Below are 57,671 nucleotides of genomic sequence, written 5' to 3'. Positions count from 1 at the left end.
GCTGTAGGACACCTCCTGCCTGAAAACGCCATCATTGTGGACGAGGCGATCACCTCAGGACTGATGCTGAATGCCCTGACCGCCGGTGCACCAAAGCATGACCTGCTCACACTGACTGGAGGCGCTATCGGCCAGGGCCTGCCCAATGCCGTAGGGGCAGCGGTCGCCTGCCCGGACAGGCCGGTTATCGCTCTGATCGGGGATGGCACTGCCATGTACACCATTCAGGCTCTCTGGACCATGGCGCGGGAGACCCTGAATATCACCAGCATCATTTTCAACAATGCGTCGTATTCAATTCTGAACGTGGAACTTGAACGGGTAGGTGCAGAAGAGGCAGGAGACAAGGCAAAATCCCAGCTGGACATCAGCGGGCCAGTGGTCGATTTCGCCCGTCTCGCCCAGGGTATGGGGGTTCACGCCGTACGGGTCACCACCGCAGAGGAAATGGCCAAGGCTCTGGAATACGCACTGAACAATCCCGGCCCCCACCTGATCGAGGCGGTGGTGCCCGAATCGCTCAATGGCGTGAAGAGAAAAGTATTGCCTTGGCTGTTACGAACCTTACCGAGCCTACCCAGGCCCGTCAGCAAGGCTCTCAAGAAGAAAATTGCGCCCTGAAGCGCAACAGCGTTCAGCCGGCAGACAAGGCTCAGTCCTTGAACTGAGCCTTGTCCAGACCGTGCTTTTTCATCTTGTCATACAGCGTCTTGCGCGCGATGCCCAACTGAACCATGGTGTCCTTGATACTGCCATGACAGGCATTCAATGCGCTGATGATGGCCGAACGCTCGAAACCATCCATCATTTCAGTGAGCGTCCTTCGGCCTGAGACGTTTTCTGTGTCCCCCGAACCGGTTTCCTCCAACGCAGCAGGGCCCAGTAACACGTAGCGCTCCGCCAGGTTTCGCAGTTCCCGCACGTTACCCGGCCAGGAATGTTGCATCAACCTCGCCGCCTGTCCTGCATCCAGAGGAATGCTTTCCCGGTCATAGCGGGCGGCGGCAATCAGCACAAAGTGGTGAAACAACATCGGGATATCTTCCTTACGCTCACGCAACGGAGGAATGTCCACTTTCACCACGTTCAATCGGTAATAAAGATCCGAACGGAATTCGCCCTCATCACTCAACGCTTTAAGATCCGCCTTGGTCGCCGCAATGATCCGGACGTCCACGTCCTGAACCTGATTGCTCCCCAGGCGCTCCACCTTCTGCTCTTCCAGAACCCGCAGAAGCTTTACCTGAAGCGCCATCGGCATGCTCTCCACTTCGTCCAGGAACAGCGTTCCCTGATGAGCATGCTCAATTTTACCAATACGCTGCTTTTCAGCACCGGTGAACGCTCCGGCCTCGTGTCCGAAAAGTTCGCTTTCGATCAGGTTCTCCGGCACGGCTCCACAGTTGATCGCCACAAAGTTATGGGCACTGCGGTGACTGTTCTCGTGGATGTATCGAGCCAATGCATCCTTACCGGATCCTGTCTCGCCGTGCAGCAGGATATTGGCGGAAATATCGAGAATAGGATCAATTGTCGCCATCACCTTCTGCATGGTCACCGTGTCCCCGAGGATTCGGGGACCAGGTTTGGCCAGCAGTCTGAGTTGAGCCTTCAAACGGCGGTTTTCCAGGGCCAGTTGCCGCTTTTCCAGAGCATGCCCTAACAGTTCGATCAGTTCATCGTGGTCGAACGGCTTTTCAATAAAATCGTAGGCGCCCTTTTGCATCGCTGACACAGCGGTACTGATGTCGCCTTGCCCGGTCAGTATGATGACCGGTATCGCATCATCCAGAGCCCGGACCCGGTCCAGCAGTTCGAGCCCATCCATACCGGGCATGTTGTAGTCGCACAGGACAACTCCGTCAAAGTCATGGGACATCAGCCCAAGTGCCGAGCGTGCATCCTCAAAGCAGGTCACCGAAAGATCTTCCAGAGCCAGTGCCTGCGCAATTGCCTTCCGGATATGCAGATCATCATCCACAAAAATTACGGCTGGCTCACTCATTCGACGATCTCCCGCTTTTTCAGGGTTAATTCAAACTCGGCTCCCGGGCCGTCCGTCCGGTTCTGGCCTGTGAGCCGTCCGCCCAGGGCATCGACGATCTGACGGGAAATGGAGAGCCCCAGACCAAGCCCCTGCTTGACAGATTTGGTGGTAAAGAAGGGTTCAAATATCTGTTCGCTGTTGGCCGGCAATCCCGAACCGTTATCACGAACCTTGCAGCACCAGTGATCTCCCTGGTCCTCCAGCGTAATCAGAACCTCCGGATGTTCGGCTCCTTCCACAGCCTGTAGGGCATTAGCCAGAAGGTTGACCATCACCTGTTCAATACGGATAAGGTCACCGTGGCACAGGGCCGGAGCCTCCGGCCTCGACCATAGGATAGACACCGCCTCGCTGCTTTCCTGAGCGGCGATAATCTTCAGAGCGGCATCGACTGGCTGTCGGAGATCGACCTCTGCCGGCGGCCCTTCAGATTTGCGGGCAAACACTTTGAACTGCCGGGTCAGCTCAGCCATTTTGTCGCACAGGGAAATAATCTCGCCCAGGTTCTCATCCACCATCTCCGCAGCGCCTTTCTGCAGAAACTTTCGGCTGTTTCGGGCGTATGTCTGAATGGCCGTCAGCGGCTGATTCATTTCGTGATTCAGCCCGGCAGACATCTGCCCCAGTACCGCCAGTTTGGCTGCCTGAATAAGCTCTTGCTGAGTTTCCCGAAGCTCAGTCTGGGTTCGTTCACGTTCGTGGATCTCCTCCAGCAACTGCTCATTAGAGCGCTCAAGATCGGCCGTACGCTCAGCGACGCTCTGTTCCAACTGCTCCCCACGCAAAGACAATTCAGCTTCCCTGCGGTATCGCTCCCGAAGGTACAACCAGGTCAGAAAACACCCGAAAAAAATCGTCAGCCCACCGGCCACAAACGCCAGCCGGGTCCACAGCACTGTTCGGGTACTCACCATCACCTGCAGGGTCCAATCGAGTCTCGGCAGCGCGGTTCGTACGCTCAGATAGTCTTCTGCACCATCGTCATCAAGAATACGGATCGTGCTGGACTGTGACGTAAGCCCCCGAGGCTGACCAACGGTGTCAATATTCATGGGCGCCAGATCCCGGTCGGGATAGCGCAGACGGGTGGCGTCGGCCAGCGGTTTTGTTCGGTCGGCGACAAAATCCCGGTACAGCCAGGCAGGTTTACTGGCCAGAAAGCTGATTCCGGTCTGATCGAGAACCACCATTTCCGCATCTCTCAGCGACGCGGGCCTGTGCCATTGAGACTCCAGCTCATCGACCAGCACCTTGACTGCGATCACCCCCAGTACAGAGCCGGCATCGTCACGGACAGGATGCGAGAAATACAGTCCCCGCACCCCGGACATCATGCCGAGCGCAAAATAGATTGCAGATCCCCCAGTTGCCATCGCGTCCGAGAAATAGGGCCTGTACGAATAATTGCTACCAACAAAGCTGTCAGGCTGCTGATAGTTGTTGGCAGCGATTGTCAGGCCGGTGAGGTCCATCAGGTAGACATCAGAACTGCCAACAATGGTCGCCATTTTCTGCATTTCTTCGTTGGCTTGAAGGATAAGGGCAGGATCGTCAGGACGTTTCAGGGCCTGGGCGAGCAGTGGGTGCTCGGCCATCAGTTCAGGGATAGGAAGGTAACGATTGAGTTCGTTGGCGACCAGTTGGCGATAGCGGAAAGATTCCTCGAGACTCTCCTGCTCCACTTGCCGGTATCCCACCCAGCCGCCCAGCATCCAGGACAGCATCAGGGTGATCAAGAGTATTGCTAACGCGCTAATCCGGTATGACATAAAAGCCCGGTTCCTGCATAAAGCATGCTAGCGTAGCGCCCGGAGCCAGGGAGAACAACTGCCATCAGGCAGCATTCCCCCCGGCTTCAGGTCATTACACTAATCAGGCGGCAGAGAGGCCCGGAGCCCGCTGACGCTGCATGAAGAAAGCAGCAACAGCCAAGGCAACGCCTGTCAGATCCGTCCAGATTCCACCTTCAATCATCAACAGCGCAGAGACGATCAGCATGATTCGAACCATCCAGGGCGCTGCGGAGCGGGCAAACCAGCCCAGAACCCCACCAGACAGCAGGTAGACACCGAACGTGGCCGTGACCAGTGAACGGGCGACTTCGAACCAACCTGCATCCATCAGCAGAGCGCTGTTGTAGAAGAACATGAACGGTACGATAAAGGCCGCAATACCGATACGGAAGGAGGCAACCGATGTTTCCATCGCGTTAGCACCGGAGATACCGGCTGCCGCATAGGACGCCAGGGCCACCGGCGGTGTAATGGCTGACACCACCGCAAAGTAGAACACGAAGAAGTGCGCTGTGAGCGGTTCAATACCCAACTGTACCAGGCCCGGGGCCACAACCGACGCCGCAACCGCGTATGCCGCTGTCGTCGGCATCCCCATACCCAGCAGAATCGATATGAACATGGCAAAGACCAGTGCCAACAGATGACTGTGAGCAGCCACATCCAGTAACAGCACGGAGAAACGGGCACCAACACCTGTCAGAGAAATAACACCCACAATCACACCGGCAGCCGCACAGACCACGATAATCTGAATCGACATCATCGCCGCGATTTCAAGCGCATGCAGTATCTGACGGATACCCATCTTGTTGGGTGAAATCCAGCTCACGACAGCAGCAGAAATCGTTGCCAGGGTACCGGCACGGATAACCGAATAGCCTTGGAACAGGGCCACAATCAGAATAATGATGGGCACAAACAGATACACCTGCTTGGCCAGGCGCCTCAGGTTCGGAAGCTCATCGGCACGCATACCGCGCATGCCCAGTTTCTTCGCCTCAAAGTCCACCATAAAGTAGACAGACGCAAAGTACAGAATCGCCGGAATAATCGCCGCAATGGCAATGTCGGTGTAGGGAATACCGGTGATTTCCGCCATGATAAAGGCGCCGGCACCCATGATCGGAGGCATGATCTGACCACCGGTAGAGGCCGCCGCTTCCACAGCACCCGCAGATTGTTTGCTGTAGCCCACCCGCTTCATCAGTGGGATAGTCAAAGAACCCGTGGACACAACGTTACCGGCACTGGTGCCGTTGATCATTCCCATCAGGCCTGAGGCAAAAATCGCAACCTTGGCAGGACCACCACGGGAACGACCCGCAGCCGCAAAAGCAAAGTTAACGAAGTAATCACCGACTTTTGAAGCCTGCAGGAAGGCCGCAAAGATGATGAACAGAATAATGTAGGTTGAGGACACTGCGGTGGTAGGCCCAAGAATACCAGCGTCGGTATAAACCTGGCTGAAGAAGCGCTGTACAGACAGCCCGGGATAGCCCAGGAAGCCAGGCAGGTACGGGCCGGCAAATACATAAACCAGGAAAACCAGACCAATAACCACCAGAGCCATACCCGCTACACGGCGGGTCATTTCCATAATCAGGGCCGTGCCAGCGATCGCGGCAAAGGAAATGCCGATCGGTGCAAAGGACGTTCCGGTCGACATGCGCATGGCCGTGTTGTAGACCACCAGGAAATAGGCCGCGACAGCGACAGAACAAACCACCAGTACCAGATCAGGAACACTGAACGTGGACCGTTGGCGCTGGTGGAACCAGCTCATCACAATGGCAATACCACTGGCCGCCAGCAACGGCCAACCAAAATGCCAGGTCTCCAGATCAGCCGGAACACGCATGGTTCCATTCTGGAGCAACTGGTAGAACGCAAATGTCTGATAGAGAGCGTAAAGCGCTGGCAGCATAGCCGCAGCACTGATCCATGTGGTCCAGCGATGCTTTGCCGTCCCTTCTTCACCAGAAACGAATCGGGCACCGGCAAACAGAATAAAGCCGAGAATCAGGGCGCCGGCAATGTGCACAATCCGGAAAGACCAGGTTTCCAGAGGTGCAATGTTCAGTGTGTACAAATGGAACGCTGAATAGGCAATGGCCAGCAGCGTTACAAATTTGAGCAGCCCGCCCTCGAACAGCCGGCGATTGCTCTCAACCGGCTCCTCATCCACGTTATGGGCGAGCATATGATCGTCATCAGGTATCGCGTTGGCAGACGATTGCTGAGTACCGTCATCGGGATGTTGTTGTGTGGTCATGATAGAACCTGCTTGCAAAGCATCCGTCCCGGGAAAGAATCGGACGCACAGTTGAACCGGTCGGTTTGTAAGGAGGGCCGCCAATCCAGCCCTCCTCAACACGTATTACTGCTTGATCATGCTGCCTTCGATTTCGTAACCGTTCTCGTTGAACCAACGAGCCGCACCCGGATGCCACGGCAGAACATTGTTCTTGCTGTAGTTCTCAGGCACAGAGTTACGGGCTGCCTTGTGAATGGAGACCATCTTGTCGTTGTTCTCCATGGTCAGCTTGGTGACTTCATAGACGAAGCTTTCCGGCATATCGCAGTTCACCATGGCGAAGTTCCACATGGACACCACACGGGAAGGCTCCTCCAGCGACTGATAAGTGGCTGCCGGGATAATGAATTCGGAGACAGGGAAGCTGTCAGTGACCTTCTTGGCCTCTGCATCGGTCATTCCGATGATGTTCACCTCAGTCTGAACCTCCAGCTGGCTGACCGCTGGAATGGGGATACCAGCCGCAAACGCCACGACGTCGATCAGGCCATCCTGAAGCTGACCACCCAGATCAGACCAGCTGCCGTTGCGGCGCTCGTAGTTCACACCCAGTGCATCCATCATGCGGGGAAAGTAAGTGTCTGACGTGGAACCCGCCGGACCAAAACCAATGGTGGCACCGTCCGGGATGTCAGAGATGGACTTGATGCCGGAGCTGGCCAGAGCCGTCACAGAGAACGGGGTCTCGTACATCGGGAACATGGCGCATACGTTGTCCATCTTCATTCCCGGTGCCAGAGGGCTCTCGCCATCCATGGATTCACGGGCCGGGCCCATAGTGGTCAGGCCGAACTGCAGGTCACCGGTATGAACCAGAGCCATATTCTGCATCGGGCCACCCGTGATTTCTGCACCGCCGGATAATCCCAGATTCTCTGCAACAAAGTTGGCCCAGCCAGAACCATAAGCAAAGTAAGTCCCGCCCTGACTGGCAGTTCCAACAGTGAAGTTTTCCGGCCATCCGGAACGGTCCTGGGCAAATGCTGGGTTGGCAATAGCAAGAGTGGAGGCGAAGGCCGCCGCCATTACGGCTTGGGTTTTCATAGAGAATGCTCCCCGTGTCATTTTGTTTGTTGGGTGCTCGACGAAGCCTTGGGTGGCTCCGGTGGCGTAGAAGGGAGCAAGTAACAGACCAGAATTAAAAAACTGTTTATAATCAATGTGATCGGAAAACAAAACAATTCTGGCAGATGAAAAATGGGTGATTTACCACCCATTTTTTTATCCAAATGTATGGAAACCCACACGAAGGCAGGCTTAATATCCGCTAAAAACTTACGCTAAAGCCAGCCATCAATCGGCTCTCGTCGTGAAACCGTCCAAATGTTCCCGAGGGTTTCCCGTAAAAAAGGTCGGCACCTGTTTTCAAAACCACCCGGGTCGAAACCGCATACTCGGCGCTGAGCTGAATCAGAGAATCCCGGTCGTTCAGGTCGTAAATACAGAGCGCTTCAAGCATCAGTGCATCATTTAACGCATTGCGCCTCACCAACAGTGTGGTTTGTTCCTCTGATCTACGATCATCATCAATCGAGAATCGGTACGTCTGAAAAAACTGTGCGCTTATGAACCAATCACTCACACCACTGTAATCCAGTCCGATCACGTATGAGCCAACGTCTGTATCGGCGACCGTTCCGGTAGCGAAATGGACAATCCGTTGTTTGCTTTCCAGCCCCACTTCACTACGAAAAGTGACATCCCCAAATGGCCTGGAAGCCGTACCACCAATCAGGTGCGAACGATTGTAGTCCGCGAGAATCCTTTGCCGGACGGGATCAAACCGAATCAGCGGATCATCAATAGTGTGGTACAGGTAATTCAAAGAGAGGTCCCAGCTGTTCACAAAGGTAGAGAGCCTCAGACCAAAATCGCTGTCGGCCAGCGAATCAGGGCGATCAACCTCAAGGCGACCATCGCCAAACGGATCCGGAATCAGGGAATAGGCAGCAACGGGCAATGTACTCTCAGCCACTGTACTATCGGGCACCCATACCAGCTGAGCGGTCCAGTCTTGTACCGGAATTTCTGCAAGCGCCGACCATAAAGGGATACGGCGATCTTCAATGTCAGGAAGAATGAACTCCCTGTAGCTCAACGGGTTAACCACATCCAGAACCCGGAGACCGTCCGCCTGCCCCCAGACAATCTGCTGCTTGCCAAGACTTACAAAGGCATCGCCAACATAGCGGTCCCAAAAAAATTCCCTGAGCTCCAGCTCAGTGTGCTCGCTGGGAAAGCCTGCCCGCGTATAACGGGCACGAAACGGCTGCTCTGGCTGCCCCGGATTCAGTTTATCCTGCGCGTCCAGACGCGCCTGCCCCCTCAGGGTCAGACGCGCGCTGGAATCAAATCGCAAAATCCATGTCGGTCGCCAGGCAATTTCCTGCTTCTGCCAGGAACCCGACTCGTGGGCATAGGCCGCCCCAACCTCTACAACGGACAAGTGCTCAACATCCATGGCCTGCGTCGACATCGACATCGCTGACACGGCAGCCAACAAAACAGGGAATTGGCGCAATCGCATATCAATACCCCCGTTTCAGGGCGTTCTGCTCAAATAAACGGGCTGGAACCGATGCGCCGTAGTCCGTGTCGTGGAACTGGATGCGGGTTTGGTGACCGGTTTTCCGGTTGGTGGCTTCAATGTCGATGATGGCCCATATACCATCAATCTGCTCAATACGGCGAGCGTGCACAGTCTTGAGCTCGTTACCCGTTACGTCCCAGTACTCGGTGAGGCGTGGCATCCATATCGAAGAATCAATACGCATCAACACCCGGCCGTAGCCCAGGGCCTGGCTTACCTCTGGCCCCACTGGCGTGGCCTCCACCTTCCAGGTGTGATGCCCATCCACCTCTTCTTCCCCGAGTAACGTAAAGTGATAGTCCTCTGCGGCGATCTTGCTTTCCTTCTTGATTTCCTCGTAGGTAAAGTCGGTTCCCAGAAAGTAGTCGCCCCGGTCGGAAGCCGAGATTCTGCGTACCTTTCGCAATGCCGGCAAGTAGAGCCACTGGTCATCTTCCTGTACCTGATCGGGGTAATCCCAGGTAAGGAAAGCTGTTCCCGCCACCGTGCCCGGACGGGTATAGAAGATGACTGTTTTCTTGGTCTCCCCGAAATAACGTCGAAAAGCCCGGGTCTGCTCCTCACGTACATTGCCCCCTTTATCCGTCAACGTGATGAGCATATCCCGCTGAACAGACATCCCTTCAGGCCGGTCGTTCATCTGCTGAATAACCGCTTCCGCAGTCGGTGGCGTCTCCGTGGCAAAGGCTTTTCCCGCCAGCGTGGCGGCCGCCAACATGGCCAGCAACAGTATTCCCGTTTTCCAGAAGTTTCCTTTCTGACCAAAGATGAAGTTTGGTTCAAACACCAGAGTGATCGCAGGCAACAAAAGCAGGCTGGCCATAAAGGCAACGGAGACCGCCAGTGCCACCAGCATCCCGAAGTTCACAAGGGGTGGGACCTGACTCGTCATCAGCACACCAAACCCCAGTGCAACTGCCAGGAGGTTGAACCAGAGCGCACGCCCGGTTGTGGTGAACATCGAGGAGATCCTCTGCTCACGGGTTTCGACCCCAGGCCTGGACATGACCTCGCGAAGCCGGTCCAGAGTGTGAATAGCAAAGTCCACACTCAAACCGATGGCAATCGCCGCAAACATCGAGGTGCCCACACCCAGCCAGATGCCTTTCGCACCCATCACGGCGTATATCACCAGAATGGACAACCCCACCGGAACGGACGCCATCAAACCTGCAATGACCGACCTGAAGAGCAGTGCAGCCATCAGAAAAACGGCCAGAAATGAAATGATCACACTGTTGGCGTGGGTATCCGCAATACCTTCAATCCAGTGGTAATCCACGTTGATTCGACCGCTGATCTGCGCCGTCACGTCGCCATCAAACGACGATTCGAGGTAGCCCTCAAGCCTCGGAATCAGCGAACGGCTCACCACATAGGAGCCCGTTTTCAGGTTGGCCCGGACCAGTGCCTTTTGCCGCCGCGAGTCCACACGCTCCTCAAAGTCCGTAGGATCGCCGGAAGCCGCATAAAGCAAAAACAGCTGGGCAATCAGGTTCTTGTCATCCGGCAACGAATAGAAGTCGGGGTCATCCTCATTGACGGCCTTGTGCATCTGCTTGATGTAGTCGGCAATGGACGTCGTGCCATAAATCTCTGGCTGCGATTCCAGGAAAGTCTGGAGTTCACTGATCGCGGATAATACCGACGGATCGTAGATACCTTCAGGCTCCGACGTCTCAATGACTATGTCGAGATAATAGGTGCCGTCCATCGCTGCATTGATGGCTTTATCAGCAATGTAAATAGGTTCCTGGGGCTGGAAGTTCTCAATCCGTTCTTCGTTAATCACAACCTTGAGTGCACCCACTCCCGCTCCACCAGCGGTCAGCGCAGCAACAAACAGCACGGCTTTCGGATACCTGACAGAGATCACACCAAGTACAGAGACCAGCCCCCGGGCAGAACCGCCAGACAGGCGGCGACGGAAACTCCGGCTGGGCCGGAGCCTGAAAAAAGACAACAATGAAGGCGTCACGAATAGCGTTAAAAGGCCCGCCATGATGACCGCGAAGGCACCAAAAATGCCGAAGTACTGCAGTGGAGGCATATCATTGGTGGCATACAACGCCAGGAACCCGGCGGCCGTCGTCAGGGTCGTCAACGTCACCGGGCGCCACATACCCGACATTGCAGTAGCAATCGCTTCGGCATGGGTGAGCTCAGAGTCACTGGCCAGGGCGTCGTAGTATTCGGAAAAAATATGAATGGAATCGGCGACCGCGATACCGATCATGCAGACGATCAGACCATTGGTGATGACATAGAATTCTGCCCCACCCAGCACCATAGCCCCGAGGGTTGCCGCAACTGTACCGACGACAATCAGATTGGGAATCAACGCGGCTCGCAGGGTGAAAAAAGCGGCAACCAGCACCAGCGTGATAATCAGACCGGCCATTGGATTCAGGCGCTTGGCGTCACGATCAACGTATTCTGACAGGTACCCGGCTACCGCCCCCTCGCCCGCCACATGGATCTGGTCCGGCCTTGCCGGTGCCCGCTCGATCAACTGCATGACCGCCTGATAAGTCGCCTCAGCCTGGCCCTGGTCCAACAGCTCAGCAACGATGATGGTCACGGAGCCATCTTCTGCAACCAGACTGCCCTGATACAAAGGAAAGCTTTTAATACTGCGCTCGATCCATCCGATGTGTTCTTTGTCCAGCGGGCCATCGAGAAACTCCCTGATCTCCATACCGAGGGTATCACCCTGAATATTCGATTCCGTCGCCAGGCTTGTAATGCCCTGAGGATCGATATTCGGCACAGAAACCAACTGCTCACTCAACCAACGCACCAGCTTGAGACTTTGTGCGTTATAGATACCGTTCGCGCCTTCATTCCGCACCGCGAGCACCAGCGGGTCCTTCAGGTTGAATATCTGTTCGACGGCTTCCCGATAGATCAGAGCCGGCTCGTTTTCGTCGATAAAAGCATCGGCCTGAGTGTTTTTTTTCAGGCCTCCGAGCTGACTCCCAAGACCGCCTATAACCAGCAGCGAAACAACCAGAGCGACCCAGCGGTAACGTATCACCTGCATAAAGAATTGAAATGCTGACATCTTACCCTCCATAGTGCATATACACTTTAATTCAGTTTAAAAAATTACCGCCTCTGAGAAACCGCTATGAACTCCAGAATTTCCTGAATCACCTCCGGTCGTTGAAGCAAACGACTATGGCCGTAGCCGGCCGTTCGAACCAAACGGCTTTTTGGAAATACCTGGTTGAGACTTCCCGCTTCATCGACCGGAATTTCACGATCCCGCTCATCGTGCACCAGTAGGGTCGGCTTGGAGATAGATGGGGCCAGGGAGAGCAGGTCCAGCCGATCAATATCCAGCCCGACTTTCATCTCCATATTCCGGATGAACAGGCGTCGGCTTTTCTCTCCCAGATTCACAAACCGGGCGAACCGGTTCAGCACCCCCTCAATCGTCGCGGGCCCCGACACCAGTACCAGGCGCTCAAAGCAGGGCTGAACGGCTTCTACATAGATCAGCGCAGCAGCGCCCAGGGAATGTCCTATGGCAACATCAAAGGAGCGGCCCACATGGTCATGGGCATCCATGACCGCCTCAATGAAGCGGCCCGGGTGCGACTCCGCTGCCTTTGACTCGCCATGCCCAAGTGGGTGAAGGGCATATACAGTGTATTCGTTTGGATCGACTTCGCTGAGAAGGTCATTGAATTGACCGATCCAGCCGGACCACCCGTGTAAAACCAGCATCGTCTTCTGACCGCGGCCATACATGGAAAGCAGAGCGTCTCCCTTGAGCACAACCACGTCATCAAATAACGCTCTGGAAGATTGTCTTCGTTCCGCGCTGATACGGGGACTGGTCATCAGTTTCACCGCCCGGGCAGCGGCGTGTGACGGTAATAACCGGCTATAGGTGCCAAAAGCGGTCTGAAATACATTAAGCGAAAGGCTCATACCTGCTTACCTCTTCTATCCAGTAATTATCAGGGAAATCGGTGGCTCGATATCGCAGACACGGACTAAAGTGTATATGCACTTTTAGGCAAAACACAAGACTTTTTACCCGTCATGCGGCTCCCCCAACCTCTCCCGGTTATGGACAGACCATTGAGATAAACCTACCATCATGCATATACACTTCAGAAAACAGGATACCTTGATGCCAGAACAAACCTCCGACGATCACGCAACTCCCCTCGATGTCGGGATGACCTGTGCGGCACTGTACTCAAGGGTCTTCTCCAGGCTGGTCACCCGCCACTACAACAACAGTCTGGCCGATACGGGGCTTCGCGTTACCCAGTTTTCCGTACTGAACGCCATCAAACTATCGCCCCCCAATTCCATCAATGAGCTGGCCGAGCTTCTGGGCATGGAGAGGACATCTCTGCAACGAACAGTCGAAAAGCTGATAGCGAAGGGGTTGCTTCAATCACAGCCCTCCGGCCACAAACGGTCTCTGGGGCTATCCCTGACGCAACAGGGGGAAGAAATCTACAGGCAGGCGTTGATCCAGTGGGAAGGCGCTCACGATGAGTTTACCCATCTGGTTGGGGCAGAAAACTGGGAGGAAGCTCGACGCAAACTACAGAGGTTCAGCGCCAAGCTCCAGTCAACACTTTAGACTACGGGGTTTAGTGGAGAGGTACTTTCGGACTCACCAACGCCCCTGCAACGTTGCAATAATCCGGCGCCCGTCCGCCTGATTCCTGTGCTCGCAGAGGTAAACCCCCTGCCAGGTGCCCAGCGCCAGATGTCCATGGCTCACAGGCAGCGTCAGGGAAGGCCCGATCATCACACTCTTGATATGTGCGGGCATGTCATCCGGCCCTTCCATCACATGCTCATAATGAGGCGCATTCTCCGGTGCCATCACGTTGAAGTGTCGCTCCAGATCACCCCGAACGTCCGGATCGGCGTTTTCATTCACCGCCAGGGAAGCCGAGGTATGCTGAATGAATAGATGCAACAAGCCCACTTCGCAGTTGGTGAGATCCGGGGCCTGAGCGAGCACCTCGTTGGTCACCAGATGGAATCCCCTCGGCAGCGGGGCCAGCTCTATGGTCGTTCTGTCCCAGATCATGGGTTCTCCAGAGTCACTTCAGGTTCATTTTTGCAGCTCGTCCCACGGGTGAACAGGCACAACGGCTTCGGTCACTTCGGCTTCCAGTGAGCTGCGGAAGTAGTCCATCGCTTTTTCCGCTTCGCTCAGCTCATCAAAACGGGCGATGTGGTAGATAGCTTCACCTTCATTGACCAGAGGCAGGTTGTTCACGCAGATTACGATTCCGGAACATGGTGACACAATCGCGGTTTCAGACCCACCAAAGGGATCAGCCACCATCGCCAGCCTCTGACCTTTGCGTACTTTCTGGCCCAGGCTTGCCACCGGGCGCATGATGCCGTCTATATCCGCCCTCACCCACTGGGAGTTTGCGGCAGTTTCAGAGCGCTTTTTGGGGGCTCTCGGACCTTTCTTCGCGGGCACCATTTCCAGCTCGCGCATCACCCGGACAACACCTTTGACACCACTGGTGATCACCACATCATCAAAACGCAGGGCCTCGCCACCTTCAAACGTAATCACTGGCACGTCCAGTGAGTCGGCATATGCACGAAGGCTGCCTTCCCTAAGCCCGGCATTCAGAATAACCGGAGCACCAAATGCCTCTGCCATCCGCTCGGTTTCCGGGTTCTTAAGTTCCGCACGGATCTGAGGCAGGTTGAAACGGTTTATCGCCCCGGTGTGCAGGTCGATGATGTGAGTGACATTTTCCATAATCTGGGTACGCAGAAGATAAGCAATCCGCCCACCCAGCGATCCTGATTCACTACCTGGAAAACAGCGGTTCAGGTCCCGGCGATCCGGTAGATACCGGGTGCGCTGAACAAACCCGAAAATGTTGACGATCGGCACCGCCACCAACGTACCCCGCAAATGGCGCAGGGCCGAGTTCTTGAGCACACGGCGCACAATCTCAACACCGTTGATCTCATCACCATGAATGGCACCACACACCATCAGCACGGGACCATCCCGGCGGCCGTGTACAACTTCCACCGGAATATGAAGCGGCGTATGGGTGTAGAGCTTGGCGACCGGGACTTCGACAGTTTCCCGGGTTCCCGGTCGTATCTGGGTACCCGCAATTTCAAACGGGGCGCGCGCCATGGATCAGCCCCTTCCCTTGGTCCGGGTCTTCCAGGGCTTCTGGTTCTTCTCGGTCCAGTTAATAATCATCCCTGCTACGTTTTTGCCGGTGGCGTTTTCAATACCTTCCAGCCCTGGTGAAGAATTCACCTCCATCACCAGAGGGCCGCGACTGGAGCGCAGCAGATCCACACCCGCCACGTTCAATCCCATGGACTTTGCAGCGGTGACCGCCGTGCGGCGCTCTTCCGGAGTAATCCGAACCAGAGATGCACTGCCACCGCGATGCAGGTTGGAACGGAACTCACCTTCCGCACCCTGGCGTTTCATAGCCGCAATGACTTTGTCACCAATCACGAAACAGCGAATATCTGCTCCGCCCGCTTCCTTGATGAATTCCTGCACCAGAATGTCTGCCTTGAGGCCCATGAATGCTTCGATCACACTCTCAGCTGCTTTGCGGGTCTCCGCCAGCACCACACCAATTCCCTGGGTACCTTGCAGGAGCTTGATCACCACCGGCGCACCGCCGACCATTTTCAGCAACTCGGGTACGTTATCGGGCTTGTTCGCAAAGCCCGTAACCGGCATGCCGACACCTTTGCGGGCCAGAAGTTGCAGCGAACGAAGCTTATCCCGGGCACGGGTAATCGCAACCGACTCATTCACCGAAAATACACCCATCATTTCAAACTGGCGCAACACCGCGGTACCGTAGAACGTCACCGACGCGCCGATCCGGGGAATCACCACATCAAATCCTTCCAACACTTCTTCATGGTAGTGAATCTGTGGTTTGGCGGATGTAATGTTCATGGAACAGTGAAGACAATCAATAACGTGTACCTCATGGCCGCGGTTAAGGCCTTCTTCCACCAATCTGCGGGTGGAGTAGAGGTTTTTGTTTCGGGACAGAACCGCAATCTTCATTTCTCATTCCTCAGTGCCGGTTCTCCGGCCAGATAGGAAGCTTCAGGGTGAACAACTGCACGCCCGGACATCGCAGTGCGCCCGAGCAACATTCGAAACCGCATGGAATCACGATTGGTCAGTGTCATTTCAATAGGCCAGACCTGCCCGCCGATCACAAGGTTCGCCTCAATCACCAAGCGAAGCTCGCGATGACCACCGGAGTCAGACACATTCCGCTCGTCAAGCACCCGGGCATCACATTCCACAACCTGGTGCATATCGTTCTGGACCGGATGCACCCAGAACCGCACACGGCGCTCACCGTCCTGGGTGTAGGGTTCGGTCCGGAAAGCATGCAAACATGAGGTGCGCGCACCGGTATCCACTTTGGCCTTGATGCGATCAATACCCAGGTCCGGCAGTGACACCCATTCCCGCCAGCCCAGAGGCAATGCATTCTCAATATCAGGCTTGGCTGGGGTTTCCGGGGTCTCAGCGTTCTTCATTTCCATCCAGATTGTCCTTATCAGTCACAGTCTCCGGCCCTAACAACTGCACCCGGAAGGGCTCGGAATGATTGCCGGCGTAAACACTTGTATGAGGGAAAGGAATTTCAATACCTTCCCGATCCAGGGTCTTTTTGATATCAATCATAATGCTGCTGCGACTATCCAGCAGCTTGTCCTTGGGTACCCAGAACGAGAATTGCAGATCAACCGACGACGGTCCGAATGCCGTGACCAGCACAAACGGCTTTGGCTCTTCCAGGCAAAGCGGGTTCCTTTCGGCAAGGTCCAACAGCAGCGATTCCACACGTTCCACATCTTCAGCGTAGGCAATCCCCACCATCAGGTCGAGCCGACGTATCGGGAACCGGGAACGGTTCACCACCTTTGATTTGATCAGTGTTTCATTGGGAATACGCACATACAGGTTGTCCGGCGTACGCAACTTCACACTCAACATGTCGATACCCACAACTTCCCCGATGGTGGCTTCCACCTCAATGACATCTCCGATTTCAAACGGTTTCTCCACCAACAGGAACAAACCACTGATCATGTTTGAGGCGGATGTCTGAGAGGCAAAACCGATCGCTACCGTGAGTATGCCGGCCGCCCCCAATACCACATCCAGCGAAAACCCGGCTTCTCTCAGGGACGCAATCAGGAATAGCAGAACGATGAAATAGAACACCACCCGTCGCACCATGACGGTGTGGTGACGGGAGGTCCTCGTCGACAGGAAACGGGAAACACTTCTGGCAGCCAGGGACCCCAGCAGCAAGCCAAGCACCAATAGAAATCCCGCGCTTATCCACTGTCCCCAGGCAATATCCGTGAACACTGACATAACGCCGGCTTCGATTTCCTCAACCAATACACCAACTCCTCACCGAACCAGTTAACCAAACATACGATCAAACGCCCGCACCAGGCGCCCACGCGCGACCGGTTCCCGGGCTTCCCCCACCAACTGGCAGTTGCCGGCTGCCGGTAACAACGCTGAATCCACCCGAAGACTGGCAGAACTCATATCCGTCTCGCATTCCACCGTCACACCCGGAGTCCAGAGCTGCCCCAGCTCGTTGAGGTGCAATGACAACAACGGTGTCGGCAGACTGAACCGTTCAAGCAATAAAGGCTCATCCCGTCGGTTCACTATGGTTACGGGGGTTACCGCTCGCCAGGGGCGCTTGGGGACGGCATCCAGAACCAGGCGTGCAAAGCTCGGGGAGGAATAACACAGCTCCCCTTCCATGGTGTTACGCCCGACCCAGGTCATAGATGACGGCGCCAGCGGAATTTCCGTCAGCGTTGTCCGGGGATTACCAGAACATATCTTCATCCAGACCAGCGTGCCCACATAGATCACACAGCGCGCGCCCGCCGGAATGGTTAGCGGCTGATAGGGCCGAATCACTGTAGGGCGCGGTGCCAGTGCAGGAACAAACGTAACGGCTCCGGTCGCATCCGGACGAATGAAACGTTGCAATGGAATATCGGCCGAGGGCAGGGTATGGCTGATGGTTTCCGTCCAGCTGACCGGATCGGTATCCAGCATCAGAGTCTCGGAACGAATCTGCCATTCCAGGTCGAGCAGGGTTACCCACAAACGCACATGCCCCAGTTGATGGAACTGGGTCTGCCCTGAATCCAGAGTGTATGGTTGGTTCCAGACACCGCTCTTTACCGTGTCTGAATCAGAAGCAACAGTCGCCACATTTCTCCTTAACGTCGTGCCGGCCATTTCGAGTAACTATAATCCAATCCCGGCACCTCAGCGAATATACAAACTCGTGTTTTTATTGAAAGAATGGCCTGTATTTACCCGTATGCAAGGCAAGGCCGTCAGACTTGGGGTATGAAATGACACAACTGGTATGGTTCCGAAATGACCTTCGGCTCGCTGACAACCCGGCACTCACCGCGGCCTGCCGTTCCGGCGAGCCCGTGCTGGCCTGTTTCGCGCTCACGCCGAACCAGTGGGCGGATCATGATTGGTCACCAGCCAGGGTTCAGTTCGTGCTTGCTCACGCCAATGCCCTGTCAACGGAGCTGGCAAAACTGGGCATCCCCCTGAGGTTTATCCAGGCGTCCCGGTTCGATGACTGCATCGAACAACTGGAAGCGTTCTGTCGCGACGAGTCTGTCACCACTGTTCACATCAATGAAGAATACGGCATCAATGAACGGAGACGGGACAAAGCCCTGAAGCAACGGCTGGATTCATTCGGCGTGCCGGTATACAAATACCGTGACCAGACCGTTGCGCCAGTAGGCGAGATCCTCACTCAACAGAACGAGCCCTACTCAGTCTTCACCCCGTTTTCCCGACGCTGGCGCGCCTGGATTGAAGAAACGCAGCCCTCGGTCTACCCGACACCCAGCGCCCAGGGTACACCCGTAGAACCGGAACAGATCCCGGATATCCCCCCGGCCTTCGCAATAGCACCTCCGCCACTGGTAGAAACCGGCGAAGATGCAGCGCACCATCAGCTTGAAACCTTCCTCGAGGACGATTGCGGAGACTACAAAAAATACCGGGACTTTCCTGCTATAGACGGCACCAGCACAGTCTCCCCTTACCTGGCAAACGGCATCCTCTCGGGCAGACAGTGCCTTGTTGCTGCCAGGGAAGCCCAGACCGAGGTCGGCAACCAGGAAGGCTTTATCACCTGGACCAACGAAATCGCCTGGCGAGATTTCTACATCCACATCCTCTACCACTACCCACGAGTAAGCATGGGCCGGGCATTCAAACCGGAGACCGAAGCGCTGACCTGGAACCGGCCAGAAGCACACTTCGAAGCCTGGAAAACTGGCCATACCGGCATCCCTATCGTGGATGCTGCTATGCGGCAGCTCAACGCCACCGGATGGATGCACAACCGCCTGCGCATGATCACCGCCATGTTCCTGACCAAAAACCTGTTCATCGACTGGCGACTGGGCGAGGCTTATTTCATGTCAAAACTGGTAGACGGCTTCCTTGCCTCCAACAACGGCGGCTGGCAATGGAGCGCCTCCACCGGCACCGACGCAGCCCCCTATTTCCGGGTATTTAATCCCGTTACCCAGAGTGAGCGTTTCGATCCGAAAGGAGAGTTCATCCGGCAGTGGGTACCGGAACTGGCAAAACTGGACAGTAAACAAATCCACGACCCGGGAGCCAGGCGAGGCATTATTCCAAAAGGCTATCTGAGGCCAATTGTCGACCTGAAGGAAAGTAGAAAAGAAGCAATTGCCAGATTTCAATCATTAAAAGAAGGCTAAGTAGGGAGCCGGAAGCAGGATCAGGGCTAACTGGCCCAAAACTGTGCGAAGCCAAGGATGGCGAAGCCCAAGCGCCACATGGATGTGCCGCCAGGAGCGTGTTTTGGGCCAGTTAGCCCTGATCCTGCAAGCTCCAAACCTAGCAAGCTCCAGAACAAACCGGACACTCAGGATCCCGAGCCAGCTTCATCTCCCGCCACTGCATCTCCCAGGCATCCAGGATCAACAACCTCCCGACCAACGGCGCTCCAACCCCTGAAATCACCTTGATCGCCTCCATCGCCTGGAGCGACCCGATCATACCCACCAGCGGTGCAATCACCCCCGCCTCCGAGCAGGTCAGATCCTCATTGCCCTGCTCCGGGTACAGGCAGTGATAACACGGGCTACCCTCCACCCGCAGATCAAACACCGACACCTGCCCCTCACCCCGGATCGCCGCGCCCGAGACCAAAGGCACACCAGCGGCAACGCAAGCCCGGTTCAGGGCAAAGCGCGTATTGAAGTTGTCTGTACAATCCACCACCAGGGTTGCCACTTCGACCTGGCGAGCCAGAGCCTCACCCTCAAGGCGGCAAGACATCGCATCAACGGAAACAAGGGGATTGATCCGGCGCACTCGCTGAACGAGAGCTTCCGCTTTGGGTTGCCCGAGCTGATCCTGATCGAAACCGATCTGGCGCTGAAGATTGGCCAGCTCAACCGTGTCATCATCCACCAGCGTCAACTGCCCTACGCCAGCCGCACCAAGGTAGAGTGCTACCGGACAGCCAAGCCCACCGGAACCAAGCACCAGCACCCGGGCAGCTTTCAGACTTTCCTGGCCAGCGACATCAAACCGCGGCATGAGAATCTGCCGACTGTACCGCATCAGCTCGTCATCACTCAGCATTGCGCACCCCAACACCCCAATGTCATTCGATCCCGACCGCCATAATCCTGGCGACTTTCCACCGAGACGAAGCCCCGGGTACTAAACAGCGCCCGAACAGCTTGAGCCTGATCAAACCCGTGCTCTATCAACAGCCAGCCACCTTCATTCAACCACCCGGGAGCCTGCTCAACAATCAACCGGATATCATCCAGACCATCGGTACCGGAAACCAGCGCAGAAGAGGGCTCAAAGCGAACATCCCCTTCTCCCAGATGATGATCATTGTCTGCTATATAAGGAGGATTGGAAACGATCAGGTCAAACTTCCCCGGCTCAAGGTCGGCAAACCAGCTGCTCCGGGCCACGGATACATCCAGACCAAGTAACCGGGCATTCTGGCGAGCCAACTCAACCGCTTCCTCCACACAGTCACAGGCCGATACACGCCAATCCGGGTGTTCGCTGGCCAACGCCAGAGCGATTGCGCCAGTACCGGTACCCAGGTCAAGCACCTGAGCATTCGCAGGCAATGACAGATCCAGGGCAGTTTCCACCAGACATTCGGTATCCGGCCTGGGGATCAAGGTTGCCGGGCTGACGTTCAGAGGAAGTGACCAGAATTCCTGGTGCCCCAACAGGTACGCAACCGGTTGGCCATCAATACGTCGGGAGACTAGCTGCTCGAATGACTCGGCCTGCTTTCCAGACACTTCCCGTTCGGGCCAGGCCCGAAAACTGGTTCGGCTGAGGCCCGTCACGTGGCTCAGTAACAACTCTGCATCCAGCCGGGCGGTATCACTCGGAATTCTGTCCGCCGCTGCGGCCAGCAGTGCTTCGCAGGCTTGAGGGGATTCAGTGCTCATCGGCGAGGGAGGCCAGCAACTCGGCCTGATGCTCCTGCTGAAGCGGCACAACAACCGCATCCAGATCACCAGCAATCACCTCATCCAGCTTGTAGAGGGTGAGATTGATCCGATGATCGGTCACGCGGCCTTGAGGGAAATTGTAGGTGCGAATGCGTTCTGACCGGTCGCCACTGCCCACCAGGCTTTTGCGGGTCTCCGCAACTGCCTTCTGCTGACGTTCGGTTTCCGCATTCTGTAGGCGGGATGCAAGCAGACTCATGGCCTTGGCCCGGTTCTTGTGCTGGGAGCGTTCTTCCTGACATTCCACCACAATACCGGTCGGCAAATGGGTGATTCGAATGGCTGAGTCGGTCTTGTTAACGTGCTGACCTCCCGCGCCAGAAGAGCGGAAGGTGTCTACCCGAAGATCGGCCTTATTGATTTCGACCGCTTCGGCTTCGTCCGCTTCCGGCATCACCGCCACGGTACAGGCCGAGGTGTGAATACGCCCCTGAGATTCGGTTTCCGGCACACGCTGGACCCGATGGGCGCCGGATTCAAATTTCAGTGCACCGTAAACGCCCTCACCCGCCACACGGGCAATCACTTCCTTAAACCCGCCGTGCTCACCTTCACTTTCGCTGAGCACTTCCACCTGCCAGCGGTGGCTCTCGGCGTAACGGCTGTACATCCGGAACAGGTCACCGGCAAAGATGGCCGCTTCATCGCCTCCGGTGCCCGCTCGAACTTCCAGAAATACACTTTTGCTGTCGTTGGGATCTTTCGGCAGCATCAGCCGTTGCAGCTCTTCGTCCAGCTCCAGGTTTTTCTGCTGGGCATCATTCAGCTCGTCTTCCGCCATGGCCCGCATGTCGGCATCGTTGTCATTCGCCAGCTCTTTGGCTGCATGGATGTCGTCAAGGGACTGCTGCCAGGCGCGAAAGCACTGAACAACGGGTTCAATCTCCGCAAACTCCCGGGACAGATCACGGAACTTGTCCTGATTGGAAATGACAGAGGAATCGCTAAGCAACGCGCTGACCTCCTCGAAGCGGTCTACCAACTGCTCGAGGCGGGATTGAATCGATGGTTTCATATTTTTTCCGGGGTGGCAGGCTCGTCGGCTTCAAGAGCATCCAGCTGGTGCAACTCACGCAGCCATTCGGTCACCTCGGTGCGTCCTTCGGTGGTTGCCTTTCGTACCTGAACCGAAGGTTCATGCAGAAGTTTGTTGGTAAGACCTCGGGCCAGACTGCGCAGAACCGTTTCCGGATCCCCTCCGTTACGGAGGCTGCGCAGGGCCTTTTCTGTTTCCACATCGCGCAGAGTTTCAGCACGCTGACGGAATTGTTTCAGTGTGGATACCGCATCCAGCGCCCGGAGCTGATTCAGAAAATCCTGAACACCGGCGGTAATCAGGTTTTCTGCTTCACGGGCAGCCCCTTCCCGGGAACGGATATTTTCTTCAATGACCTGGCGCAGATCGTCGACTGTATAAAGGTAGACATCCGCCAGGGATGACACTTCCGGCTCAATATCACGGGGTACGGCGATATCGACCATGAAATATGGGCGGTGCTTGCGTTTCTTCAGAGCCCTCTCAACCGCGCCCTTGCCCAAAATCGGCAACGGACTCGCCGTAGAGGAAATGATGATATCCACGTCATGCAGGTAATCGGGAATCTCATTGAGCAGAATGCCCTTGCCACCATAGGCGGCTGCAACGCTTTGCGCTCGCTCAAGCGTCCGGTTTGCCACCAGGAAATCCCGCACACCGGCATCAGCAAGATGACGAGCCACCAGTTCGATGGTTTTACCGGCACCAATCAGCAATGCCTTGTTGCGGGACATGTCCGCAAAGATATGGTGAGCCATGCTGACCGCAGCGTAGGCTACCGATACCGGGTTTTCGCCGATGGCTGTCTGGGTACGTACCCTCTTTGCCACCGAAAAAGTCTGCTCAAAAAGACGGGAAAGAAAACTTCCGCTAGCGCCGTTATCGCGGGACAACGCATAAGCATCCTTGAGCTGCCCAAGAATCTGGGGTTCGCCCAAAACCATGGAATCCAGACCCGCCGCTACCCGCATCATGTGGCGCACCGCATCGGCGTCCCGATGCACATAGATCGCCTGTTCGAGCTCGCCGGCTTCCAGATCGTGAAACCCTGACAGCCAGCGCAATACCATGGGGGCGCAATCGTCGTCACCCGCCAGATAAAGCTCAGTCCTGTTGCAGGTAGAAAGGATAGCGGCCTCACTGGCACCGGAAGCTGCACGCAACTCGGCGAATGCTTCAGACATCCGTTCCGGAGTGAAAGCGATGCGTTCCCGCAACTCGACCGGAGCCGTGCGGTGATTGATTCCCAGTGTGACCAGTGCCATATCTTGGTTCAGTAACCCTGTATAGACGGAGCTGAAATTATCGTCATTTTAACGGCCAGCGCCCGCGGTCGCCACCCATAACCCCACCTCTTTCGGCAAGTGCGGACAGGTTGGGCAATATCAGACGCTTATGCCATTATAGGGAACCGGCCAGGGACCTAACCCGACCCAGCTCAATAAAAAGGGCTAAGGCAAGGCCAATTCTGATGCGTCGTCGACAGATCACGGGAAGTTGCATGTATAGATCCGCACCGTTTTTGGTGACCTGCCTGTTGGGCCTGACACTCTCAGGTTGTTCCAGTCTCACCGGCCCGGAGGAAACTCCTGAGCCTCAAAAAGTCGCCCAGCCTGCGGCAGAACCTGCCGACAAAACCATTGAGTATGCCGACTTCGAACCGGAAGTCCTTTATCTGCTGTTATCCGGTGAAATCGCAGCTCAGCGAGGACGCTTCGACGTCACCCTGGTGAACTACCTGAAAGCTGCACAGAAATCCCGGGATGAAGGCGTCATTGAGCGCGCCATGCGGATCGCCCAGTCACTGAATGGGGATAATGCCCAGCAGCAACTGGCCGAGTTATGGCTGGAGGTTGACCCGGACAACATTCAGGCACACCGGGTTTCGGCCATTCAGGCAATCAAGGCGAATGATCTGGAAACCGCTCTCGGGCACATGGAAAAGATCATGGACCAGGGCGGCGACGCAGACTTTGACAGCCTTGCCGCCATGGCAGGCAACCTGCCGGAAAGCCAGCAGGACGAGTTGTTGTTCCTTTATAAGAAGACGGCTGAGCGCCACCCGGACACACCCGAGCTTGAATACAGTATCGCACTGCTCGAAAAAAACACCGGTGACCTGACCTCAGCACTGGAGCGACTGGAAACACTGCTCAGCAAACACACGAATTTCCAGCCCGCCATTATTCTGAAAGGCGACCTTCTTTATTTAATGGGAGAAAAACGCCAGGCACTGGATCACCTGATGGTGAACACCCGGAAGTACCCGGCAAACCGGCCGATGGGTACGCTCTACGGCAGGATGCTCATTGGCGAAGGTGAACTGCAGGCGGCTCAGGATGAATTCGCGCGCCTGGTCAACCGGTTCCCGAATGTCCCCGGGCTCAAACTGTCCCACGCACTGGTAGCACTGGAAAACAACCAGACCGAACTTGCCCGGGACGAACTGATGGAACTTGCCGCGCAAGGCCACCACACCAACGAAGCGAACTATTACCTGGGACGCATAGAAGACGAGGCCGGGGAAAGTGAAAGAGCCATCGGCTTTTACCAGAGGGTGAAAGACGGAAGCTACTACCTCCCGTCCCTGGCCCGCTCGAGCGAACTACTCGCCGAACAGGGCAAGCTGGACGAGGCTCTGGAACATATCCGAAACCTTCGGGCAGCCAACCCGGGACAGGCCGAAAACTTCTGGTTGCTGGAAGTTAACCTTCTGCTGGACCAGAACCTGCAGGAAGATGTTCTGGCCACCGCTGACGAGGCTCTCGAAGCCTACCCCGGCAACGTTCAGATCCGCTACGCCAGAGCCATGCTACTGGACAGCATGGGAGATGCTGCTCAGGCGGAGAGCGACCTGAAACAAATCGTCAACGAGAACCCGGACAACGCAATCGCCCTCAACGCCCTCGGCTATATACTCACCACGCGGACTGATCGCCTGGAAGAAGCCCGGGGCTACATCGAACGGGCACTGGCCCTGGACCCTGAAAATCCCGCCATTCTCGATAGCATGGGCTGGGTTCTGTTTCAGGAAGGGAGAATCAAACCGGCGCTGGACTATCTGTCCCGGGCCTGGTCTGCCTATCCAGACCCGGAAGTAGCCGCTCACTATGGTGAAGCGCTGTGGATGACTGGCGCCGAGGAGCAGGCTCGCATCATCTGGAAGAAAGGTCTTGAACAGGATGCTGAGCATGAAATCCTACGGGAAACCATCCAGCGACTGACCGATAATGGTGGTATCTGATGCCAAAGCGTGTTCGCTTGTGGCTCACAACGCATGTGCTCGCAGTTGTAGCCCTGATCAGCGCCTGTACGACGATTCAGGTGGAACCACTCCCTGAGGGTATGACGGATCAGCCCCCCGCTGGATGGGCCGAGCGCTCAGATCGCCTGAGCCGCTTCCAGCACTGGCAGCTGACCGGCAAACTGGCTGTAAAGCAGCCTTCTGATAGCGGCAGCGCCATCATCAACCACTGGATACAAAATGGAGACGCCTACGACCTGGCGCTTTCGTCGTCATTTCTGGGGATGGGCAGCACGACACTGAATGGATCTCCGGGATTCATTGAGCTCACTCTGCCCGGCGGCGACACCTACCGTTCCGGCAATCCGGAAGCCCTGATAGAAGCCGCCACGGGCTGGCAGTTACCCCTGGACCACCTCGTCTGGTGGATTCGCGGGCTCCCCGCGCCGTCTGATGACTTCCGCCTACTGTTTGATGAGAGCCAACAGCTGGCCATCATCCGCCAGGCAGGCTGGGAAATCCGATATGACCGCTGGAACCAGTTCCTGATCGATTATCCTGCCCTCCCCGCTCGCATTACCGCCCTGAAAGACGACAAGCGGGTTCGACTGGTTGTCAGCGATTGGCACCTCAGGGAGCGTACACAATGAACAGCATTACCCTCCCTGCGCCAGCCAAACTCAACCTGTTCCTGCATATCGTTGGCAGGCGCCCTGATGGCTACCACGAACTCCAGACCCTGTTTCAGTTTCTGGACTACGGCGACGACCTCACTTTCACCCTGACCCATGACAAGCCCGGAGTGCGACTCAAAGAGTCTATCCCGGGTGTCCCGGATGAGGACAACCTGATCGTCAGAGCCGCACGGGCCGTCCTCGACCGTGCGTCAGGTTCGATACCGGGGGTAACCATAGAAATCGAAAAGCGCCTGCCCATGGGCGGAGGCCTCGGCGGAGGCAGCTCCAATGCCGCAACAACACTCCTTGCACTGAACCATCTATGGAAGGTCGGCCTTGGCACTGACGAACTGGCCGACATTGGCCTGGAGTTGGGCGCAGATGTTCCTGTGTTTGTCCGCGGCCATGCAGCCTTCGGAGAGGGGGTGGGCGAACAACTGACACCGGTAAATCCACCTGAAGACTGGTTCGTTGTCCTGAAACCTGATTGCGAAATAAACACCGGAAAGATTTTTTCAGAAGAAGGGTTGACAAGGGACACCCCGAGAATCACAATAGCGCCCGCTTTTGAGGGAGACGCCTCGAGGTACCGAAACGACTGTGAGGATGTGGTTCGAAGACTGTATCCTGAGGTTAACCAAAGCCTGGAATGGCTTGCACAATTCGGACCTGCAAGATTAACCGGAACCGGGGCTTGCATTTTTGGACGTTTCCCTACAGAATCCGCAGCCCGGATTATCTGGGAAAGCAAACCCTCCGGCATCACAGGGTTCGTAGCTAAAGGGGTGAACACATCACCTCTTCACAAAAAGCTGACAGAGCTGGAATGATGCCAAAAAAGCACGATACTGGGGTGTCGCCAAGTGGTAAGGCAACGGGTTTTGATCCCGTCATGCGCAGGTTCGAATCCTGCCACCCCAGCCACCTTTCTCCCGCTTCTTCCGAATCAAACGCCGATATTGAGAAGGATGCCGTCGTGTCCAAATTGATGATTTTCGCTGGCAACGCCAATCCTGAGCTTGCCAAAGCTATCGCCCAGAAACTCCACATTCCCATGGGTCAGGCCACTGTAGGCCGCTTCAGCGACGGCGAAACCACCGTCGAGATCAATGAGAATGTTCGTGGCCATGATGTTTTCATCATTCAGCCCACCTGCTACCCCACCAACGACAACCTGATGGAACTCATCGTGATGGCCGATGCACTTCGCCGTGCCTCTGCAACACGAGTGACCGCCGTAATCCCTTATTACGGTTACGCCCGCCAGGATCGTCGTGTTCGCTCCACCCGGGTGGCCATCAGCGCAAAAGTTGTTGCTGACATGATTTCCAGCATCGGCGTTGACCGCGTATTGACGGTTGACCTGCACGCTGACCAGATCCAGGGCTTCTTCGACATCCCGGTGGATAACATCTACGCCACCCCGGTCATGCTCGAAGACATCGAGAAGCAGCGTTTCGAGAACTTTATCGTGGTATCTCCTGATGTGGGCGGCGTTGTCCGGGCCCGCGCGGTAGCCAAAAAGCTCGACGACGCTGATCTGGCCATCATCGACAAGCGTCGACCAAAAGCCAACGTCTCCCAGGTTATGCACATTATCGGCGACGTTCGCGACAAGACCTGCATTCTTGTCGACGACATCATCGATACTGCCGGCACGCTTTGCAAGGCAGCCAATGCTCTGAAAGAACACGGAGCGGCACGGGTTGTTGCCTATATTACCCACCCTGTCCTGTCCGGCCCGGCGATTGACAATATCAACGCCTCCGATCTGGATGAACTGGTGGTCTGCGACACCATCCCACTGGGTGACAAAGTCAAGAATTGTGATAGAATCCGCGTCCTCAGCATGGCTGGCCTGCTCGCCGAGTCCATCCGCCGGGTAAGCAACGAAGAATCTATCAGCGCCATGTTTGAGAACGCCTGAGAGCAAAGCACGCTCTGATCTTCAGGCAAAACAGGCAGTTATCGAGTCGGGAGCCTCATAAGGCTCCCGACTCTTTTAGTCAGCCGGAAAAATCCGGCTTTTCAGAAATATCATCTGAGCCAAAGCCTGGTCGCGGGCCTCTCGGATGAACATTGAGGTTAATACCATGTCTCAGGAATTTGTAATCGAAGCATTTCCTCGTGACGACCAGGGGAGAGGTGCGAGCCGCCGCCTGCGTCGCGAAGAGAAAAAAATCCCGGCCATCATCTACGGTGGTAACGCTGAAGCTACTCCGATTGCCATTTGGCACAACGAGCTGAAAAAGGCTCTGGAAAACGAAGCGTTCTTCTCTCACATCCTGACCATCGAACTCGGTGGCAAGAAAGAGACCGTTATCCTGAAGGACCTGCAACGTCACCCGTACAAGCCGCTGATCAGCCACGCTGACTTCCAGCGCGTTGACAAGGATCACGACATCCACGTTAACGTACCGCTGCACTTCCTGAACGAAGAAACCGCTCCTGCCGTTAAGACACACGGCGGCGTTGTTTCTCACCAGATGACCGAAGTTGAAGTTGTATGTCGCCCGCAGGACCTGCCTGAGTTCCTGGAAATCGACCTGACTGACATCGAAATGGACCAGGTTGTACACCTGAGCGACATCAAGCTGCCAGAAGGTGTTCGTATCGCCGCTCTGCAGCAGGGTGAAGATCACGACCTGCCGGTATTGGCCATCCACAAGCCGAAAGGCGCGAAGGGTGACGAAGCCGAAGAAGGTGAAGGCGAGGAAGGCGGCGAGGAATAATCGCTGCGGGGGCAACGGCGAATGGCACAGGATATTGTTATGGTGGTCGGTCTGGGTAACCCCGGTGCCGACTACGAGAATACCCGCCACAACGCCGGCGCCCTGTTCGTCGAAGCTCTGGCCCGCCAAGCGGGCCAGACGCTCAGACCTGAAAAGAAATACCACGGGCTGTACACCCGCATCCATTGGCAGGGCATGGACCTGCACCTCCTGAACCCCACCACGTTCATGAATCGAAGCGGTCTGGCCATCAAGGCACTCGCGGATTTCTTCAAGATCGATCCCGAACAGATCCTCGTTGCCCATGACGAACTCGACATACCTCCAGGCACAGCAAAGCTCAAAAAGGGCGGCGGACACGGCGGACACAACGGCCTCCGGGATACCATCGCACACCTTGGCACAAAAGACTTTCAACGCCTTCGACTCGGCATTGGCCACCCCGGCGACAGCCGCAAGGTGACGGGTTTTGTTCTCGGCCGCCTGGGCAAGCAGGAAACCGAAGAGCTCGACGCTGTCTTTGATGAAGCCATGCGCGTACTGCCCGATGCAGCTAACGGCAAACTGGCAGCCGCAATGAATCGCCTTCACAGCTTCAAGCCGACAGCCTGATCAAGGCACAACCCCTTACTCGCACCAACCCCGATACCCCGGTATAATCCCGCCCAAATTTTTCAGTTCCAGCAGAGGCACTCCATGGGATTTAACTGCGGCATCGTCGGCCTTCCCAACGTCGGCAAATCCACCCTGTTCAACGCGCTCACCAAATCCGGCATTGGTGCCGAGAACTTCCCGTTCTGCACCATCGAGCCAAATGCCGGCGTAGTCGCCATGCCGGACCCTCGTCTCAACAAACTGGCCGAGATTGTGAAGCCCGAGCGCACTATCCCGACCTCTATGGAATTCGTGGACATTGCGGGACTTGTTGAAGGCGCCTCCAAGGGTGAAGGCCTGGGCAACCAGTTCCTGGCAAACATTCGTCAGACCGACGCCATCGCCCATGTTGTTCGCTGCTTTGAGGACGATAATGTTATCCACGTCGCCAACAAAGTAGATCCGGCTTCCGATATTGAGATTATCAATACCGAACTGGCGCTCGCAGACCTGGATACCGTCGAAAAGGCCATCAAGCGTGTTCAGCGCGTCGCGAAAAGCGGCGACAAAGAAGCAAAGGCACAACTCGACATGTTCGAGACTCTTTTGCCAGTGCTGAACGAAGGTAAACCGGTGCGCAGCATGAATCTCGACAAGGACCAGATGGGCCTTATCCGGGAACTGTGTCTGCTGACCGTCAAGCCGACCATGTATATCGCCAACGTTAATGAGGACGGCTTCGAGAACAACCCTCACCTGGACACTGTGAAGGAAATCGCCGCCGCTGAAAACGCCGTGGTCGTTCCTATTTGCAACAAACTGGAAGCCGAAATTTCAGAGTTGGAAGACGACGAAAAGTCGATGTTCCTGGACGAAATGGGGATGGAAGAACCCGGCCTGGATCGCGTTATCCGTGCCGGCTACGGCCTGCTGGGCCTCCAGACCTACTTCACCGCCGGCGTGAAGGAAGTCCGTGCCTGGACAGTGAAAATCGGCGCAACGGCCCCTCAGGCCGCAGGCGTTATCCATACAGATTTTGAACGCGGTTTCATTCGTGCCGAGATCGTCGGTTACGATGACTTCGTCGCCTGCAATGGAGAATCCGGAGCCAAAGAAGCCGGTAAATGGCGCCTGGAAGGCAAGGATTACATCGTTCAGGACGGCGACGTCATCCACTTCCGCTTTAACGTCTAATCTACTGATATATATGACCTCAACCCAGCCAGGGTTGAGGTCACTTCCGCATTACTCCCCTCATGTCGATACCACACCGACACATTCATCAAAATCAAACTCGCAGAAACACATAAATCTCTACGCCCAATAGTTTGATGCAAATCAATTTCCACCCTAATGTTCTTCACAAGACCAGCAAAAAATTAATCGGCATCTAAGCTGAGTCAGAGAGACGCATGGCGGATATATAAAGGAAAACAGGCTGCGCACTTACATTAATAAAAGCGACTTAATGAGAGAGAACGCACAACATGGCAAATCTGAATGAAATCTGTGAAACCATGGTAAGCGAAGTATACGACGCCCTGGGCGCTGCAGTTGTTGACCTTGAATCTGGATTACTCCTATCCGTTGCGCATAACGTGCCCTACTTCACCCAAAGTTACCTCGACGCCGTAGCAGCTGCCGCGGTTGATATGTTCCGTGGCAAAACCGTAAGTACGGTCGAAAACCTGATTGCTTCACAGCGTGGGACCGAAGTTCATCGCCTGCTTCAGGAAGTACAAATGACGACCGAGAAAACCTACCACTTCATGTCGATCGTGCCGGGCAAGCACAACGCCCTGCTAGTACTGATTACCGGGCGCAAAGCAAACCTCGGCATGGGCTGGGCCTCACTGCGTGAAGCCCTCCCGAAAGTAGCTCTTCTCTGCCCCTGAAAATGCGCCTTAAGCAGTCGCCGCCAAGCAGACCAAGTGAGACTCGAAAACTCATCCCAACCATACATATCGAGCCTCATCTGAAAAAAATCGAAAATAACCTACCGATTCTTTGCTTAAGCCCTTGACACAATAACACCCCAATCCTATTATACGCGCCGCTTCCGACGTTGAAGCAATGGCAAGGTAGCTCAGTTGGTTAGAGCACAGCACTCATAATGCTGGGGTCGGCGGTTCGACTCCGCCCCTTGCTACCAGATTTCAAAGGGTTACAGTTTACGCTGTAACCCTTTTTTATTACGCCCTAGAAACACCCCCGCTACCGAAGAATATCCCTGGCAGCATCATCGACACGACAGAACGCCACTGACTGCCTCACGCGGTCCGCCACACCCGACTCTTCCATCGCCCGAGACAAATACAGCGAAGCCGGCAATGTACCTGCTATCTTGCGATAAACACGATCCGCGTGCACCCCGAACAGGCGATCAATCATCGGATCAGGAACTATGGCGACATCCACCCGGGCATGGCTTAGCAGCGCAACCAGCTGATCCCACTCCGAGACTTCCTGTATGCTCGCGTTCTCATCCTGAATGAATCGGCGACCGATAAAGCTTCGGGGAATGGCATACCTGAGCCCACGATTTTGCTCCATGCCGTCCAGGGGCTTGAAGGAGACAAACGCGTAGTCCACTTCAAATAGCGTGCCGGCAAAAATTCCCGCCCGGTCCCGGTCGTCATTTCGGGCCAGGGGCATCAGTGCGGAGATTTTATTTGACTGCAGGTACTGCAAGCCTCGCTTTACCGGCACAGCGAGATAATACGCGTCGATCCCTGCCCTCTCGAAAACACACCGGTAAATCGGTGCAAGAGCGCCGAAAATACCTCCATCGGCAGCTCCGATCACTTCCTCCATACCTAACCCTACGCCAACCCGAAACCTCTCCTGGCTTTGGGCCTGAGCCACCAAGGGTAGAAGAACGACAATAAAGATTCGCAGCGCGGTGGACAACATCTTGCAATCCGAATGTCTGATAATGTTCCTGAGCCGTTCGGCCCAGGCAGGCAGTACCTTACCTCGTCTTTCCAGACTAGCTCAGAGAGCGGCAAGCCGCATAGTTGCCAGCATCGATTAAGTGGTATTTTCAACCCTCCGGCATTGTTCGTAACACCAGCTACAAGATGCCCAACAAATTACACAAGCTTTGACAGTTCCCCCAGCAGCAATTCGCTAAGATAGGTGTCTACCCATTGGCTGCGTATTCAGGTTGTATCGCACAATGAACCCCCGTCACGCTTTTTCCATTTTTCTGGCCGTGCTAATCGTGCCTGTTGCGTTGGTCTTCTCCGGAGCCAGCCTGAAAGCAGCACTGTTATCGGTTGTGATGTTCTGGGCGTGCCTGGCAATTTTTTTCTATCCATCCATTACCGACTACCTGAAAGCCAGGAAGCAAGAGCGCCACAGGTAACTGTCTGCTCACTACGACCTTCGGCCAGCTCAACCTAAAGTAGGGATTTACTGCACCCCGTGTGCCGTTAGAATGCCGCCTCATTTTTGCACACTGAGTTCAACGGACACCCGATGAGAAACCGATTTCTGGAGCTTGGCGCGGCGGGCATTATCACCCTGCCAGGCATTCTGGTTATTTCCAATTCAATCGCCCAGACGGCCTTTCTGAGCGTTTCGATGCTGGCAGCCTATGCAGTGGTTTGCCTGCCTTTCCGTACCAACACCGGAAAATCCAGCTAAGCTGTCGACTTCTAACAGATCGCGGATTGTCATAAGCTCGCGACTGAACCAACAGGAGTCCTGCCATGTCAGAAAGCGGAATTGTCGCCGGCCTGTCCGTCGAACATCTGGAGCGGTTTGCGCACCATATCGAGAACAACTACATCGCCCCCGGTAAGATTCCCGGCGCCGTTACACTGATTGCACGCCGCGGCCAGGTGGCCTGGGTTCATGCGCAGGGGTTGATGGATGTAGAGCGAAATAAACCGGCTCAGAGGGACACCCTGTTCCGCATCTATTCCATGACCAAACCGATTACGTCGATTGCAATGATGCAGCTCTACGAACAGGGGCGGGTTCTCCTCGACGATCCGGTCCACAAATACATTCCGTCGTGGCGTAACCTGAAGGTTTACAAGGGCGGGAGCTATCCGGAGTTCGAAACCAAGCCCGCAGCCACAACCATGACCATCAGAGATCTGATGACTCACATGTCCGGGCTCACTTATGGCTTCATGGAACGGACCAACGTGGATGCGGCCTACCGCCAACTGAAACTCGACGGCAGCTCCATTCTCACCCTGGACCTTCTGATTGAACGGCTGGCAGAACTGCCGCTGGAGTTTTCCCCCGGCACAGCCTGGAACTATTCTGTCTCAACGGATGTTCTGGGTTATCTGGTACAGGTTATTTCCGGCCAGCCCCTGGATGATTATTTCCGGGACCATATTTTTGAGCCTCTGGGCATGAGTGATACCGGCTTTCAGGTCCGGGAGGATCAACTTGAACGTTTTGCGGCCTGTTACCTCTACCAGCCTGGTGATTCAATGAAGCTGCAGGACGATCCTCAACGCTCACGATACCTCAAACCGGCAAAATTCCTTTCAGGTGGGGGCGGCCTCGTATCGACCATCGACGACTACTTCCGCTTTGCCCAGGCCCTTTGCCAGGGTGGCGAATACCAGGGTAACAGGATCATCGGGCGCAAAACCCTGGAATTCATGCGCCTGAATCATCTGCCAGGCGGGAAAGACCTGCCAGCGCTATCCATCGGCTCTTTCAGTGAGACTCCTTACGAGGGAAGCGGATTCGGGCTCGGATTTTCCGTCAAGACCGATGTAGCAAAATCCCACACTAATGGTTCAGAAGGTGAATACGGCTGGGGCGGCCTGGCCAGTACGAATTTCTTTATCGATCCAAAAGAGGAGCTGGTTGCCATCTTCATGACCCAGCTCATGCCTTCGTCATCTTATCCGATTCGCCAGGAACTTCGGGCTATCGTCAATGGCGCGCTGATATAAAAAAGCCCGCAAGCAAATTCAGGACAAGCTGGCCTGTACGCCCGCCACATCGGATGTGGCATACTCCAGAGCCGGACGAAACCAAGAACAATCCAACAGCAAGGAACGTAGCGATGAAACCGGAAACTCTCGCGCTCCACGCCGGGTTTAAAAGCGACCCTACCACCAGGGCCGCCACGACTCCGATCTACCAGACGACGTCTTACACCTTTGACGATACCCAGCATGGCGCTGATCTGTTCGATCTGAAGGTACAGGGCAACATCTACACCCGAATCATGAATCCCACCAATGGCGTTCTTGAAGAAAGGATGACTGCCCTTGAAGGTGGCGTGGGTGCTCTGGCAGTAGCATCTGGCATGGCAGCCATCACCTACGCGCTGCAGACTATCTGCCGGGTCGGCAACAACATTGTCAGCACCAGCCAACTCTATGGCGGAACCTACAACCTGTTCGCCCACTCCCTGCCCAACCAGGGTATTGAGTGCCGCATGGTGCCTCATGATGACTTCGACGCCGTAGAGAAGGCCATCGACGATCAGACCCGCGCCCTGTTCTGTGAGTCTATCGGTAACCCTGCGGGCAACGTGGTCGACCTGCAACGCTGGGCAGAGATCGCTCACAAGCATGGCATCCCTCTGATCGTAGACAATACCGTTGCTACCCCGATCCTGTGCCGCCCCTTTGAACACGGTGCCGATATCGTCATCCACTCGCTCACCAAGTACGCGGGCGGACACGGCACAACCGTGGCGGGCGTGGTCGTTGATTCTGGTAAATTCGACTGGAAAGCCAGCGCAGATAAGTTCCCTATGATGAACCAGCCAGACCCGTCCTATCACGGCGTGGTCTACACCGAAGCGCTGGGACCTGCCGCCTTTATCGGTCGCTGCCGGGTTGTTCCGCTCCGCAACACCGGTGCTGCCCTGTCTCCGTTCAACTCATTCCTGATCATGCAGGGCATGGAAACCCTGGCCCTGCGCATGGAACGCCATTGTGAGAATGCCGAGAAGGTGGCGCGATTCCTTGAGGATCACCCTGCCGTGGAATGGGTAAACTACGCAGCCCTCGACAGCAGCCCCTATAAGGCCACCTGCGAAAAAATCTGCGGCGGCAAAGCCTCCGGCATCCTGAGTTTCGGCATCAAGGGTGGTCGGGAAGCGGGCGCGAAATTCATTGACGCACTGGATCTTATCCTGCGCCTGGTGAATATCGGCGATGCCAAATCCCTGGCCTGCCATCCGGCCACCACGACTCACCGCCAGCTCAATGCAGACGAGTTGAAGAGCGCGGGCGTCAGTGAGGATCTTGTCCGATTGTCTATCGGCATCGAACATGTCGATGACATCATTGCCGACGTTACCCAGGCCCTGGAGAAATCTCAGGCTTGATAGACATCAACCGGGTACGACCAATGTCGTGCCCGGCACCCCCGTGATTGCCCTTACCCGCCTTGTAACTCCACTCTCCGGGGATTAACCTTTAGGGTTCTCCATACCCTAAGTTGAGAGCCTCCGGTCAATGAGCGAAAGCGCAAAGCCCCGTATTACCAGCGGCACAAAATTCCGCAACGAACACGGATTCTCCGCCATCAAGGACGGCGTTAAACGTTCTTCCACTGCCAGCGACGAAAGCAAGCCGGTAGAGCGAAAACCCAAATGGCTGAGAGCCCGGATGCCGGGCGGTGAGCGCTACGACGCCGTGCGCCGTAATGTAACTGAGCACAAGCTCAGCACGGTGTGCCAGGAATCCCATTGCCCCAATATCGGGGAATGCTGGACCAATGGCACAGCCACCATCATGGTCATGGGTTCCGTGTGTACTCGCGCCTGTAAGTTCTGTGCCGTCGACACCGGCAACCCGAACGGCTGGCTCGATCATGACGAACCGGAAAACACCGCAAAATCCGTTGAGCTTATGGGGCTGCGCTACATCGTTCTTACCTCAGTCGACCGGGACGACCTCGAAGACGGCGGTGCCGCCCACTACGCAGCCTGCGTTTCCGCCATCAAGCAACGCACCCCGGAGGTGGCTGTTGAAGCCCTGACCCCGGACTTCGACGCGGTGATGAGCAACGTTGAACTGGTCGTTGATTCTGGCCTGGATGTGTTCGCACAGAACGTGGAAACCGTCGAGCGCCTGACCCGCCGGGTACGCGACCCACGTGCGGGTTACCAGAAGACTCTTAGCGTTCTTGAGCACGCCAAAAAACACAACCCGGATGTTCTGACCAAAACCAGCCTGATGCTGGGGCTGGGCGAGACCGAAGAGGAAATCCTGCAAACCATGGATGACCTTCGCGCCATTGGCGTGGATATCCTCACCCTAGGACAGTATCTGCGCCCGACACCGAACCACCTTCCGGTCGAACGCTACGTGACTCCAGAGGAGTTCAATCGCTATCGCGACATCGGCCTGGAAAAAGGTTTTATGGAAGTACCCTCAGGCCCGATGGTTCGCTCCAGTTACCGTGCCGACAAGGTCTTTGACAAGAACAACCTGGGACTGGCCGTTCCCGAGGTTCCCGAAACCTCCAACGCCCTGCAGATCCCGGTAAAAGCCATCGACTAAAACCTGACAGCCGGTTGAAAAGCCGCGCTGACGGTCACAGGCACTGAGGTTTGTGGCACACTCTGCTCTCGTTTTCAGCAGAGTTGTGACTAAATGAGACGCCTCAGTGCCTTCTATGATCGCCTGATCCTTCCCCATCCGCTTATCGTTCTGGTTGTTTTTGGCCTTTTGCTGGCCGTGTCAGCCCTCAAGTTCGGACAGTTCCGACTCGACGCTTCAGCAGAATCCCTGGTTCTTGAAAATGACCGTTCACTGGAGGAATACCGACAGGTCAATCGACGGTTCACCACATCCGACGATTTTCTGGTGGTTACCTACACGCCTGAGGATGAGTTGTTCACCGAAGCCGGGCTCAGCCAACTGAGACGCCTGAGAGATGAGCTTCAGGCCCTGGACGCAGTGGGTTCAACCAACAGCATTCTCAACGTCCCTTTACTGCACAGCCCGGACCTGACACTGGATACGGTCGACAGCGAGATCAAGACCCTCGATGGTAACGATGTCTCGCCTGAAACTGCCCGTGCCGCGCTGCTGGACAACCCTCTATACCCCAACCTGCTGATCAGCGAAGACGCAAAAACGACCGCGATTCAGGTGAACCTCCCCACCCCGGAGCGTTACTTTGACCTCCTGAGGAAGCGGGACACACTGCGGGACAAAGCCACCAGCGGTTCGGCGACGGAAGCCGAGCTTGCGGATCTCGAGCAGGCCAGAGAAGAATTCATTCGTTACACCGCCACCCTGGGCAAGGAACGGGATGCCACCATCCGCGAGGTCAGGGACATTCTGCAACGCTACAGGAACAACGCGGAGATCCATCTCGGCGGTGTACCCATGATCGTGGCGGATATGATCCGCTTCATCGAAAACGACCTCTCCACCTTTGGCTTCGGCGTGCTCGCGTTCCTGTTGATCACCCTTGCGATTATTTTCCGCCAGTGGCGGTGGGTGCTGGTCCCACTGCTGTGCTGCGGATTTACCGTCTGGCTCATGGTGGGCCTTCTGGGCTGGGCCAAGTGGCCGGTTACCGTCATCTCGTCCAATTTCATATCCCTGCTGCTGATCATGACGCTCTCGCTGACCATCCACCTGATCGTCCGTTACCGGGAGTTCCAGCATGATGAACCGGAGGCCAAACCAGGCACCATCCTCAGGCAGACCGTGATGGCAATGATCAAGCCTTGCTTCTATATGGCCATCACCACCATCGTCGCTTTTGGGTCGTTAACCTTCAGCGGTATCCGTCCTGTCATTGATTTCGGCTGGATGATGACCCTGGGGCTGACGGTTGCATTCCTGATCACCTTCGTTATTTTTCCCGCACTGCTGGCATTGCTGCCGCCCCCACGGGACCGGAAAGTGGCCTCAGACAAGGTGCCATTCACCGACGGCTTCGCCCGCTTTACCGAGCAGCACGGCAAGGTCGTTCTGAGCGGCTCAGTTGTCATTGCTGCGCTCTGTGCTGTCGGCATCAATAAGCTGACCGTTGAAAACAGCTTTATCGACTACTTCAAGTCCAGCACGGAAATCCATCAGGGCATGATCACCATCGACGACCGGCTGGGCGGCACCACGCCTCTGGACGTTGTGATCACTGACGACAAGCCCCCCGAAAGTGCCGGTATCGAGAGCGACCCGTTTGCAAGCAGCTGCGATCCGTTCCTTGATGAGTGTGACGGGGAAGAAGAATATCGGGACACCTGGTACACCTACCAGAAAATGCGCAAGCTGGAGGAAGTCCACCAATACCTGGACAGTCTGCCGGAAACGGGTAAGGTGCTGTCCATCAACACCACCCTCGACATTCTCGCAAGGATCAATCAGGGCGAGCCGCTGGATGCACTGGAACTGGCCTTCGTCCCGGCTGCAGTGCCGGATGACCTGCGGGACATTCTGCTCACCCCGTACATCTCTGAAGAATACGACCAGGCGCGCTTCACCATCCGTATTCTGGAAACCATACCGGACCTGCGCCGCCAGGCCCTGCTGGACCGTATACACAAGCACCTGACCACAGAACTGGGATATGACAAAGATCAGGTGCTGTTCGCTGGCATGACCGTCATGTACAACAACATGCTGCAAAGCCTGTTCGACTCCCAGATCAAAACCATCGGCGTAGTATTTCTGGCGATCATGATCATGTTCCTGCTGCTGTTCCGGTCCCTGAAGCTGGCACTGATAGGCATGGCCCCCAACCTGCTGGCCGCAGGCTCGGTTCTCGGGCTCATGGGGTGGCTGGGGATTCCTCTGGATATGATGACTATTACCGTTGCCGCGATCACCGTCGGCATCGCCGTGGACGATACCATCCACTATATCCACCGTTTCAAAGTCGAATTCAGCAAAGACGCCAACTACATCGCCACCATGCACCGCTGTCACCGGAGCATTGGACAGGCCATGTTCTACACCTCGCTGACGATCATCTCCGGGTTCTCGATCCTGGTGCTCTCAAACTTCATCCCGACTATCTATTTCGGGTTGTTTACGGGCTTTGCCATGTTCATGGCCCTGGTGGGAGCGCTTACCTTACTGCCCAGACTGATTATTCTGATGAAACCCTTCAGCTGACAACCAAGAAATCCGAGCCACAAAAAAGGGCCGCTCCCGGAAGGTGCGGCCCTTTCCCACGTCAGATCAGCAAACCGGCTTAATTGGCAGGCTGCTGCATCTGCTGTTGCATCATCTGCCGCTGTTGCTGCATTTGCTGCTGCATCTCTTTCATCCGCTTGTCCAGCTCTTCACGCTGCTCAGCCGTGAACACACTGTCCACCTTGGCCTGCATCAGTGAAGACAACGCCGCAATTTCGCCAGTCACATCACCCAGCTCTTCCGCTTTTTCACGGATGGCATCTTCATCATAGTCCGGCTTGATCTCGGCCTGCATGGCCTGTTGAAGCCCGCGAGCCTCCTCGCGCAGTTCGCCGATCTGGCCCTGCATATCCTCGATGATGCCGCGAATTTCCTTTTGCTGATCATCTGACAGGCCAACCATCTGAGCCAGTTGATCCACCTGATCCGGCTGCCCACCAGAGGCCTGCTGTGCCAGAGCCGGAGCTGACAATGTCAGGGCAACGAGGGCAGTACCGAACAGTTTTGCGAGCTTCATAAAGTTCTCCGTAAACAAGGCGGCCTTTTCCACAAACCACCAGAATGAATGGGTTTTTGCGTTCAGTCCGTACACCCTAAAGCATCCCGCTACCTTTTTTCACCCCGATACCCCTTTATTTTGTACATACGTCGCACTCATCCCGGCCCCGATCCGCCACACCAGCGGACTCAAACAAATGTGAAAGTTTAGTCATTCCCCTTCATAATGGCGCCGTTCACAAACATCCGGAGTACATGAGATGGCGATTAACTGGTTTCCCGGGCACATGCACAAGGCCCGAAAGGAGATCAAAAAGGTCATGCCGCAGATGGACCTCATTATTGAGGTACTGGATGCGAGGATTCCTTTCAGCAGCGAAAACCCTCTGGTGCCGAACCTGAGGGGAGACACGCCACTGATCCGTGTACTCAACAAGCGCGATCTCGCGGATCCGGCCACGACTGAGCAATGGCAATCCTGGCTGGAACAGGAACGGGGGGTACGTACCATCACCCTTACGCACAATCAGCGCAACGAAGCCATGGGCATCCTCAGACTGGCGGAAGAAATGACGCCCGACCATGACCGACAGAAAAGCGCCCTGCGAGTCATGATTCTGGGTATCCCCAATGTCGGCAAATCCACCATCATCAATACCCTTGCAGGACGCCCTGTTGCCAAAACCGGGAACGAGCCTGCGGTCACCCGCGCCCAGCAAGCGATCAAGCTGCCGGATAACATTCTGCTCTACGACACACCGGGATTCCTCTGGCCCAAGCTGTCTCCGGAAGCCTGTGGTTATCGCCTGGCCATCACCGGGGCCATTCGCAGCGCGGTCCTGGACTTCGAAGATGTCGCCCTGTTCGAGGCAGACTATCTGATTCAGGCCTATCCTGAACTGGTCAAAGCCCGTTATGGCCTGGAACAGATACCGGTGGATGGTCTGGCGCTGATGGACGCCATTGCAGCCAAGCGCCGTTTCTTCTCCCGTGGCGGCATTCCCGATCTTCACAAAGTATCCGAAGTACTGCTCAACGAATTCCGGAGTGGAACCCTGGGCCGCATTTCCCTTGAAACACCGGAGATGGTCGAACGGGAAACCGCCGAAGCGGAGAAACTGGAAGCAGAGAAGGCTGCCCGCAAGGAAGAAACCAAAGAAAAACGCAGGAAACCTGCCCGGCGCTGAGCTTCACCACCACCCTTCCGGGCCCTTACCAAGGTCAAATACCGTAATGGTTTGAAAGCGCATACACTGTTGATCAATGTCATTGGTCACAGGGTGCGGCGGTTCTGCGCCGGCCACAGGAGGAGTGTATGAGACGCGTCGTCGTCACGGGTATGGGTATCGTGTCCTGTCTGGGTAACTCACTGGACGAGGTTCTGGAAAGCCTGAAAACCGGTCGTTCCGGTATTCGCTACAACGAAACCTACAAGGAAATGGGGTTCCGCAGCCAGATCTCCGGATCACCCGACGTGGATACCTCAGTGATCGACCGCAAAATCCGGCGCTTCATGGGGCCGTCTGCCATGTATAGCTACCTGTCCATGGAACAGGCTATTGCACAGGCCGGCCTGACCGAAGATCTGATCTCCAATGACCGTACCGGACTGATTGCCGGCTCTGGTGGCGCATCCTGCTCCAGCCAGGTGGAAGCCACCGACACCATGCGGGAAAAGGGTGTTAAGCGCATCGGGCCTTACATGGTGCCCCGGATCATGACCAGCACCGTGTCCGCATGCCTGGCCACTGCCTACAAGATCCGTGGTGTGAACTATTCCATGTCCTCTGCCTGTGCCACCAGCGCGCACTGTATCGGGCACGCCATGGAACAGATCCAGTCCGGAAAGCAGGACATCGTCTTCGCCGGTGGCGGTGAAGAGGAAGACTGGAGCCTGACCATGATGTTCGATGCCATGGGCGCACTCTCCACCAAATACAACGATTCACCGGCAACAGCCTCCCGTCCGTTCGACAGTGGCCGCGACGGTTTCGTGATTGCCGGCGGCGGCGGCATGGTTGTTCTGGAAGAACTGGAGCACGCGAAAAAACGCGGTGCCAACATCATCGCTGAACTGACCGGCTACGGCGCAACATCGGATGGCTACGACATGGTCGCTCCATCCGGTGAAGGTGCCCAGCGCTGCATGAAGCAGGCCATGGCCACCATCCGTGGCAAGGTGGAGTACATCAATGCCCACGGCACCAGTACTCCGGTTGGTGATGTGGCAGAAATGGGCGCAGTGCGAGCAACCTTCGGGGACGATATCCCGGCCATTTCCTCCACCAAGTCACTGTCTGGCCATTCTCTCGGTGCCGCAGGTGTCCATGAGGCTATCTACTCCCTGCTCATGCTGCAAAATGGATTCATGGCAGGTACGGCTAACCTCAGCGAAGTGGATGAAAAAATCAGCGATCTTCCCCTCGTTGGCCCGGACGCGAAAAACGCGGAACTCTCTACCGTCATGTCCAACAGCTTCGGGTTTGGCGGTACCAACGCGTCACTGATTTTCGAGAAACTTCAGTAAACTCAGCTCGCACCATCGGGCGGGGGTTTCCCCTCCGCCCGGATTTCTGAAATAACTTCCTATCCCCAGCTTTTTTGTTATTGGCAAAACCTTAGAAGCGTATTAAGGTATGCCTTTGATATGAATCAAATTGGTCGGCGCGTCAGCTATGGCACAAGCAATTCGACTCCACCAGGTCAAATCTCCCCTCAAAGCATCTTGCCAGCAGTGCAGTCTCAGCAATCTCTGCCTGCCTCTGGCGGTCGAAGATAATGATCTTGAGCGGCTGGAAGACATCGTCCAGCAGGGCCGGATTTTCAATCGTGGGGAACATATTTTTGATCAGAGCACACCGTTCCGCTCCTGCTTTGCGGTCAAAAGTGGCTCTGTGAAAACATCGATCATCACTGAAGGTGGTGAGGAACAGGTCACGGGCTTTTTCATGCCAGGCGAATTGATTGGCCTGGATAGCATGAGCGGCGAGCACTACGCCTGCACCGCCAAGGCCCTTGAGCGCACCAGCGTGTGTGAGTTCCCAGTAGAAAAACTGGAGGATCTGACCGGCAAGATTCCCGGGCTACAACATCACATGTACCACCTGATGAGCCAGGAAATCCAAAACAGCCACCAGCTGACCATGCTGCTGAGCAAAAATACAGCGGAAGAGCGGATTGCTGCTCTGCTGCTGTCATTGTCCAGCCGTTTCCAGCGTCGGCGCATGTCCGGCACAAACTTCAGCCTGCCCATGCCCCGCAATGACATTGCCAACTTCCTGGGCCTGGCGGTAGAAACCGTCAGCCGGGTATTCACCCGATTCCAGAATCAGGGCATTATCAAGGCCCGAGGCCGTGAAGTGGAGCTTCTGGACGTAGAAGCCCTGCAGATGGTTACACGGGATTTTTCAAGGCAGGGTTGCCAGCAGTAACGGCCACCCCGCAATTATCTGAGCCGGCCTTTCACTCGGCCGGCGCCTTCTCAACACCCTTTTCATCCGGCAGCTTGAGCATCCCGAGCTCATCCACCAATCCTGAACGCCACGGCTGCTGCTTGATACCGAAGGTGTTACGGATCTTGGTGCAGACCATCGTGGTGTTCACCGGCTCCAGATGCCCCCAATCAGGCACATCATCCACCACCCGAATATCCTCGGGAATGCCTGGCAAGCCGGCAATCGCCAGCCCCAGCTCATAGAGATTGATCTCTTCCGCACCAGCATACTGGTAAGTACCCCAGACCTCAGCCCCACAGTCCAACTGAAGCACGACTGCAGTCATCACCCGAGCCAGGTCACGCACGGTCACCGGTTGCCCGCGACAGCGCCCCGGTAGCGACAGGACTTCCTGAGTGGCGGTACTTCTCTGAACCTTCCGGATAAAACGGGCCAGCCCCCACCCGGTTCGCAAAACAATATGCCTTGGCAGCAAGGTTCGCAGTGCCTGTTCACACTCCCACTGCCAGTTACCCAGCTCGTTGACGGGCTGACCGGGATTGGACGTGATGTACCCACTTTGCTTGCGGCCATCAAATACGTAGCAAGAGGACAGCTGAAACAGCGCCATATCACGGTCACGGGCATATTCGGCGATCGCGACCGGCAAGGAAAACGCAGCCTTATGCGTGCGCTCCGGGTCTTTCTCAGCCACTTCCGGGTCAGACAGCCAGAGGGCATTAACAATCAGGTCCGTATCTTCCGGAATCCAGTTCTCCAGGGCATTGAGATCAGCACTGGCAGGGTCGCTCACCAACAACGGGCTGACCTGCAAATGCGTCTCCCGAAGTTTCTCCAGCAGGATTTTTCCCAAAGGGCCGTAATCATGGACAACAAGCACATGCACGAGGATTCATCGCCTCCAGAATATTACTGATGTGACGGGCGGCCCGAATCGCTCAGGCCAATGGTTTCAATCCCGTCATACCTAAAAATGACGTACAACGTTAACCGCTGGTTCACATACCCGGCGTACTTTTTTCAAGAGCATACAACAACAGGAACCGACATGCTGAAACAACAGAGCCACATTGTGGCGCCGATTCCCGACGAGCTCCGCACCCGCGCCCTTTACACCGTAGGAGAACTACGCCAACGTGGCAAAGCCGACAAAGAAGCGATTGATAAACTGTTCAATCTGATTGTCGATATGACCGAAGAAGGCCTCGACTTTTTCTTCCTGGAACCTCTTCGCCGCCTGAATGCCAGTAGCATGATGATGGGCATGGCAAAGGTGGGTATCGGCAGTATGCTCAAGGGCAGCAAAATGGTTGTTCACAAAGTACTCAAGAAGCTGGACGACCGGAGCCTGGCATCCATTCTCGATTTTATCGAGGAGATCATCCACGAACCAGAGGCTGCCTGACGCAAACTCCCGTCTGGCCGGTATCCCTAGCGGTATTCCCGGACAACCCGGGCCGTTATACCGGTCAGCAACTCATAGGAGATGGTACCAGCGCACCGGGCAACTTCGTCAACGCCGACCGTCTGGCCCCAGAGTTCGACCCGGTCGCCGACGGCGGTATCAGGAGCTGATGTCAGATCCACCGCCAGCATGTCCATGGAAACCCGACCGATCAGACGGATACGCTGGCCGTTCACTGCCGCTGGCGTACCGGTCCCCGCGTGCCGGGGGTAGCCGTCACCATACCCGATGGCCACCATTCCCATGATGGTATCACGCTCGGCTACCCAGCCTGCACCGTACCCCACAGACTCCCCGGCACGAACGGTACGCCTGGTGATAAGCGGAGCTTCAAGGGTCATAACCGGCCTCAGGCCCAGCTCAGGACCGGTCTTTCCCAGTAACGGCGAGCCGCCATACAGCATGATTCCCGGCCGACTCCAGTCAAAGAGTTTCTGGCCGGCACGGAAGTGAGCCGCAGAATTTCCGATACTTTTCTGCAGTTCGGGCCAGCCAGCCGTTGCCTCTTCAAAGCAGGCTGTCTGCCTCTCGGTCATCGGGCTTTCGGGGTCATCAGCGCAGGCAAAATGAGTCACAAAACCCTGCAACTGCGGACGGGCACCCATGGCGGTCAAACGATCAACCACATCGTGGAGATCCGCGGGCAGGAAACCTAACCTGTTCATGCCCGAATTGACCTTCAGCCAGAACGCAGGGGGCGCCGGGCAACGCGCCAGCCATTCAAGCTGCTGCTCTGAATGCAGGACTGGCTCGAATTCATGGCGATAGCAGTCTTTCAGGTCCTCACTGGAATGAACGCCCTGCAACAATTTAACAGGCTGACGGATACCCGCGCCCCGAATGGCCAGCGCCTCTTCAATACAGGCTACCGCGAACTTCGGAGCTTCCGGTGCCAGTGCACCGGCAATTTCACGAATACCATGGCCATAGCCGTCAGCTTTGACCACAGCCACAGCCCGGGCACTGCCAGCTAATTCGCAAGCCATCCGGTAATTGTGCTGCAAGGCACGCAGGTCGATGCGAGCGACGGTACTACGGGGCATCAATAGTCCCCGCCGTAGTCGCCATAATCTCCATGGGCGAGATCTTCGAACTTGGTGTATTTACCGATAAAGGCGAGGCGACAGGTACCGATTGGACCGTTCCGCTGTTTACCGATAATGATTTCGGCTACGCCCTTATCCGGCGAGTCTTCGTTGTAGACCTCATCCCGGTAGACGAACATGATGACGTCCGCGTCCTGCTCGATCGCACCGGATTCACGAAGGTCTGAGTTGACCGGCCGTTTGTTGGGGCGTTGCTCAAGACTCCGGTTCAACTGGGAAAGAGCCACCACCGGGCAACTGAGCTCTTTCGCTATCCCTTTCAGAGACCGCGAAATTTCAGAGATCTCAGCGGTACGGCCCTCGGTGTTTCCCGGAACCCGCATCAACTGGAGGTAATCCACCATGATCATGCCGATTTTCCCGTCATTTTCCCGGGCAATTCGCCGGGCCCGGGAGCGCATTTCTGTCGGGCTCAGCCCCGGGGTGTCATCAATATAAAGCGGCTTGTCTTTGAGCAGGCTCACGGCAGACGTCAGCCTCGGCCAGTCGTCTTCTTCGAGTTTGCCGCTCCGGACCTTGGTCTGATCAATCCGACCCAGGGACGACAGCATACGCATGGCCAGTGAATCGGCGGGCATCTCCATACTGAATACCAGAACCGGCTGCCCACTGCTGATCAACGAGTTCTCCACCAGGTTCATGGCGAAGGTGGTCTTACCCATCGAGGGGCGGCCTGCCACAATGATCAGGTCGGATGGCTGCATACCGGAGGTCATGTCATCCAGATCCCGGAAGCCGGTTGTCAGACCGGTATTCGATTCGCCGGATTCAAACAGCTCTTCAATCCGGCTCAGAGTCTTGGTAAGGATCGGGTTGATCGCCTGCGGGCCGGAGCCTTCCTTGACGCGAGACTCGGCGATCTGGAATACGTTACGTTCGGCCTCATCCAGTATTTCGTTACTGGTCCGCCCCTGGGGATTGAACGCGGAATCGGTGATAGTGCCAGACACTTCCACCAACTGGCGGAGAATGGAACGCTCTCGAACAATATCAGCGTAGGCCCGGATGTTGGCAGCGCCAGGCGTTTTCTCGGCAAGCTCGGCCAGGTAAGACAACCCACCGGCATCCTCGATATCTCCGGCACGCTCCAGGAACTCGGCCAGGGTAACGACATCCAGCGGCTCACTTTCACTGGCCAAACGCTCAACCGCACCAAAAATAAGGCGGTGATCCTGACGATAGAAGTCTGCCGCTGAAATCATCTCTGAGATTTCATCAAAGCGGCGATTATCAAGCATCAGCCCCCCCAGAACCGCCTGCTCCGCTTCGACAGAATGGGGAGGCACCTTGATACGACTGGTCTCAAGATCGGTACTGGCAGGTTTCAGGTTAGGATTGGCCATAAATACATCTTCAGCTGGACACCACGGATCACACAGTTTACGAGGATCAATCCGGTAATGGGAGAGGATTACTAGAATACCAGAAAGCAACGGGCCCGAAACCGTCTCCGGTTCGGGCCCGTTTCAATCAAGCCTGGCCAGGCATTGGAGCCCGGCCGGGCAGATTATCGCAAAGAATTACTCTGCAACAACTGCCAGCTTGACCGTTACAACTACATCAGAGTGCAGCTGCAGTTCGATGTCGAATTCACCGGTCACACGGATCGGGCCTTCCGGCAGACGAACTTCGCTCTTCTCTACTTCGGTACCAGCAGCAGTGATCGCATCAGCGATGTCACGAACACCGATAGAACCGAACAGCTTACCTTCATCACCAGCTTTGGAAGTGATGGTGAAGGAAGCACCTTCCAGACTTTCAGCGCGTGCCTGGGCAGTAGACAGCTTGTCAGCTGCTGCTTTTTCCAGTTCAGCGCGACGCTCTTCGAACGCCTTCAGGTTTGCTTCAGTAGCAGGAACAGCCTTGCCATAAGGAAGCAGGAAATTACGACCGTAACCGGCCTTAACCTTTACCTTGTCGCCCAGCGAACCAAGGTTTGCAACTTTCTCGAGCAGAATAACTTCCATCTCGTTAACCTCTTCGTGCTTTATTCAGCCGGCCCGGCAGGCTTTATCCGCCTCCGGATATCCAGCCAGCTATCCACAAAAGCCAGAACCACTAACAGAATCATCAGGGTTGGACCCATCAATACCAGCGCAATGTAAAACAGCACCAGCCATTGGCCACTCAGATTTCTCCTCCCGACAACGCCGTGCACAAGAGCAATACTCGCCAGGAACAACGGTGTTCCCGCAGCCCAGGCCAACAGCATGGAATTCAGCCCGAGTACCGGACCAATCACCATGGTGACCCCGCAAACCACCGCAACAACCGGTGATAGCTTCAGAGCGTGGAATTCCTTACGGAATCCGCCGGGGTTATAAAGCCCCGCCTGCCACGCCCGGGCAAGCATTGTCATGCCGATACCAGTAGCCAGATACGTCCCGGCCATGCTGGCATTCATTGTGTCCCTTATAACCTGCTCAAGATCACTCCCGAGCGTCTGGGCCACTTCAGCATTGTACTGATGGTAGAAACTGACCCCGGCCTGGACGAGATCATCCAGCAAACCGGGATACACCACAGGCAACATCAGCCCTGTGACGATGGCCAGAAAGCTCCCTCCGAGAAGGGCTCTTTCCCAGGACAGCGTGGTTCTGAGTAAAGACGCCATCAACATCACCTGGAGCAACACAGCCAGAGCGGTGGGGTCATGCCCGAACCAACTCCAGCCCAGTGCCGGAAGCAATGCCCAGAGGCCAATATTCAACCCCTGACTGATGCCAAGCCTGAGAATAACCAGGCCGACAACCGCTGCGCCAATCCAGAACAGCAAAGGTAAAGCAGTTGTTACTGCGGCTACCCCGCTGGCCTGCAGGGGACCGCGCATTACGTACTGAGCCAGTGCACGCATGGTCCCAAATCCTGTTTATCTGTAACTTAGTTGTCGTGGCTGTCCGAGTACGGCAGCAGTGCCAGGTAGCGGGCACGCTTGATAGCGGTAGCCAGCTGACGCTGATAACGTGCTTTGGTGCCGGTGATGCGGCTAGGCACGATCTTGCCGGTTTCAGTGATGTAGCCTTTCAGGGTGTCCAGATCTTTGTAATCGATCTCGCGAACACCTTCTGCCGTGAAGCGACAGAACTTACGACGTCTGAAAAAACGAGCCATATCTAACTCCTCAACTCCGGTTAATTACTCTTCTTCGTCCTGGGAAGCGGCCTTCGGTGCAGAATCAGATTCTGCAGCACGGCGCGGACGCTCATCTCCGCCGGAACGACGGTCCTCACGGGACTCAGCAGCTTTCATCGGAGACAGATCGGTAACAGCCTCATCGCGACGCAGGATCAGGTCACGGATGATGGCATCGTTGAACCGGAAGTTGTGAGTCAGCTCGTCCATCGCAGCCTGTGAACATTCAACGTTCATCAGCACGTAGTGAGCCTTGTGGATCTTGTTGATCGGGTAAGCCAGGTGACGACGGCCCCAATCTTCCAGGCGATGTACCTGACCGCCATCTTCAGTGATGACGCTGGTATAACGCTCGATCATCGCGGGCACCTGCTCGCTCTGATCCGGGTGTACCATGAATACGATTTCGTAGTGACGCATGAGTTCTCCCTACGGTTTAAACAGCTTTCTATTCAACGAATGGAAAAACCCCACCCGCCAAACGTGAAAGCAAGGAGTAAGCAGCCGAAGCTGCCAGTTTCTTTTTTTGCTTTATCATTAAGGCTTTACGAGAAAGGCTTGATCAAAAGCAAGGCTTTCCGCCTGTTATCCAGGCAATAAAAAACCACCCCTATAAAAAAGGGGTGGCATATTCTATGCGCACAGCAGCTTCTGCGCAAGCATTAACCAAGTCGCTGGCGCAAAGCCTCGTAAAGACAAACGCCGGTGGCCACAGACACGTTAAGACTGTCCACATGCCCGAGCATCGGAATATTGATCAATTGATCACAATGTTCACGGGTAAGGCGGCGCATCCCCTTCCCCTCGGCGCCCATCACCAGGGCAACCGGGCCTTTAAAATCAGCCTGGTATAACGTGCCATCCGCTTCACCAGCGGTACCGATCAACCAGACACCCTCATCCTTCAGGGTACGAAGAAAACGCGCCAGATTTGTCACCCGAACGAAAGGCACCGTTTCCGCCGCACCACAGGCCACCTTGCGAGCGACCGGCGTCAGCGAAGCGGATTTGTCCTTCGGCACAATCACAGCCTGAACGCCAACCGCATCGGCGGTCCTCATACAGGCGCCCAGGTTGTGGGGATCAGTTACACCGTCAAGTACCAGCAGGAACGGCGGCTTATCGCTGGCCGCCAGCTGTGACAGCAAATCACCCTCGGTCCACTCCCGGCTTTCACTAACGGCGGCCACGATGCCCTGATGAACACCCGAAACCCGCTCGTCCAGCTCCCGCCGATGAACAACCTTCCAGCGAACACCCAGCTCATCCAGAGCCTCGGTAAACCGGTTAACCCGCTTATCCTGCCTGCCGGTCTGAATCCAGACCTGCTGCAAACGCTCAGGCTCGCGCTTGAGAACAGCCTCAACCGCGTGCCAACCAAAAACAAACTCACCAGACACGTAGACTATTTCCTGTTATTTACCGGATACCGGGCGCTTGCGCGGTTTCTTACCCTCGGCGGCCTTGCCACCCTTCTTCTGCTTTTTAGCTGCTTCTCGCGCAGCCTCAGCAACCAACTGCGCTTTGGCACTTCCGGGCTTTCCAGATTTAGCGCCACCAGCCTTCTTACCGGCCTTTGCGCTGCCGCTTTTCCCGGGTTTCTTGCCGCCCTTACCTGCCTTGCCGCGCGCCGATTTATCGCTGCCACCACGCTTTCCACCCCGGGCACGCTTATCTTCCCGGGACACTTCGAGCGATGCCAGATCAGCTTTACGGCGCTTCGGCGTGCTGATCAGCTCCAGGTCTATTTTGCGATCTTCGAGATCCACCCGAACCACCCGGACCCGAACCTCATCTCCCAGACGGAAGCTCACCGCCGTGCGCTCACCAATCAGGCGATGCTTGGCCGCATCGTGGTGGAAGTAATCGCCACTCAGAGTCGAGACGTGCACAAGGCCTTCTATATAGACGTCGGCCAACTCCACAAAGAAGCCAAACGGCACGACAGCCGCAATCACGCCATCAAATTCATCACCAACGTGATCTTTCAGGAACTCACACTTGAGCCAGGCCATAACATCGCGGGTCGCGTCATCAGCCCGGCGCTCAGTCATGGATGCATGCTCGCCGAGCTGCTCCATACGAGCGTGGTCGTATGGATACTCCGCCAGCTCAGGATCAACCACATCGGGTGTGATCACATCTTTATTCACATCCGGATTATGAATCCGGGACTTGATCGCCCGATGAACAATCAGGTCCGGATATCTCCGGATCGGTGACGTAAAGTGGGTATAGCTGGCAAACCCGAGACCGAAATGCCCAGTCTGTTCAGGGCTGTATACCGCCTGACTCAGGGAACGCAGCATAACCGTCTGGATCACATTGGCATCCGGGCGATCAGCCACCTGCGCCAACAGCGCTTGGTAATCCGCTGAAGAAGGCTTATCACCACCACCCAACTGCAAGCCAAGCTCACCGAGGAACAGACGCACAGCCTTCAGGCGCTCTTCCGAAGGCCCTTCATGAACACGGTAAAGCGCAGGAACCTTGTGCTTCTTGAGGAACCTTGCCGTTGCAACGTTTGCGCACAACATGCACTCTTCGACGATTTTGTGTGCATCGTTACGGTGTACCGGCACGATCTCTTCGATCTTGCGCTCGGCGTCAAAGACAATCCGGGTTTCCGTGGTTTCAAAGTCGATAGCACCACGCTCAGTACGGGCCTTCCGCAACACTTTATACAGTGCATAAAGGTCATGCAGGTGCGGCAACAAATCCGCGTACTGCGCTGACAGCCGATAACCCGGCTCTGAATCCGGGCGCTCCAGCATGTCGCTGACTTTGGTGTAAGTCAGCCGGGCATGACTGCGCATGACCGCCTGATAGAAGGTGTAACCGCTGATATTGCCCGCCGCACTGATGGTCATATCGGCAACCATACACAGCCGGTCAACCTCAGGATTCAGGGAACACAGGCCATTGGAGAGTTTCTCCGGAAGCATCGGCACCACGTGATCCGGGAAGTAAACGGAGTTACCCCGCTGGATCGCCTCTTCATCCAGTGGCGAACCCGGCCGCACATAATGGGAAACATCAGCGATGGCCACCACCAGACGATAGCCTCCACGGGGACGTGCTTCACAGTAGATAGCATCATCAAAATCCCGGGCGGTTTCACCATCAATCGTCACCAGAGGCAGGTCCCGGATATCTACCCGGTTGGCCTTGTCTTTCTCTTCCACTTCTTCCGGAATGGCCGCAGCCTGCTCACCCACGGCGGTCGGCCAGCTGTGGGGGATATCGTAGGAGCGAATCGCAACATCAATCTCCATCCCCGGCGCCATATGCTCGCCAAGGACCTCAACAACCCGACCGGTAGGCTGGGTGCGAATGGTCGGCTGCTTGAGGATATCAACCACAACGTACTGACCGTGCCGGGCCTCGCCAATGTGCTCATCGGGAACCAGCACTTCGTGATTAATGCGGGCGTTTTCCGGCACAACAAAAGCAATACCACTTTCCTTGAAGAGGCGCCCCACCGTCTGATGAGTACGATGCTCAAGCACCTCGACAATCACACCTTCCCGCCGACCACGGTCATCAACACGGTCAACTCGCGCTGCCGCCCTGTCGCCATGAAACACCTGACGCATCTGCCGCGCCGTCAGGAACAGATCCGAGCCGCCATCATCCGGCACCAGAAAACCAAATCCGTCCTTGTGACCCAGAATTTTCCCGGTCACCAGATCGGCTTCTTCTATAGGAAGGTAGGCCCCACGCCGGTTACAAATAAGCTGGCCGTCGCGGCACATGGCGATCAGACGTCGACGGAGGGCCTCAATGCCATCGGCCGATGATTGCCCGAGCTCCGAGCACAGTGTTTCATGAGTGGCAGGAGCTCCCCGCTCCTTCAGATGCGCAAGAATGAATTCCCGGCTCTGGATTGGATTGTCGTACTTCTGGGCCTCACGACTGGCGTGCGGGTCCTTGATATTTTTCTTCCTGGAAACCATTCGGATCCTTGTTCTCATGCGGCACGATTGCGACGCAGATTGATTCGTTTGAGATGGAGTATAACGTTGGTATGGAGCCGGTGCCTAACACCGGCGAAAATATAGGCACAAATACCTGCCGATAACTTTTTTTGAAAAAGTGTTTGACACCCCCAAAGGGAATCATTACATTATGCGCCATCGGTTGAGGGACACACCTCACCACTGGCAGAAACGCTAGGTTTTCAAGGCCTAACAGCGAATCTGCAAATCACCTGCCGAGGTGGTGAAATTGGTAGACACGCTAGCTTCAGGTGCTAGTGGGGGCAACCCCGTGGAGGTTCAAGTCCTCTCCTCGGCACCATTTCCTCCCCCAGGAAATGGCTCGAATCCAGACCTTTCAAATAATTTTCGCTTTCTTCCACTGAAGCTTTGCCCCTCAAGCACTGGCAATGATTCTTTGAATGCTTGTTCGATATCCTTATATGCTATTTGCCCTCCACCATCACCGGTGACAAAAGCGGATCGAGCCGGAACTCGCTGTCCGGAACATAGTCGCTGATTTCTCGTTCTTGCAGGTACTTCGTCATGTTCGCTTCGGTCGCAAAGCGAACATTCAGATTCGGTAGCAAGGCGTGCGCGTTGTACTCATTACCAACACCTGAAGATTTGCCTTAAGTCCAATCATAGGCCAGGAGCGTCTAGTGGACCGGGGTAAGTCCATGTAACGCTTTCAGCGTGTCTACTGTATCGGGGGCCAGCCAGAGAGCAGGGGTGCAGATAAAGGAATTTGCAGGTCAGCGCGGCTCAATTCCGGCATCGTGACCGGCGATTCCGGAAAACTACCCGAAATCGGTCACGTTCAAACGGAATGGGCGGTCACGATGGGCCGGAATATGCAGAAAGAGTGGGGAGGGTATTTTTTACCACTTTATGTGGGAATCCAAAGGGTGAGTTTACAATTGGCACAAAAAAACGAACAAACTGCACAGTTCTCCGAAACACAGCGGATAAAGTTACGTCTCCACCCTACTAGGAGACACAGCCATGCATAAATTTGAACTCCACGGTACTGACTCGGCACCAAAGGACTCCCTACCACTTTTAGAAAAATCTAAGAAGGCTTTCGGGATGATTCCCAACCTACATGCGGTTATGGCGGAGGCACCTGGCCTGCTCGAAGCCTACCAAAGGCTTCACGATCTGGTGCTGGAAAGTAGTTTCACAACTGACGAAAAAACCGTCGTCTGGCAGACGATCAATGTTGAACATGAATGCCATTACTGCGTTCCAGCCCATACATTTATTGCAAAGGGTATGGGCGTAGAAGATTCCATTTCGGATGCATTAAGGAACAAAACCCCGCTTCCTACACAAAAGCTGGAAACCCTGAGAGTCTTCACTCTTAGTGTGGTTCGCAAGCGGGGTGACGTTGACACTGCTGAATTTCAGTCGTTCTTCGAAGCGGGCTTTACCAAGCGTCAAGCCCTTGAAATTATTTTAATACTCTCCCAAAAGGTAATGAGCAACTACGTCAATCACTTTGCCGACACGCCTGTGGACGTGCCATTTTCTCGGTTTAAGTGGAAGTAAATACCTGGACGAGCACCTTTGACGTTATCGAACAGTGTCAAAGGTGCCTATTTCCACCTTGAACGCTCCTTCTGTCAGAGTATCCACTCCTCTACTCCACCCTTTCTCGACATTCCATGGGGGGAGGAAACGTATCAAGTGACGACGTTCAGAAGGTTCGTTCAGCCGGAAACAGCGACGCCGAGCTGGTCGAAATCATTAGCAACGTAGCCCTGAACGTTCTGACCAATTACATCTAACGGGTTTTGGCGACTTATATCGATTTTCCGTCGGTTCAGGCCGCTATCGGAGTAACACAATAGAGATCACGGTGGCGAAAAGGAACCACCGTGATCTCCATTTCATTGCTACCATGCTGGAAAATCTCAATCCAAGCCCGCAGGATTGACTGAGCCCTTCAGGTACGCGTGGCAATTCTGAACAAAAACTAGCCTTTTCTTACCCACCACTTGAGAGATCATCTGCTCGTCAACGTCCAACAGCGCCACAATGCTCAACGCGCTTTTATTGCGAAGATCGCAAGCTGTGGCCATCAATTCAACGGTGCTCTATTTCTGAACGAATTTCAGATAAAACCACCGCCGCAAAAGCTCCTTCATTCCCTCTGTCGGTATATAATTTCCCTGCGATACCTGAGTTAAACCGGTCATGGCGCCCCTCCCGAACCTAATCAACGATAGTCATTGGTTTGACGATCAGGGCGGCCGGAATGTTACAGGAGGGTCTCCTCAAGAATCTTGACGCCGAATTAAGAAGTTTACTCACGAACTACTGGTTTAAAGTATCTTCCACCCACTTCAGAAACCTGACTGCACCGCGGGTCTCAAAGCTGTTCTTGTTTGGTACGTAATAGCAAAGGTTTGACTCTACCGGCTGGGTTTCAAACTGGTGTAGAAGTTTGGTCTTTGACAATCTTGCAGCCAGCGTTGTCGAGCAAAACACCAGTCCGTTTTCCGCCATTGCCTGCTGGATTCCGAAAATCTCTTGATCAAACTTTTTGAGTCTTATATCAGCTCCATCCAGTCCATTTTTTTTCAACCAGGCGTCGAATGGGGAATCCGGTAGCGATCTGTTTTTCCACTCGGTTGTAAACACGGTAATGGTCTCGTTTGACCAGTCGGGAGGCGCCTTGCCATAGGCGCCAAACACATTGAACGTCTCGTATTTGACGACATCAGCTGCCTGAACTGTTGAGACATCGCCGAGCCGAATAGGAATAATGTAGGGCTGACTGTCGACAGACTCCCCCGTTGAAATTTCGATAGAAATATCCGGATTGGCCTGCTCAAATTCGTGCTGGGAGGGGATTAGCACCATGGCTGCCAAGGATGATGTTGTTGTCACCCTGACCCCACTACCCGCCTTCATCACCTCCTCCAGAGCACTGTCAATTCTCCGAAAACCTTCCGAGGTGGCTTTTGCCAATCTTGAACCTGTTCCCGTGAGGGATATCCGTCTCCCCTGCCGACGAAATAAGCTCACGTTCAACCGATTTTCGAGGTTGCCGATGTGGTGCGAAATAGCGGTTGGCGTCAGCGAGAGTTCCTCTGCAGCCAACTTAAAGCTTCCCAGACGAGCAGCCGACTCAAAGGCTTTCAGTGCCTGTAACGATACCTGCACGCGTAGTCTCCCAAGTTAACACTAGGCCACAGCTATTCTAGATGAATTTCACTCATCTGTAAGTGCGTTCTTTTCGTTTGTCCCGGGCTTCAGAGGTCCACAAAATATCCCCTGTTATTCACTAACCGAGGTATACAGAATGAGCACACTATTACACATCGATTCCAGCGTCAGAGCCGCAACTAACCCGAACCCGGATCACGACTCCATATCGAAAAACATCGCTCGTCGATTTATTGAGACCTGGCAAGAGAATCGGCCCGAAGATGACTATATCTATCGTGACGTTGGGATGAATCCACCTGATTTTATTTCACAGGATTGGATTGGCGCGGTATTCACCCCCGAGGAAAAAAGGACCCCGGCGCAGAGAGAAAGACTCTCGCTTTCCGATACGCTAATTGCGGAGGTGGCCAAAGCTGACGTCATCCTGATTTCCTCACCAATGTATAACTATGGCATGCCCGCTCACCTGAAGGCCTGGTTCGATCAGATCGTGCGCATCGACAAAACGTTTGATTTTGACCTCTCACGAGGAGACTTCCCCTTACAGCCCCTGCTCTCAGGTAAAACGCTGATCATAGTCACTTCGAGCGGAGAGTTCGGCTTTGAAAAGGGCGGAATACGCGAGGACTCCGGTCACCTGGCACCGCACCTGCGTACGCTGAGTAAGTATCTGGGGGTAGACACAGTCTACGAAATCACCGCTGAGTACCAGGAATTCGGGGACGAGAGGCATCGGAGGTCAGTCGCCAATGCCAGGCAGCGAGCCGAAAACCTTGCTGTCGAACTCAGCATTTCAAACCTGGCTCAATCGTCGAATCATGAGAGTGCCGATGTGTGAGTCCATTTCGAAAGAACGCCTCACGGAGTCTGCCGATATCGCCATTGATTTGGCTATCGGCAGTGTCAAAGCCAATGGCTTACCGTTTTCGGCAATTATTCTCGATCGAAGTGGACACCTGATTGGCCAAGGAATCAATCAAGTCGCCAAGCACCTCGACTGCACCGCACACGCTGAAATCCAGGCGATCAGAGAAGCTTCAAGGACTACAAAGGAGCTTTCTCTCCGCGGGACAACGCTGATTGCTTCAGGAGAGCCTTGCGCCCTCTGCTACA

Annotated in this window: 53 protein-coding genes and 3 tRNA genes (2 of these 56 cut by a window edge); 27 read left to right on the top strand and 29 right to left on the bottom strand. The window is 55.4% G+C overall.

Going from position 1 to position 57,671, the window contains the following annotated elements; genetic code table 11:
• On the top strand, positions 1-621 hold the final stretch of the coding sequence (locus tag FWJ25_RS12815) for an acetolactate synthase large subunit (RefSeq protein WP_149600646.1). The gene continues 1,038 nt to the left of window position 1, outside the view; the window shows 621 of its 1,659 coding nt (coding positions 1,039-1,659); the start codon falls outside the window, past its left edge; the stop codon is at positions 619-621.
• A gap of 31 nt (positions 622-652) precedes the next feature.
• On the opposite strand, the gene FWJ25_RS12810 is transcribed toward FWJ25_RS12815, so the two are convergent.
• The 7 genes from FWJ25_RS12810 to FWJ25_RS12780 form a co-directional block, all read right to left on the bottom strand.
• Positions 653-2,005 (bottom strand): sigma-54-dependent transcriptional regulator, encoded by a 1,353-nt coding sequence (locus FWJ25_RS12810; RefSeq protein ID WP_149600645.1) that lies wholly within the window; start codon positions 2,003-2,005, stop codon positions 653-655.
• Positions 2,002-3,816, bottom strand: coding sequence for a sensor histidine kinase (locus tag FWJ25_RS12805; protein ID WP_149600644.1), 1,815 nt, complete (start codon positions 3,814-3,816; stop codon positions 2,002-2,004). Before FWJ25_RS12805 ends, FWJ25_RS12810 begins: the two co-directional genes overlap by 4 nt.
• Before the next feature lie 103 nt (positions 3,817-3,919).
• A complete protein-coding gene (locus FWJ25_RS12800; RefSeq protein ID WP_149600643.1) occupies positions 3,920-6,115 on the bottom strand; it encodes a TRAP transporter permease in 2,196 nt (731 codons plus the stop codon).
• A 105-nt stretch (positions 6,116-6,220) separates the two neighbouring features.
• A complete protein-coding gene (locus FWJ25_RS12795) occupies positions 6,221-7,201 on the bottom strand; it encodes a TAXI family TRAP transporter solute-binding subunit (RefSeq protein ID WP_149600642.1) in 981 nt (326 codons plus the stop codon).
• A gap of 223 nt (positions 7,202-7,424) precedes the next feature.
• Positions 7,425-8,684, bottom strand: coding sequence for a DUF1302 family protein (locus FWJ25_RS12790; RefSeq protein WP_149600641.1), 1,260 nt, complete (start codon positions 8,682-8,684; stop codon positions 7,425-7,427).
• 1 nt (position 8,685) lies between these two features.
• The gene (locus FWJ25_RS12785) at positions 8,686-11,811 is read right to left on the bottom strand and encodes an outer membrane lipoprotein-sorting protein (RefSeq protein WP_246166812.1); all 3,126 of its coding nucleotides are present in this window, start codon (positions 11,809-11,811) and stop codon (positions 8,686-8,688) included.
• A 44-nt stretch (positions 11,812-11,855) separates the two neighbouring features.
• Positions 11,856-12,686, bottom strand: a complete 831-nt coding sequence (locus FWJ25_RS12780; protein WP_149600639.1) for an alpha/beta fold hydrolase — start codon at positions 12,684-12,686, stop codon at positions 11,856-11,858.
• 205 nt (positions 12,687-12,891) lie between these two features.
• Here FWJ25_RS12780 and FWJ25_RS12775 point away from each other — a divergent pair, with 205 nt between their 5' ends.
• Positions 12,892-13,356, top strand: a complete 465-nt coding sequence (locus tag FWJ25_RS12775) for a MarR family winged helix-turn-helix transcriptional regulator (protein WP_149600638.1) — start codon at positions 12,892-12,894, stop codon at positions 13,354-13,356.
• Positions 13,357-13,389: 33 nt separating this feature from the next.
• Here FWJ25_RS12775 and FWJ25_RS12770 read toward each other — a convergent pair whose 3' ends face one another.
• From FWJ25_RS12770 to FWJ25_RS12745, 6 genes are read right to left on the bottom strand one after another with little or no spacing between them, the layout of a single operon-like run.
• Positions 13,390-13,815 (bottom strand): secondary thiamine-phosphate synthase enzyme YjbQ, encoded by a 426-nt coding sequence (locus FWJ25_RS12770; RefSeq protein ID WP_149600637.1) that lies wholly within the window; start codon positions 13,813-13,815, stop codon positions 13,390-13,392.
• A 24-nt stretch (positions 13,816-13,839) separates the two neighbouring features.
• Positions 13,840-14,904 (bottom strand): succinylglutamate desuccinylase/aspartoacylase family protein, encoded by a 1,065-nt coding sequence (locus FWJ25_RS12765; RefSeq protein WP_149600636.1) that lies wholly within the window; start codon positions 14,902-14,904, stop codon positions 13,840-13,842.
• 3 nt (positions 14,905-14,907) lie between these two features.
• Positions 14,908-15,813, bottom strand: coding sequence for a 30S ribosomal protein S6--L-glutamate ligase (gene rimK / locus FWJ25_RS12760; RefSeq protein WP_149600635.1), 906 nt, complete (start codon positions 15,811-15,813; stop codon positions 14,908-14,910).
• Positions 15,810-16,307, bottom strand: a complete 498-nt coding sequence (locus FWJ25_RS12755; RefSeq protein WP_149600634.1) for an ATP-dependent zinc protease family protein — start codon at positions 16,305-16,307, stop codon at positions 15,810-15,812. Before FWJ25_RS12755 ends, rimK begins: the two co-directional genes overlap by 4 nt.
• Positions 16,288-17,148 (bottom strand): mechanosensitive ion channel family protein, encoded by an 861-nt coding sequence (locus FWJ25_RS12750; RefSeq protein ID WP_149600660.1) that lies wholly within the window; start codon positions 17,146-17,148, stop codon positions 16,288-16,290. Before FWJ25_RS12750 ends, FWJ25_RS12755 begins: the two co-directional genes overlap by 20 nt.
• A gap of 51 nt (positions 17,149-17,199) precedes the next feature.
• On the bottom strand, positions 17,200-18,018 hold the full coding sequence (locus FWJ25_RS12745; RefSeq protein WP_246166810.1) for a DUF432 domain-containing protein: 819 nt from the start codon (positions 18,016-18,018) through the stop codon (positions 17,200-17,202).
• Positions 18,019-18,164: 146 nt separating this feature from the next.
• Between FWJ25_RS12745 and phrB the strand changes: the two genes are divergently transcribed.
• Entirely contained in the window at positions 18,165-19,571 is a 1,407-nt protein-coding gene (gene phrB, locus FWJ25_RS12740; RefSeq protein ID WP_149600632.1) for a deoxyribodipyrimidine photo-lyase, read from the top strand.
• A 139-nt stretch (positions 19,572-19,710) separates the two neighbouring features.
• Here phrB and FWJ25_RS12735 read toward each other — a convergent pair whose 3' ends face one another.
• The 4 genes from FWJ25_RS12735 to hemA are packed head-to-tail and all read right to left on the bottom strand — an operon-like array spanning position 19,711 to position 23,672.
• Positions 19,711-20,463, bottom strand: coding sequence for a molybdopterin-synthase adenylyltransferase MoeB (locus FWJ25_RS12735; protein ID WP_149600631.1), 753 nt, complete (start codon positions 20,461-20,463; stop codon positions 19,711-19,713).
• Positions 20,457-21,308, bottom strand: coding sequence for a peptide chain release factor N(5)-glutamine methyltransferase (gene prmC / locus FWJ25_RS12730; RefSeq protein WP_149600630.1), 852 nt, complete (start codon positions 21,306-21,308; stop codon positions 20,457-20,459). Before prmC ends, FWJ25_RS12735 begins: the two co-directional genes overlap by 7 nt.
• Positions 21,298-22,386: a peptide chain release factor 1 gene (gene prfA, locus FWJ25_RS12725; protein ID WP_149600629.1), complete on the bottom strand. Its 1,089-nt coding sequence runs from the start codon at positions 22,384-22,386 to the stop codon at positions 21,298-21,300. The genes prmC and prfA overlap by 11 nt, the downstream gene beginning before the upstream one ends.
• Entirely contained in the window at positions 22,383-23,672 is a 1,290-nt protein-coding gene (gene hemA, locus FWJ25_RS12720; RefSeq protein WP_149600628.1) for a glutamyl-tRNA reductase, read from the bottom strand. The genes prfA and hemA overlap by 4 nt, the downstream gene beginning before the upstream one ends.
• A gap of 236 nt (positions 23,673-23,908) precedes the next feature.
• Between hemA and FWJ25_RS12715 the strand changes: the two genes are divergently transcribed.
• From FWJ25_RS12715 to FWJ25_RS12670, 10 genes are all read left to right on the top strand, one after another.
• Positions 23,909-25,651, top strand: coding sequence for a tetratricopeptide repeat protein (locus tag FWJ25_RS12715; RefSeq protein WP_149600627.1), 1,743 nt, complete (start codon positions 23,909-23,911; stop codon positions 25,649-25,651).
• Entirely contained in the window at positions 25,651-26,301 is a 651-nt protein-coding gene (gene lolB / locus FWJ25_RS12710) for a lipoprotein insertase outer membrane protein LolB (RefSeq protein WP_149600626.1), read from the top strand. The genes FWJ25_RS12715 and lolB overlap by 1 nt, the downstream gene beginning before the upstream one ends.
• Positions 26,298-27,158, top strand: coding sequence for a 4-(cytidine 5'-diphospho)-2-C-methyl-D-erythritol kinase (gene ispE, locus FWJ25_RS12705; protein ID WP_149600625.1), 861 nt, complete (start codon positions 26,298-26,300; stop codon positions 27,156-27,158). Before lolB ends, ispE begins: the two co-directional genes overlap by 4 nt.
• A 19-nt stretch (positions 27,159-27,177) precedes the next feature.
• Positions 27,178-27,252, top strand: a tRNA-Gln gene (locus FWJ25_RS12700).
• A gap of 52 nt (positions 27,253-27,304) precedes the next feature.
• The gene (locus FWJ25_RS12695; RefSeq protein ID WP_149600624.1) at positions 27,305-28,255 is read left to right on the top strand and encodes a ribose-phosphate pyrophosphokinase; all 951 of its coding nucleotides are present in this window, start codon (positions 27,305-27,307) and stop codon (positions 28,253-28,255) included.
• Between the two features lie 166 nt (positions 28,256-28,421).
• A complete protein-coding gene (locus FWJ25_RS12690) occupies positions 28,422-29,060 on the top strand; it encodes a 50S ribosomal protein L25/general stress protein Ctc (protein WP_149600623.1) in 639 nt (212 codons plus the stop codon).
• A gap of 21 nt (positions 29,061-29,081) precedes the next feature.
• The gene (pth, locus tag FWJ25_RS12685; RefSeq protein WP_149600622.1) at positions 29,082-29,672 is read left to right on the top strand and encodes an aminoacyl-tRNA hydrolase; all 591 of its coding nucleotides are present in this window, start codon (positions 29,082-29,084) and stop codon (positions 29,670-29,672) included.
• 84 nt (positions 29,673-29,756) lie between these two features.
• Positions 29,757-30,848, top strand: coding sequence for a redox-regulated ATPase YchF (ychF, locus tag FWJ25_RS12680; protein ID WP_149600621.1), 1,092 nt, complete (start codon positions 29,757-29,759; stop codon positions 30,846-30,848).
• A 293-nt stretch (positions 30,849-31,141) separates the two neighbouring features.
• The gene (locus FWJ25_RS12675; protein ID WP_149600620.1) at positions 31,142-31,549 is read left to right on the top strand and encodes a hypothetical protein; all 408 of its coding nucleotides are present in this window, start codon (positions 31,142-31,144) and stop codon (positions 31,547-31,549) included.
• Positions 31,550-31,729: 180 nt separating this feature from the next.
• A tRNA-Met gene (locus tag FWJ25_RS12670) sits at positions 31,730-31,806 on the top strand.
• Between the two features lie 62 nt (positions 31,807-31,868).
• Here the strand turns inward: FWJ25_RS12670 and FWJ25_RS12665 are convergent.
• A complete protein-coding gene (locus tag FWJ25_RS12665) occupies positions 31,869-32,567 on the bottom strand; it encodes a transporter substrate-binding domain-containing protein (protein ID WP_149600619.1) in 699 nt (232 codons plus the stop codon).
• A gap of 265 nt (positions 32,568-32,832) precedes the next feature.
• Between FWJ25_RS12665 and FWJ25_RS12660 the strand changes: the two genes are divergently transcribed.
• The 6 genes from FWJ25_RS12660 (at position 32,833) to FWJ25_RS12640 (ending at position 39,727) form a co-directional block, all read left to right on the top strand.
• The gene (locus FWJ25_RS12660) at positions 32,833-33,021 is read left to right on the top strand and encodes a hypothetical protein (protein ID WP_149600618.1); all 189 of its coding nucleotides are present in this window, start codon (positions 32,833-32,835) and stop codon (positions 33,019-33,021) included.
• A gap of 113 nt (positions 33,022-33,134) precedes the next feature.
• Positions 33,135-33,302 (top strand): hypothetical protein, encoded by a 168-nt coding sequence (locus FWJ25_RS19640; RefSeq protein ID WP_188093626.1) that lies wholly within the window; start codon positions 33,135-33,137, stop codon positions 33,300-33,302.
• A gap of 65 nt (positions 33,303-33,367) precedes the next feature.
• Positions 33,368-34,582, top strand: coding sequence for a serine hydrolase domain-containing protein (locus FWJ25_RS12655; protein ID WP_149600617.1), 1,215 nt, complete (start codon positions 33,368-33,370; stop codon positions 34,580-34,582).
• 113 nt (positions 34,583-34,695) lie between these two features.
• Complete coding sequence (locus FWJ25_RS12650) at positions 34,696-35,973, top strand: O-acetylhomoserine aminocarboxypropyltransferase/cysteine synthase family protein (RefSeq protein ID WP_149600616.1); 1,278 nt, start codon at positions 34,696-34,698, stop codon at positions 35,971-35,973.
• Positions 35,974-36,103: 130 nt separating this feature from the next.
• The gene (lipA, locus tag FWJ25_RS12645; RefSeq protein ID WP_149600615.1) at positions 36,104-37,153 is read left to right on the top strand and encodes a lipoyl synthase; all 1,050 of its coding nucleotides are present in this window, start codon (positions 36,104-36,106) and stop codon (positions 37,151-37,153) included.
• Positions 37,154-37,246: 93 nt separating this feature from the next.
• Positions 37,247-39,727, top strand: a complete 2,481-nt coding sequence (locus FWJ25_RS12640; RefSeq protein ID WP_149600614.1) for an efflux RND transporter permease subunit — start codon at positions 37,247-37,249, stop codon at positions 39,725-39,727.
• A 79-nt stretch (positions 39,728-39,806) separates the two neighbouring features.
• Here FWJ25_RS12640 and FWJ25_RS12635 read toward each other — a convergent pair whose 3' ends face one another.
• Positions 39,807-40,265, bottom strand: coding sequence for a Spy/CpxP family protein refolding chaperone (locus FWJ25_RS12635; RefSeq protein ID WP_149600613.1), 459 nt, complete (start codon positions 40,263-40,265; stop codon positions 39,807-39,809).
• Between the two features lie 241 nt (positions 40,266-40,506).
• Here FWJ25_RS12635 and ylqF point away from each other — a divergent pair, with 241 nt between their 5' ends.
• From ylqF to fnr, 3 genes are all read left to right on the top strand, one after another.
• Positions 40,507-41,433 carry a ribosome biogenesis GTPase YlqF gene (gene ylqF, locus FWJ25_RS12630; protein ID WP_149600612.1) on the top strand — a complete coding sequence of 309 codons (927 nt, stop codon included), beginning with the start codon at positions 40,507-40,509 and terminating at the stop codon, positions 41,431-41,433.
• A 128-nt stretch (positions 41,434-41,561) separates the two neighbouring features.
• Positions 41,562-42,773 carry a beta-ketoacyl-ACP synthase I gene (gene fabB, locus FWJ25_RS12625; RefSeq protein WP_149600611.1) on the top strand — a complete coding sequence of 404 codons (1,212 nt, stop codon included), beginning with the start codon at positions 41,562-41,564 and terminating at the stop codon, positions 42,771-42,773.
• A 148-nt stretch (positions 42,774-42,921) separates the two neighbouring features.
• Entirely contained in the window at positions 42,922-43,677 is a 756-nt protein-coding gene (gene fnr, locus FWJ25_RS12620) for a fumarate/nitrate reduction transcriptional regulator Fnr (protein ID WP_149600610.1), read from the top strand.
• A 31-nt stretch (positions 43,678-43,708) separates the two neighbouring features.
• Here the strand turns inward: fnr and FWJ25_RS12615 are convergent, their stop codons facing one another.
• Positions 43,709-44,587, bottom strand: a complete 879-nt coding sequence (locus tag FWJ25_RS12615) for a sugar nucleotide-binding protein (RefSeq protein ID WP_149600609.1) — start codon at positions 44,585-44,587, stop codon at positions 43,709-43,711.
• Positions 44,588-44,749: 162 nt separating this feature from the next.
• Between FWJ25_RS12615 and FWJ25_RS12610 the strand changes: the two genes are divergently transcribed.
• On the top strand, positions 44,750-45,106 hold the full coding sequence (locus FWJ25_RS12610; RefSeq protein WP_149600608.1) for a hypothetical protein: 357 nt from the start codon (positions 44,750-44,752) through the stop codon (positions 45,104-45,106).
• Positions 45,107-45,132: 26 nt separating this feature from the next.
• Here FWJ25_RS12610 and alr read toward each other — a convergent pair whose 3' ends face one another.
• From alr to rnr, 8 genes are all read right to left on the bottom strand, one after another.
• The gene (alr, locus tag FWJ25_RS12605; RefSeq protein WP_149600607.1) at positions 45,133-46,209 is read right to left on the bottom strand and encodes an alanine racemase; all 1,077 of its coding nucleotides are present in this window, start codon (positions 46,207-46,209) and stop codon (positions 45,133-45,135) included.
• Positions 46,209-47,615 (bottom strand): replicative DNA helicase, encoded by a 1,407-nt coding sequence (dnaB, locus tag FWJ25_RS12600; protein ID WP_149600606.1) that lies wholly within the window; start codon positions 47,613-47,615, stop codon positions 46,209-46,211. The genes alr and dnaB overlap by 1 nt, the downstream gene beginning before the upstream one ends.
• 177 nt (positions 47,616-47,792) lie before the next feature.
• Positions 47,793-48,239, bottom strand: a complete 447-nt coding sequence (gene rplI / locus FWJ25_RS12595) for a 50S ribosomal protein L9 (protein WP_149600605.1) — start codon at positions 48,237-48,239, stop codon at positions 47,793-47,795.
• A 20-nt stretch (positions 48,240-48,259) separates the two neighbouring features.
• Positions 48,260-49,126, bottom strand: coding sequence for a YybS family protein (locus FWJ25_RS12590; protein WP_149600604.1), 867 nt, complete (start codon positions 49,124-49,126; stop codon positions 48,260-48,262).
• A gap of 26 nt (positions 49,127-49,152) precedes the next feature.
• Positions 49,153-49,383 (bottom strand): 30S ribosomal protein S18, encoded by a 231-nt coding sequence (gene rpsR / locus FWJ25_RS12585; protein ID WP_036131835.1) that lies wholly within the window; start codon positions 49,381-49,383, stop codon positions 49,153-49,155.
• Positions 49,384-49,407: 24 nt separating this feature from the next.
• Positions 49,408-49,824: a 30S ribosomal protein S6 gene (gene rpsF, locus FWJ25_RS12580; RefSeq protein ID WP_149600603.1), complete on the bottom strand. Its 417-nt coding sequence runs from the start codon at positions 49,822-49,824 to the stop codon at positions 49,408-49,410.
• 242 nt (positions 49,825-50,066) lie between these two features.
• Positions 50,067-50,804 carry a 23S rRNA (guanosine(2251)-2'-O)-methyltransferase RlmB gene (rlmB, locus tag FWJ25_RS12575; RefSeq protein WP_149600602.1) on the bottom strand — a complete coding sequence of 246 codons (738 nt, stop codon included), beginning with the start codon at positions 50,802-50,804 and terminating at the stop codon, positions 50,067-50,069.
• A gap of 15 nt (positions 50,805-50,819) precedes the next feature.
• Positions 50,820-53,360, bottom strand: coding sequence for a ribonuclease R (rnr, locus tag FWJ25_RS12570; protein WP_149600601.1), 2,541 nt, complete (start codon positions 53,358-53,360; stop codon positions 50,820-50,822).
• 256 nt (positions 53,361-53,616) lie between these two features.
• Between rnr and FWJ25_RS12565 the strand changes: the two genes are divergently transcribed.
• Positions 53,617-53,703 (top strand) — tRNA-Leu (locus FWJ25_RS12565).
• Between the two features lie 683 nt (positions 53,704-54,386).
• Positions 54,387-54,932: a carboxymuconolactone decarboxylase family protein gene (locus FWJ25_RS12560; protein WP_149600600.1), complete on the top strand. Its 546-nt coding sequence runs from the start codon at positions 54,387-54,389 to the stop codon at positions 54,930-54,932.
• Between the two features lie 768 nt (positions 54,933-55,700).
• Here the strand turns inward: FWJ25_RS12560 and FWJ25_RS12545 are convergent.
• Positions 55,701-56,552 (bottom strand): LysR family transcriptional regulator, encoded by an 852-nt coding sequence (locus FWJ25_RS12545; RefSeq protein ID WP_149600599.1) that lies wholly within the window; start codon positions 56,550-56,552, stop codon positions 55,701-55,703.
• Between the two features lie 139 nt (positions 56,553-56,691).
• Here FWJ25_RS12545 and FWJ25_RS12540 point away from each other — a divergent pair, with 139 nt between their 5' ends.
• Both FWJ25_RS12540 and FWJ25_RS12535 read left to right on the top strand, forming a co-directional pair.
• Entirely contained in the window at positions 56,692-57,396 is a 705-nt protein-coding gene (locus FWJ25_RS12540; protein ID WP_149600598.1) for an FMN-dependent NADH-azoreductase, read from the top strand.
• Positions 57,389-57,671 carry the 5' portion of a nucleoside deaminase gene (locus FWJ25_RS12535; protein WP_149600597.1) on the top strand. The gene runs 188 nt beyond the window's last position, so only the first 283 of its 471 coding nucleotides appear in the window; the start codon lies at positions 57,389-57,391; its stop codon lies beyond the right edge, outside the window. Before FWJ25_RS12540 ends, FWJ25_RS12535 begins: the two co-directional genes overlap by 8 nt.

The sequence above is a fragment of the Marinobacter salinexigens genome (genome assembly GCF_008370345.1).
GTDB lineage: Bacteria > Pseudomonadota > Gammaproteobacteria > Pseudomonadales > Oleiphilaceae > Marinobacter > Marinobacter salinexigens.
The sequence above is the reverse complement of the archived record's forward strand: the minus strand, read 5'-3'. Positions and strand labels throughout refer to the sequence as shown.

What these genes read in the sequence shown, in the direction of transcription:
- FWJ25_RS12810 (WP_149600645.1), bottom strand. Translation starts at nt 2,005, where the DNA reads ATGAGTGAGCCAGCCGTAATTTTTGTGGATGATGATCTGCATATCCGG.
- FWJ25_RS12805 (WP_149600644.1), bottom strand. Translation starts at nt 3,816, where the DNA reads ATGTCATACCGGATTAGCGCGTTAGCAATACTCTTGATCACCCTGATG.
- FWJ25_RS12800 (WP_149600643.1), bottom strand. Translation starts at nt 6,115, where the DNA reads ATGACCACACAACAACATCCCGATGACGGTACTCAGCAATCGTCTGCC.
- FWJ25_RS12795 (WP_149600642.1), bottom strand. Translation starts at nt 7,201, where the DNA reads ATGAAAACCCAAGCCGTAATGGCGGCGGCCTTCGCCTCCACTCTTGCT.
- FWJ25_RS12790 (WP_149600641.1), bottom strand. Translation starts at nt 8,684, where the DNA reads ATGCGATTGCGCCAATTCCCTGTTTTGTTGGCTGCCGTGTCAGCGATG.
- FWJ25_RS12785 (WP_246166812.1), bottom strand. Translation starts at nt 11,811, where the DNA reads ATGTCAGCATTTCAATTCTTTATGCAGGTGATACGTTACCGCTGGGTC.
- FWJ25_RS12780 (WP_149600639.1), bottom strand. Translation starts at nt 12,686, where the DNA reads ATGAGCCTTTCGCTTAATGTATTTCAGACCGCTTTTGGCACCTATAGC.
- FWJ25_RS12775 (WP_149600638.1), top strand. Translation starts at nt 12,892, where the DNA reads ATGCCAGAACAAACCTCCGACGATCACGCAACTCCCCTCGATGTCGGG.
- FWJ25_RS12770 (WP_149600637.1), bottom strand. Translation starts at nt 13,815, where the DNA reads ATGATCTGGGACAGAACGACCATAGAGCTGGCCCCGCTGCCGAGGGGA.
- FWJ25_RS12765 (WP_149600636.1), bottom strand. Translation starts at nt 14,904, where the DNA reads ATGGCGCGCGCCCCGTTTGAAATTGCGGGTACCCAGATACGACCGGGA.
- rimK (WP_149600635.1), bottom strand. Translation starts at nt 15,813, where the DNA reads ATGAAGATTGCGGTTCTGTCCCGAAACAAAAACCTCTACTCCACCCGC.
- FWJ25_RS12755 (WP_149600634.1), bottom strand. Translation starts at nt 16,307, where the DNA reads ATGGAAATGAAGAACGCTGAGACCCCGGAAACCCCAGCCAAGCCTGAT.
- FWJ25_RS12750 (WP_149600660.1), bottom strand. Translation starts at nt 17,148, where the DNA reads ATGTCAGTGTTCACGGATATTGCCTGGGGACAGTGGATAAGCGCGGGA.
- phrB (WP_149600632.1), top strand. Translation starts at nt 18,165, where the DNA reads ATGACACAACTGGTATGGTTCCGAAATGACCTTCGGCTCGCTGACAAC.
- FWJ25_RS12735 (WP_149600631.1), bottom strand. Translation starts at nt 20,463, where the DNA reads ATGCTGAGTGATGACGAGCTGATGCGGTACAGTCGGCAGATTCTCATG.
- prmC (WP_149600630.1), bottom strand. Translation starts at nt 21,308, where the DNA reads ATGAGCACTGAATCCCCTCAAGCCTGCGAAGCACTGCTGGCCGCAGCG.
- prfA (WP_149600629.1), bottom strand. Translation starts at nt 22,386, where the DNA reads ATGAAACCATCGATTCAATCCCGCCTCGAGCAGTTGGTAGACCGCTTC.
- hemA (WP_149600628.1), bottom strand. Translation starts at nt 23,672, where the DNA reads ATGGCACTGGTCACACTGGGAATCAATCACCGCACGGCTCCGGTCGAG.
- FWJ25_RS12715 (WP_149600627.1), top strand. Translation starts at nt 23,909, where the DNA reads ATGTATAGATCCGCACCGTTTTTGGTGACCTGCCTGTTGGGCCTGACA.
- lolB (WP_149600626.1), top strand. Translation starts at nt 25,651, where the DNA reads ATGCCAAAGCGTGTTCGCTTGTGGCTCACAACGCATGTGCTCGCAGTT.
- ispE (WP_149600625.1), top strand. Translation starts at nt 26,298, where the DNA reads ATGAACAGCATTACCCTCCCTGCGCCAGCCAAACTCAACCTGTTCCTG.
- FWJ25_RS12690 (WP_149600623.1), top strand. Translation starts at nt 28,422, where the DNA reads ATGTCTCAGGAATTTGTAATCGAAGCATTTCCTCGTGACGACCAGGGG.
- pth (WP_149600622.1), top strand. Translation starts at nt 29,082, where the DNA reads ATGGCACAGGATATTGTTATGGTGGTCGGTCTGGGTAACCCCGGTGCC.
- ychF (WP_149600621.1), top strand. Translation starts at nt 29,757, where the DNA reads ATGGGATTTAACTGCGGCATCGTCGGCCTTCCCAACGTCGGCAAATCC.
- FWJ25_RS12675 (WP_149600620.1), top strand. Translation starts at nt 31,142, where the DNA reads ATGGCAAATCTGAATGAAATCTGTGAAACCATGGTAAGCGAAGTATAC.
- FWJ25_RS12665 (WP_149600619.1), bottom strand. Translation starts at nt 32,567, where the DNA reads ATGTTGTCCACCGCGCTGCGAATCTTTATTGTCGTTCTTCTACCCTTG.
- FWJ25_RS12660 (WP_149600618.1), top strand. Translation starts at nt 32,833, where the DNA reads ATGAACCCCCGTCACGCTTTTTCCATTTTTCTGGCCGTGCTAATCGTG.
- FWJ25_RS19640 (WP_188093626.1), top strand. Translation starts at nt 33,135, where the DNA reads ATGAGAAACCGATTTCTGGAGCTTGGCGCGGCGGGCATTATCACCCTG.
- FWJ25_RS12655 (WP_149600617.1), top strand. Translation starts at nt 33,368, where the DNA reads ATGTCAGAAAGCGGAATTGTCGCCGGCCTGTCCGTCGAACATCTGGAG.
- FWJ25_RS12650 (WP_149600616.1), top strand. Translation starts at nt 34,696, where the DNA reads ATGAAACCGGAAACTCTCGCGCTCCACGCCGGGTTTAAAAGCGACCCT.
- lipA (WP_149600615.1), top strand. Translation starts at nt 36,104, where the DNA reads ATGAGCGAAAGCGCAAAGCCCCGTATTACCAGCGGCACAAAATTCCGC.
- FWJ25_RS12640 (WP_149600614.1), top strand. Translation starts at nt 37,247, where the DNA reads ATGAGACGCCTCAGTGCCTTCTATGATCGCCTGATCCTTCCCCATCCG.
- FWJ25_RS12635 (WP_149600613.1), bottom strand. Translation starts at nt 40,265, where the DNA reads ATGAAGCTCGCAAAACTGTTCGGTACTGCCCTCGTTGCCCTGACATTG.
- ylqF (WP_149600612.1), top strand. Translation starts at nt 40,507, where the DNA reads ATGGCGATTAACTGGTTTCCCGGGCACATGCACAAGGCCCGAAAGGAG.
- fabB (WP_149600611.1), top strand. Translation starts at nt 41,562, where the DNA reads ATGAGACGCGTCGTCGTCACGGGTATGGGTATCGTGTCCTGTCTGGGT.
- fnr (WP_149600610.1), top strand. Translation starts at nt 42,922, where the DNA reads ATGGCACAAGCAATTCGACTCCACCAGGTCAAATCTCCCCTCAAAGCA.
- FWJ25_RS12610 (WP_149600608.1), top strand. Translation starts at nt 44,750, where the DNA reads ATGCTGAAACAACAGAGCCACATTGTGGCGCCGATTCCCGACGAGCTC.
- alr (WP_149600607.1), bottom strand. Translation starts at nt 46,209, where the DNA reads ATGCCCCGTAGTACCGTCGCTCGCATCGACCTGCGTGCCTTGCAGCAC.
- dnaB (WP_149600606.1), bottom strand. Translation starts at nt 47,615, where the DNA reads ATGGCCAATCCTAACCTGAAACCTGCCAGTACCGATCTTGAGACCAGT.
- rplI (WP_149600605.1), bottom strand. Translation starts at nt 48,239, where the DNA reads ATGGAAGTTATTCTGCTCGAGAAAGTTGCAAACCTTGGTTCGCTGGGC.
- FWJ25_RS12590 (WP_149600604.1), bottom strand. Translation starts at nt 49,126, where the DNA reads ATGCGTGCACTGGCTCAGTACGTAATGCGCGGTCCCCTGCAGGCCAGC.
- rpsR (WP_036131835.1), bottom strand. Translation starts at nt 49,383, where the DNA reads ATGGCTCGTTTTTTCAGACGTCGTAAGTTCTGTCGCTTCACGGCAGAA.
- rpsF (WP_149600603.1), bottom strand. Translation starts at nt 49,824, where the DNA reads ATGCGTCACTACGAAATCGTATTCATGGTACACCCGGATCAGAGCGAG.
- rnr (WP_149600601.1), bottom strand. Translation starts at nt 53,360, where the DNA reads ATGGTTTCCAGGAAGAAAAATATCAAGGACCCGCACGCCAGTCGTGAG.
- FWJ25_RS12560 (WP_149600600.1), top strand. Translation starts at nt 54,387, where the DNA reads ATGCATAAATTTGAACTCCACGGTACTGACTCGGCACCAAAGGACTCC.
- FWJ25_RS12540 (WP_149600598.1), top strand. Translation starts at nt 56,692, where the DNA reads ATGAGCACACTATTACACATCGATTCCAGCGTCAGAGCCGCAACTAAC.